This window comes from Gimesia fumaroli, from assembly GCF_007754425.1.
Taxonomy (GTDB): domain Bacteria; phylum Planctomycetota; class Planctomycetia; order Planctomycetales; family Planctomycetaceae; genus Gimesia; species Gimesia fumaroli.
The window spans coordinates 1,721,887-1,779,557 of sequence record NZ_CP037452.1 but is presented as its reverse complement, the minus strand read 5'-3'; the positions used below and the strand labels follow the sequence as shown (position 1 = coordinate 1,779,557).

Below are 57,671 nucleotides of genomic sequence, written 5' to 3'. Positions count from 1 at the left end.
CCTGGACAACTTTCGTGAAATGTGGCCTTACCGGGACTGGGTCATCAAGGCCTTCAATACCAACCTGCCTTACGATCAATTCGTCATCCAACAACTAGCCGGTGATTTACTGCCTGATGCCACTATGGATCAACAGATCGCCACCGGCTTTAATCGTTGTCACGTCACCACCAACGAAGGAGGCTCCATCGCGGAAGAAGTCTATGTCCGCAATGTCATCGACCGCGTCGAAACCACCGGTCAGGCCTTCATGGGTTTAACCCTGGGCTGTGCCGTCTGCCACGATCATAAGTTCGATCCGTTCACAAAAACCGAGTTTTATCAGCTGTTTGCCTTCTTCAATAATCTGGATGGCCCGGCGATGGACGGCAACATTAAAGACTCGCCCCCTTCGTTAAGAGTCCCCAACGCCGCACAGTCCAAACAACTCAAAGCATTCAAAGAGCAACTAGTCGCATTGGAACAACAGGGAAACAAGCGAATCAAAGCCAACGAGCCGGCGTTTCAATCCTGGTTACAGTGGAAACAGCAAATCCAGAAAACCGGCAGCGATCCAAACCTTTCGATCCCTCAGCCTGGCGGAGTGCTCGCTGCATTCAACCTGGACGAAAAAGAAGGTACCACGGGCGCAGATCAGACCAATCCGAAAAACAAAGCCACCGTCAAAGGCAAACCAGCCTGGACCGCAGGGAAATTCGGCAACGGATTCCAGTTCACTGCTGGAAATCATCTGGATCTTGGAAAGACCGGACAATTCGCCAAAGCGACTCCATTCAGCTTTGCGATCTGGGTCAAAACAAACGGCAAAACTTCGGGGCCGATTGTTTCGAGCTTAAATCCCAATTCGCGGGAACGCGGCTACGATCTGCAAATTACAAACCGCAGCCTCAGCGTACGACTCATCGATCGCTGGCCCGGATATGCGATTCAGGTCCAGACCAAAAACAATGAAATCACGCCCAACCAGTGGCACCACATCTGTGTGACGTACGATGGTTCCGCCAAAGCACATGGCGTCGCCGTTTATATAGATGGAAAATCATCTGAGCTGACGATCTCGTCAGACTCGTTTAAGAACACAACATCGCTGAATTCCGCCACACTGCTTCTGGGACATTCCAGTACGAAAGCCCATTTGAAAAATGGATTCGTCGACGAATTCCGGATCTTCGATCATGAGCTCTCCGAGACTGAAGTCAATCAGGTATTCTTTGACAAACAGATTACTCCGGTCCTGCAATTGGCGGCTGATAAACGTACGCCACAACAGACCGACTTATTACGACAATATTATTTGAATCAGTTCGATTCGGAATACCGAAAGGTGCTCGCCCAAAAAGTCCAGGTCAAAGCCCAAGAAGAGAAATTGACGCAGTCTCTGCCCACCACACTTGTCTTCCGTGAACGAAAAGGTATTAAGGATGCCTTTGACTTGAAGCGAGGACAATACGATCAGAAAGGGGAGAAAGTCACCCGAAAGACTCCGTCGCAATTTCCCCAGATGGCAGCCGAGTGGCCCGTCAATCGTCTGGGTCTGGCCAAATGGCTGGTGGCCCCCAATCATCCGCTGACCTCACGTGTTGCTGTGAACCGCTACTGGCAGCAGTTGTTTGGCATCGGCATTGTGGAAACCAGCGAAGACTTCGGCAACCAGGGTGCGGCTCCCAGTCATCCCGAATTGCTCGACTGGTTAGCCGTCGATTTTCAGGAACACCACTGGGATGTCAAACGCTTCATGAAACAACTGCTGATGTCTGCCACCTATCGACAGAGCTCCAATGTGACTCCCGAACTATATAAAAAAGATCCGAAGAACCGACTGCTGGCACGAGGCCCCCGGTTCCGGCTCGATGCAGAAATGCTCCGCGATCAGGCATTGGCTGTCAGTGGCTTGCTCGTCCCCAAAGTCGGTGGCCCCAGTGTCAAACCTCCGCAGCCGGATGGACTCTGGCATGCTGTCGGGTATTCCGGCTCGAATACGGTTCGCTTCAAACAAGACAAAGGGCCCGACAAAGTCTTCCGTCGCGGGCTATATACCTTCTGGAAACGGACCGCACCGCCACCAGAAATGTCGACATTTGATGCGCCCAGCCGGGAAGCCTGCACCATGCGACGAGAGCGGACCAATACGCCACTTCAGGCATTGTTATTGTTAAATGATCCTCAATATCTGGAAGCAGCCCGGGCCTTCGGCCAGCGAATGATGAAAGAAGGAGGCAAGACTCCCGAAGAACGAATTCGCTTCGCCTACAAGCTGGCCACCTCCAAACCGATTTCCTCAGAAGACCTGAAACTCACCTTAACTACATACCAGGATATGCTGATGCACTATCAGTCTGATCCCAAAGCGGCGACCGAATTGCTGGCCGTTGGTGAATCCAAACCGGATGCCACTTTGAATCCACAGGAACTGGCTGCCTGGACGATGATTGGTAACCTCATCCTCAACCTGGACGAAGTACTCACCAAAGACTGATCTCATAGAGAACTGTTTTCAACAAATCAACGAGGACTGCAAAAGTCCAACACAGCATAAATAAAAAGTAAGGTACTGATATGAATCCCATTCAGGAACATCTCTCGCAAATCACCCGACGCCACTTTTTCAAGACCGGCGGATTAGGATTGGGTACCGCTGCACTCGCCTCACTGGAATCACAATACAATCAGGCTCAGGCTGCACCCGCGGAAATGAAAGCGACCGGCGGATTGCCGGGAGTCCCGCACTTTGCCCCCAAAGCAAAACGCGCCATCTATCTGTTTATGGCAGGCTCTCCTTCCCAGCTGGATACATTCGACTATAAGCCGTCTCTCGATAAACTGTTCGATAAAGATCTGCCGGAAGAAGTTCGCAAAGGCCAGCGTTTGACCACAATGACGTCCGGTCAGTCTCGCTTCCCTCTAGCACCGTCCAAATTCAAATTCACTAAACATGATAACGGCGGCGAAGGGGCCTGGATCAGCGAGCTTCTGCCACACACGGCCGGAATCGTCAAAGACATCTCGATTGTCCGCTCAATCTGGACTGAAGCCATCAATCATGACCCCGCGATTACCTACATCTGTACCGGAAACCAGCTCCCCGGTCGTCCCAGCCTGGGCTCCTGGCTGAGTTATGGCCTGGGCTCCATGAACGAAAATCTTCCTTCATTCGTTGTTTTAACTTCAACCTGGTCTGGTCGGCAGCAGGCGCAGGCACTTTATAACCGCCTGTGGGGCAGCGGATTCCTGGCCAGTAAATATTCCGGCGTCTCGCTCCGATCGAAAGGCGATCCGGTTCTGTTTCTCTCCAACCCTCCCGGCGTTTCTGCAAAACTGCGACGACGCATGCTGGATACGCTGGCAGAAATGAACCAGAACGAATTCAACGCTATCGGCGATCCTGAAATTCAAACACGGATTTCGCAATATGAAATGGCATTCCGCATGCAGACGTCAGTTCCCGAATTAACCGACATCTCCAAAGAAACCAAAGCCACACTCGACATGTATGGCCCCGATGTGCATAAGCCGGGAACCTTCGCGTATCACTGTCTGCTGGCTCGTCGCATGGCAGAACGCGGAGTGCGATTCTCGCAAATCTTCCACCGCGGCTGGGATCAACACGCCAACATCGCCGGCGATTTACCCAAGCAATGTAAAGACATCGACCAGCCCGCTGCCGCTTTGGTCAAAGACCTGAAGCAACGTGGCATGCTGGATGACACACTGGTCATCTGGGGCGGAGAGTTCGGCCGCACCGTTTACTGCCAGGGAAAACTGACGCGTGAAAATTACGGACGCGACCATCACCCGCGCTGCTTCAGCATTTGGATGTCAGGCGGCGGCATCAAACCCGGACTCGTACATGGCACCACCGACGATTTCAGTTACAACATTGTTGACAAACCCGTGCATATCCACGAATTCAACGCCACCATCCTGAAGTGTCTGGGAATTGATCACAAAAAACTCAGCTACAAATTCCAGGGACTCGATCAACGCCTGACCGGCGTCGAAGATCATCACCCCGTCGAGGAAATTCTCGCGTAAACGCAAAGAAAATGCTACTCGTAAGTGAGCGGAATGGCGCTAGCCACCGGTTTTGTGACAGCAATCTTGACATAGAAACCGCCGACCCGCTCACTAAAATATCAGCATTCAACTCGTCACTCTTTCCCGGCAGTCTGCTTTTGCAGTTTCAACATCTGCTCTGCGTAACGTTTGCCGAATTCTTTTTCCGCTGCCGCGTTGAAGTGAACCTGATCACTTTTTGCCTTCAGCCCTTTGGATGACGCCACCCCGGTCCCAGGTACCGACTTCGCAATCCCGTGCAATGCCTCGTTCACTGTACTTGCTCCGGGACGCGTGAAAAATTCTCCCAGCTCGCCCATCACAAACGGCATATCGGGCTCGTTCAAATCGGTTCGCAAATCGACAATCATGCCGGACAACCGTTTCTGATAGCTGTTATACAATTCCGGATTGGAAGAGTCACCTTCCCCCTGGTGCCAGATCGCCCCTTTAATCACGCCTTTCTTCTGGTTCTTTTTCGCCCATTTCACAGCACGCTCATACAAATCTCCTCCCTTAACCCAGCGGCTGAGTGGCGTGCCCCCGACTGCTGCCGGGATCAATCCAATCGTGACATCCGGGGAGACGTCCGCAATTGCAGGACCAAACCCCGACCCTGGCCCCACGCCGGCAATCTTTGGCTTGTCAAAATGCAGCGGGTCGGTCGCGGGAACCCAGTTCCCTTTTTTATCCAGCTTCAAAACTCGGGGATGCGGCTTATTCGCAGCGGGATCAACAACACCGCGCCCTGCCATATTCGACTGCCCGATAAGCAGATAGATATGAAAGTTTTCTTTCTCCGGCAGTTTCGTTGTTTTTTTGTCCGCATGAGCAGAACTCGAAACAGCAAACAACCCCATGAACAGGGCCACACTCAGAATCAATTTAATTTTCATTTTTTAATATTCCAACAGGAAATGAAGAGACATTTTGATCAGACTTTAATTTACTATAGAGGATCACATGATTCGACATCAAACAATCGGTTTCATTATTTTTTGCAGGAATATCAACAACATGAATTCAATCTCCCGGCAAGCACTTATACTTTTCTCTTTAATTGGTCTTCTAGGACAGTCATTTGGAACAACTGTCGAGGCAGCTGATAAAAAACGTTCCAACAAAGGCAAAGCCTGGAAACGACTCAAAGGCGCGGACTTTGAAGTTTATAAAACGACAGATCAAGGCGATCTGCATCTTAACATTTTTAAACCCAAAGACTGGAAAGCCGGAGATTCCCGCCCTGCCATCGTTTTCTTCTTTGGTGGTGGCTGGACCGGCGGTAGCCCCAGCCAGTTTGAACCGCACTGCAAACATCTGGCATCCAAAGGCATGGTCGCCTGCGCTGCCGAATATCGCATCAAATCCAAACACAAGACCACCCCGTTCGAATGTGTCGCCGACGGGAAATCAGCCGTCCGCTGGATTCGCCAGCACGCGGCCGAACTGGGCATTGATCCCAACCGTATCGTGGCAGGCGGCGGATCGGCGGGAGGTCACGTTGCTGCCTGCACTGGTACCGTTGTCGGCTTTGAAGAACGAAACGAAAACAAAGAAATCTCCTCCGCCCCCAATGCAATGGCGCTCTTTAATCCGGTCGTCGATACCACCGAAACCGGCTGGAAAGGGGGACCAAGACAACTCGGCGAACGTTGTAAAGAGATTTCCCCCATCCATTTCATCCGCAAGGACCTACCTCCCACCATCATTTTTCACGGCACGGCTGACACCACCGTACTCTTTGAAAATGTGGAACGGTTTACCAGGCAGATGAAAGAAAACGGGAATCGCTGTGAACTCTTCGCGTATAAAGATCAGGGACACGGCTTTTTCAATCTGAGTAAAAACAAAGTGAACTACGACTCCACGATCGAAAAGCTGGACGCGTTCCTGACTTCCCTGGGATATCTGAATCAGAAATAGCAACATACTGAAGCCCCCACCTCAAATCACACGCCGCAATCAGACAAAAGGAATCGAAACCATGACCGGTCTCTCATCCCGGAAGATTCTCTCATGTACCTGCCTGAGAATCTCAGCACTGCTGATCTGTCTGTCAGTTTCTATTTCGTCTGCAATCCAGGCGGCAGAGATTCAGACTCCCCGTTCGCTTGATGACCGCCTGACAATCGAACTGTTTGCTTCCGAGCCCGATATCGTGACCGTCACCGGCCTGACCGTCGATCAACAAGACCGGGTTTATGTCGTGGAAAGCCACACTCACTTTCGCCCGGAAAATTACAAAGGCCCGAAAACAGACCGGATTCGTCTGCTGCAAGACACCACCGGCGACGGTCGTGCTGACCGCATTCAGACCTTCTACGAAGGTTCCACCGAAACCATGAATGTCGCCGCTCACCCCGATGGCTGGATTTATGTCGCCACCCGCAGCACCATCTTTCGACTACGAGATAAAGACAACGATGGCAAAGCCGATCTCCGCCAAAACCTGGTTCAGCTGGAAACCACAGCCACCTATCCCCATAACGGCTTCTCCGGCTTCGCCTTTGATTTCTTCAACAATATCTATTTCAGTATGGGAGAAAATGAAGGCGTCGATGCCGAGCTGGTTGGCGATTTCGGAAACATCTATTTCACACTCGGCCAAAACTACGGCGACGATGCAACTCTCATCGGTAAAGGAAATGTACGCATCCCTGCACTTCGCGGCGAAGGGGGCATCTTTTGCTGCCGTACGAATGGCAGCCAGCTTGAGCGCATCGCCACCGGTTTCTGGAATCCATTCCACCTCTGCTTTGATACCAACGGCCGCATGTTTGTCGGCGACAATGATCCCGGCAACCGTCCTCCCTGTCGCCTGCTCACCATCGTCGAAGGCGGCGACTATGGATATCGTCGTCGCACACTCGAACCCTTCATCGCCGTCAACGCAGAAACACCGGGCACGCTCCCTATGACCTCGTCGACAGGCGAATCGCCGACCGGTTTAATTATTTATGAATCAGACCAGCTTCCCGCCGACTATCGTGGTGATCTACTGGTTGCCAGTTGGGGAGAGCACCGCATCGACCGTTACCACCTGACTCCCGACTGTGCCTCATTCAAAACCACCACACAGCCCGTCATTGCCGGTAAAGAACATTTTCGCCCCGCAGGCATCGCCGTTGGCCCGGACGGCAGCCTGTATGTCGGTGACTGGGCGGACCGTTCCTACCCACTACATGGAAAAGGCCGCGTCTGGAAAATTCGCGCCGTGAATCGGCGGCAAACTTCTTCAAACGTTTCTCTCACATCCAAAGACTGGCAGAAACGCGATGCGGCTGCTCGCAAGTTACTGGCACAGGGAGATACAGGAATTACAAAACTGAAAGCGGCCCTTAAGAATTCTGACCCGCGGGTCAGAGCCGTCGCCTTGAATGCCTTGGTCAGTGCGAAAAAGATGACGCCAGATCTGGTTACTTTAGTTCTGAAAGACAAACAGTCCGGACTCCGCGAACAGGCCGTGACCAGTCTCCCCGCCAAACTGGTTGATTTCCAGGAAGTCGCCGCCCACGATGATTCTCCTGCCGTCCAGGCGGCCGCACTACGACGCATCACAGACAAATCAGCCTTGCCACTCTTATTCGAACGTCTGAAAAGCACAGATCTGTTCATGCAGCAGGCGGCACGACAGGGACTCAGAAATACATTCACCGACGCGGAATTGCAGCAGACCTTTTCAAACAGTGAACCCTCCGTCCGACTGGCCGTAATTCTGCTGTTAAAAGAAAGCACATCACCGCCGGCGCTACCGCTATTAAAACAGGCCTTAAAAGATGAAAATCCCCAGGTGCGGTTTGTCGCCGTCGAATGGATTGGCCGCGATCAACTCAAAGCATTTCGCGAAACACTGATTTCGGATCTCGCCAGGAATGCCACCACGCCCGAACTGTTGAAAGCCTATCTGGCATCCATCGCTCAATTAGATGGGGTCATGAAAGACTGGACGCGAGGTACTACGGGTGACTGGTGGGTCGCCAAATCCAACGCCCAGCAGCAAGCCGCTCGTTTACTCGATCTGCCTGAGACATCACTGGAAGTACTGAGACAGATTCTGTTGTTTCTCCCCGCGAAACATCCAGCCTTGAACGAAAACAAACTGACCGAACTTTTAAAGTCAACTGATCCCGGACTCCAGACGGAAGCCGTTCGTACCTTACGTGAACTCAAAACCAAATCGGTTCGCGAGAAACTGCTGCAACTGGCCTTGAATGCAAACGCCGATCCCAATCTACGCGCAGAAGCCGTCATCAACCTTGATTCTTCTCGGCTGGAAAATATCGCTCCTCTCATACAACTGGCACAAGACAAAAACGCAACCGTCAACAGAGAAGCGCTACGCACATTAACCGGAGCTTCTCTGAAAGAATCGCAACAGAGCAGACTAAAACAAATGGCGACCGCAAAGGTTGAGAAAGCGGCGCTCATTGAGAGAGTTTTGACGCAACAGGTCACTCAGAAAAAGCCGTCAAAGGATCAATTATCCGAGTGGATGCACGCGTTAGCAGGCCCCGCCGATCCCCTGGCAGGCCAGCGGCTCTTCTTCCATCCGCAAGGTCCCGGCTGTTTTCGCTGCCACCAGATTGACGGCAGAGGCCAGCAGGTCGGCCCCGGTTTACTTCGCACTAACGGCCGGATCGCGCTCAACCGCGAACAACTGGTGGAAGCCATCATCAATCCCAGCAAGGACATTGATCCCGGCTTTCTACCGCTGACAATCGTGACCATCGATGGCAAGACCGCGTCCGGCATTTACCATAAACACAATAACAAAGAACGTTCGATCTATGACTCGAACGGCAAAATCATCTCATTTAAAATCAGTGACATTGAAGAAATGATTCCGTCCAAAACGTCGATCATGCCCAACGGTCTGATTGATCGGATGACGCTACAGGAATTCCGTGACCTGATCGCCTACCTGTTGCCCGAACCCAAACAAAAAAAGAGTCCGACTGATGCCAACCGGTAAGCTTAGCGCACCGCGCCGCCATTCACGTTGATCACCTGCCCGGTAATATAAGCGGCTTCACGGCTGCAGAGAAAACGCGCCATCTTGGCGATGTCTTCGGGTTTCCCCCAGCATTTCATGGGGGTTTCCTGCCTGACCCGTTCCTGCCAGACCTCGCTGGCCGTCTCCCCCCAGGCGGTCTGAATCCAGCCGGGGGCAATGCAATTCACGCGCACGTCCGGCGCCAGCGAAACCGCCAGCGAACGGCTGAAGCCCATAATCGCATTCTTGCTCGCCGCAAACAATTCGCCGCTATCCCCTTCCATCCCCCGATCCGATTGATCCCAACCGATATTCAAAAGGCAGCCAGTCCCCTGTTGCTGCATCCGTAAACCGACTTCGCGTGACAACAGCACCGTTCCCCGCACATCAACCTCGAACAGTTTTTCCAACTTATGATCGTAGTCCAGCTTCGACTCGGCACCTGTTAATAAATCAACGCCCGCATTGTTAATCCACAGATCCAATGCCCCCCATTCTCCAAACGCCTGATCGATGAACGCAGAATAGTTTTCTCGATGCGCCAGATCTGCAGAAAGGGCGGCCGACTTTCTGCCGCGCTGCTGAATTTGTTCCACCACTTCCTGCGCTGCGTCTTTGGAATTCCGATAATGAATCAAAACATCAGCGCCCGCGTCGGCCAGCTCCAAAGCAATCGCTTTGCCAATTCCGGTAGAAGAACCGGTCACTAAAGCCTTCATGCCGGAAAGATCACAGAACGAAGATACAGACACTACATAACTCCAATATTAAAAGAGACTTAAGAAAACGATCCACAAGCTATTTTCTGAATAATTAGATAAACTGGATAAATACTAGTTGACGAGTGGGCAGAGCACTACCATAATTGCCAACGAATTGAGGGAGCGTTCTTTGTTTTGTTTTTAGAAAGTGAAGCGTCTCCCCAACCTCACATCTTTCGCCTGTCTGGCAAACAATACAAGTAGTTGAGTAGGTACTTCAGCTTAGATCTGCGCGCCAAGTATTACAGGCGATTTTGGGCCACAATGTAGTAAAAGGTTGGTACGGCCAACGGTTGGCTGCTTGTTTTTTGTAACTCCTTCCCCCCACGGATATCGTGTGCGGAACGTACTTAATTATGCCCCACAAGCCGCTCGCTGAATATATGCGACGGTTTAAAAAGAGCTTTTTTGCATGAATTTAAAAAAGGAACCTAGTAATATGGCCACAAATCTTGTGGATCCGCCCCAAGAGCGATCGACTCAGCGATTCCCAACGCTGCCAGATCATCTTGAAAAGAACTTAGTTAAAGTATTTAAGTTGCTGTCTGACGAGACACGACTTCGAATTATGCTCTACCTGGCCCAGGAAGAAGAATTATTCGTAACTGCTTTATGCGAAAGGCTGAATCAGAGTCAACCCGCTGTCAGCCACCACTTGGCATTACTGCGAGATGCCGGTCTGATTGAAGCACGTCGTGACGGAAAACACAATTTCTACTCGATTTGCCGTGAACATTTTCACTCGATCATGGCAGAATTGTTCAATAGTTTTAACGATCCCGATGAGAATATCATCCGCATTGACAATTTTGTACTGACACAAGATGTGAGCTAATCTCCCCAGGGGATCAAACTCAGAAAAATCCTATCGAAGAGGCCGGCGGACTACTGCCGGTCTCTTTTTATTTGCGCCGATCTTTGATAGAACATATCAGATTTAACCAAATTTATTCCCATGTCCTGAGATCAGTGTAGATAATGCAGAAAACAGCGAAGTTAGCCCTTGCCGATGGTAGTGTGTTCACAGGGACGGCTTTTGGTGCGGATGGAGAAGTCCACGGTGAAGTTGTGTTCAACACGAGCATGACCGGATACCAGGAAATCCTGACTGACCCCTCTTACTGCGGTCAAATCGTCACCATGACCTATCCGCAAATCGGCAACTACGGAATCGTACCGGAAGACGTCGAATCGTCGGGAATCGCTTTACAAGGCTTCATCATCCGTGAGCTTTGTGAAATCCCCAGCAATTATCGCGCGACACAAACTCTGGATGAATATCTCAAAGCAGCTGGCGTGATCGGCCTGCAAGGCATCGATACCCGCGCACTGGTCCGGAAAATCCGCACTGTTGGCGCCATGACTGGAGTTCTCTCGACTGTCGATCTTGACGATGAATCCCTGGTGAAAAAAGCACAAAGCAGCCCGCAACTGGTCGGGCAAGACCTGGTCAGTCAGGTCATTCCCCAATCGGCGTGCGAATGGGAAGAAGGCCTGTCCGAACTCGCACAAAGTAGTTCCACGCACTCATTCGCCGGAAACACCATCGACACCCTGAAGGAGAATGAAGGCAATACCGGCTGTGACTATCACATTGTGGCCATTGATTACGGTATGAAATGGAATATCGCCCGACACCTCAAACAACTGGGATGCAAAGTCACGATCCTTCCCGGCAACTGTACCGCACAGGATGTCTTGGACTTGAATCCGGATGGCGTCTTCCTGTCAAACGGCCCCGGCGATCCGGAACCATTGACCTACGCCATCGAAACCATTCGTGGCCTTTTGGGAAAAGTTCCTATCTTCGGAATCTGCCTGGGACATCAGTTACTCGGTCTGGCCTGCGGCTGCAAAACATTCAAACTCAAATTCGGACATCGCGGTGCCAATCAGCCTGTTGTCAATCAAGACACCGGACAGGTTGAAATCACCTCACAGAACCATGGGTTTGCCATCGATCCTGATTCTATGCCTGACGAGGTCGAAGTCACTCACATTAACATGAACGACAATACGGTCGCAGGCTTGAGGCATAAAACTTATCCCGCGTTCAGCGTACAATATCACCCCGAAGCGTCAGCGGGCCCGCATGACAGCCATTACCTGTTTCAACAGTTCTTTGAGAGCATTAAACAGGCACAAGTTTCATCCTGAATGCCTTACCCAGGCAAGCAGTTCAGGCTTGAAATAAGCGACGATTTTCATTCCAATTCACTCTGACGTGAATTTTCCGTAAAAGAAAATCTGCCTGCGGGTTAACACAGACATCCGAACAAACGCATTTAGACTGATCAGGGACAGAACTAATTCCCTCAAATCCTTACAGACAATTAATACGATAGAAAGAACTCCACATGGCACTCGAACAAACATTGATCCTGATTAAACCCGATGCGGTGCAGCGACGTCTGGCGGGCACCCTTTTATCCCGCTTTGAAAATAAAGGGTTGAAAATCGTCGGGCTCAAAATGCTGCAGGTCACCAAAGAATTAGCAGCCGAACATTATGCAGAACATGTGGAAAAACCATTCTACCCGCTGCTTGAAGAATTCATTACCGCAGGTCCCGTCGTCGCGCTTGTCGCAGAAGGCCCGGAAGCCATCTCTGTCGTGCGATCCATGATGGGTTCCACCAACGGTCGCGAATCCGCCCCCGGAACCATTCGTGGTGACTATGGAGTCAGCCGCCAGATGAATCTAGTTCACGGCAGTGACGGACCCGAAGCCGCTGCTCGCGAGATCCCCATCTACTTCAAGCCCGAAGAGCTGGTCAGCTACGAAAGCTCACTGGGTGACTGGGTTTGTGCCGACGACGAAAAGTAATCGCTAACGACCAAATTCGTAAACATAAAAAAGGGCAACCAGATTCACCGGTTGCCCTTTTCTCTTTGAGACTCATTCAGTCCACCAGATTTAATTAAGCGGCAGCTTCAATCGCCCGCTTGACCGCAGCCCCCATGTCGGCGGGGCTTTCTGCCACGACAACACCGGCTGCTTCCAGAGCGGCAATTTTCTCATCGGCGGTTCCACTTCCCCCGCTGATGATCGCCCCCGCGTGTCCCATCCGTTTTCCGGGAGGTGCCGTCTTACCGGCAATGAACCCGGCCACCGGTTTGGTGACATGTTCCTTGATGTATTCGGCTGCTTCAATTTCAGCCGTTCCACCGATTTCGCCAATCAGCATGATCGATTCCGTCGCAGGATCGTTCTCGAACAGTTCCAAAAGATCAATAAATGTGGTGCCGATAATCGGATCACCACCAATGCCCACAGCAGTTGTCTGGCCTAGACCGACATTACCCAACTGCCAGGCTGCTTCGTAGGTCAGCGTTCCACTCTTGCTGATCAGCCCTACGGAACCGGGCGTATGAATATAGCCGGGCATAATGCCGATTTTCGCAATGCCGGGAGTAATCACTCCAGGACAGTTCGGGCCAATCAGGCGGCTCTTTTTACCCTTGAGATACTCCATCACTCGCACCATGTCGGTGACAGGCACTCCTTCGGTGATGGCAATGATCAATTCAATACCGGCGTCCGCGGCTTCCATGATTGCTTCACCACAGAATGGCGGTGGCACAAAAATCAGACTTGTATTCGCGCCGGTTTTTTCGACCGCTTCTTCAACCGTGTTATATACCGGAAAGCCGTCGACTTCGGTTCCCCCTTTACCGGGAGTCACGCCGCCCAACAATGGCGTCCCATATTCACGGCACTGCTGGCTGTGAAACAGACCGGACTTACCGGTGATCCCCTGGCAAATGACGCGTGTCTTTTCAGTAACTAAAATACTCATAATCTGTCACCCTTGCGGGAAATGTGTGTTTTAAAAGATGGCTAAGATCGCTTTTTGCAAAACAACCACGTCAAATCATCGCGGCCCGCTGAGTTCACAGCAGGCCGCCGTCTGGTCCTAGGAACTTAAAGTGGCAACGACTTTCTGAGCAGCATCTGTTAAATCGGTCGCGGAAATAATATCCCGACCACTTTCAGAAAGCATCTTACGGGCCACTTCTACATTCGTACCTTCCAGACGAACCACCAGAGGCACAGTAAACCCAACCTTCTCGTAGGCTTCCAGTAACGCAGTCACAATTGTGTCGCACTTCATGATCCCGCCAAAGATATTCACCAGGACCGCTTTGACATTTTCGTCCGCCAGAATAATCCGAAACGCTTCGGTTACCTGATCGACATTCGCTCCGCCACCTACGTCCAGGAAGTTGGCAGGCTCTCCGCCATGATGCTTGATCAGGTCCATCGTACTCATTGCCAGGCCAGCACCGTTGACCAGACAGCCAATATTTCCATCCAGCTTAACGTAGCTTAAACCGGCATTGGCCGCAGCGACTTCGGCCGGGTCTTCTTCGGTCAGGTCGCGCAGTTCGTCAAACGGTTTATGACGGAACAGTGCGTTGTCATCAAAGGTCACTTTCGCATCCAAGGCAACCAAGTCACCTTCGCCGGTAATCACTAGCGGATTGATCTCGGTCATGCTGCAGTCGTTATCAACAAAGAATCGACTGAGCTGGCAGAAAAACTTCTCGGCACTGCGAACGGTTTTCCCTTCCATGCCCAGTTTGAATGCCAACTTACGGGCTTGAAAGCCGAGTAAGCCAGTGTGAATCGAAAAAGGCTCACTCAGAATTTTTTCCGGAGCTTCTTCGGCGACAACTTCGATTTCCATCCCCCCTTCAGTAGAGAGAATCATCACCGGGCCGCCTGCTTCGCGGTCAATCACACAACCCAGATACAGCTCTTTGGCAATATCCAGTCCCTGTTCGATGAACAGCGTATTAACCTGCTTTCCTTCTTCGCCTGTCTGGATCGTCACCAGAGTCGAACCCAGCATCCGTTCGGCGTTCTCGCGAACTTCCTCTGCAGAACGTGCCAGAACAACACCCGCTTGATCGGGGTGTTCTTTGAAACGACCTTTTCCGCGGCCTCCGGCGTGAATTTGGGATTTCACAACCACCAACGGACGGTCTAGTTTCTCAAATGCGGCCACCGCTTCATCGGCGGTTTTCGCTATGATTCCCTCAGGTACGGGAATCCCGACTTCGCGAAACAACTGTTTGGCCTGATATTCGTGAATTTTCATTGATTTTTCAGACTTTCTCCTGAAAATTTGCTACCGACTAGATTAACGGCGATTCAAAAAATGGCGAGCCACCATCTTGAACTCAGGCCATCATAACGGGTTCACGACGGCATATCCAGCAAGCCATCCTCGCCTTCGCCGTAAAATTTCTGCATAATGGAAATCCAATCGGCTTGCCCGATTCATTTGACTTTTGAGCCTTCAAAATCAAGGCAACCACTGACAGCGATCTACAAACATTCACAATAAAAAGGGAAATGCGATGCTCAAAGGAATTCCTCCGATACTCTCCCCCGATCTGATGAACACAATGATGAATATGGGGCACGGCGATGATATTGTACTCGCAGACGGAAACTTCCCCGCCGACTCACACGCCCAGCGGATCATCCGCCTTGACGGTCATGGTGTCCCTGAAATCTTAGATGCGATGCTGCAGTTCTTCCCGCTTGATACGTTCGTAGATCAGCCGGCCGGCTTAATGAACCCCGTCGACGAAAAAACGGCGGAGCCTCCCATCTGGAGCACCTACCAGCAACTCATTCAAAAGCATGACAGTCGGAAATTCGAACTGGAAAAAATTGAACGCTTCGAATTTTATGAACGGGCAAAACTGGCCTACGCCATCGTCGCCACCAGCGAAACGGCCCTGTATGCCAACCTGATTCTCAAGAAAGGGGTCGTTGTGGAATAGCTGTTAAGGCAGATCATTTTATTTTCTATAGCGATTCACACTTTACATCCCCTTACACAGGGTGCCACCTGTCGGCTTGCCCGACAGTGCAATTTCTATCTACCGACCAACTTCTGACATAGATGTATTTGAGTATTAAATCCTTTCCCAATGAAAAAAAGGTAGTAACCAATAGTCAGTTCTTCTATCTTTTAAACTCAATACGATTTCTGAATAGTATAAAATGCCTGAAATTCACCTAGCCCATAAAAGAAACTGAGATTTCTTCCAAGGCGAAAACCATGACTTCTCCTCGAAAACAAATCAAACATTTCCATGAACCGGGTGATTGTCATGAATTAACTTTTTCGTGTTATCAAAGAAAACCTCTACTGACGAACCCGATTTGGAACAAGCTGCTATGTCAATCAATTGATCAAGCTCTAGTACGTCACCATTTCCGCTTAATTGCCTTCGTTATAATGCCTGAGCATTTACATCTCTTCGTTTATCCGGAGAGCAACGAATGTAAGATTGATCGACTACTTGCAGCGATCAAACGCCCTTTTTCATACAGAATAAAAGAACTTCTAATTCAGAAGAACAACGACTTAGTCTTGGAACTGACATCAAAAAAGAATTCAGGGAAATCTGTATTTCACTTTTGGCAGAAAGGCCCCGGATACGATCGCAATTTGTCAACAAAACAAGCAGTCGAAAACGCGATCAATTATATCCACTTAAATCCTGTCAAACGTAAACTCTCGAACGACTCTAGTTCATGGAAATGGTCAAGTGCTCGTTGGTACGAGAGTGATGGTAAAGTCGTTGATCCAGATTTACCTCAAATACACGGTTTACCTTGGGAATTCTTTGAAGTCCAATAGCGAATACGTTTCAAGAAACTGAGCCGGGCACTGTCGGACAAGCCGACAGATGGCACCCAGACATTGCATAACGATCTTCTATGATCTCACAACAACCCTGTTATTGTAGAGAAGACCTGAAAAGCCTATTTCAACAAAATCGTCTGTTCACGGTCGGGGCCCACGGAAACGATCTCGACCGGTTTGCCGATGATCTCTTCGACTGCTTTGATATAGGCAATCGCGTTTTCCGGCAGGTCTTCCATCCGGCGAATCCCGGTAATATCTTCTTTCCAACCAGGAATACTTCGATAGACCGGCTTTGCCTGTTCCAGATCGAGAATATGGCTGGGGAAATCAGTGACCTGCGTACCATTCACATCATAGGCTTCACAGATCTTCAACTCGTCCAGCCCGCTTAAGACATCCAGCAACATCACGGCTATGCAGTCAACACCGCTGATGTTGGCTCCGTAGCGGGTTGCAACAGCATCGAACCAGCCACACCGCCTGGGACGGCCGGTCACGGTTCCGTATTCATTCCCCACATCGCGAATCCGCTGACCGATTTCATCATGCAGTTCGGTCACAAACGGCCCGCCGCCAACCCGGGTAGTATACGCTTTGACGACCCCGATCATCTTGTCGATATACCGTTCCGAGACACCACTTCCATTATGAATGCCACACCCCGAACTGTTGGATGAGGTCACATAAGGAAACGTACCATGGTCAATATCCAGCAGGCTTCCCTGTGCACCTTCGAACAGAATTTTACGTTTTTCGTCAACGGCCTTCAGCAGATAAGCACTCGTATCAACGACATGTGGTTTCAGCGTTTCAGCATAACCGGAATATTCTTCGTAGATCGCGTCAACAGACAATGGTTCTGACTCGGGATCCAATGATTGAAACATCTTGTTTTTATAAGGCACAATCTCTTCCAGACGGCTGCGAAAGAAATCGGGACGAACCAGATCGCCCATCCGGATCGCATGTGTCCGCCCCGCTTTATCGCGATAGCAGGTTCCTATTCCCCGCATGGTCGTCCCAATGGCTTTCTCTTTACGGCTGTTTTCAAAAATGACTTCTTCCTGCATATGATAAGGAAAAATCACATGCGCACGGTCACTGATCAAGAGCCGACTCGCTTCAATCGGGCCATTCTGCTCCACAATTGATGCCATCTCCTTTAGGAAGGCCTTGGGGTTGATCACCACTCCGCCGGTAATCACGGACGTCACATTCGGATTCAGCACGCCAGCTGGCAACAATGAGAGTTTATAGGTTTTTCCATCAAATTTGACAGTGTGGCCTGCGTTATTGCCTCCCAGGTAGCGCACCACGATTTCGTGCTGCTCTGAAAGTAAGTCTACAATCTTGCCCTTGGCTTCATCGCCCCACTGTAATCCAATTACCGACGTCGCTGACACTACACTATCCCACTGGTTGAGTAAAAAATATTGAGAAATGACCATCAACATTGATTCACGATAGAATCAAAAACGGCGCATACAACGCGCGCACCGGCCCATTTTATCGAACAGATTCCTATTTGGGGAGCGCCACGACTCAGGTTGCTCTTAATAATTGGATTTTCGGTACATCAGGTGATATAATTCCCCGTGCACAATTCTTAAGTGCGGGCCAGATCAGGAAATTACGCCAAGCTAATGAACATATCTCCTCAAAAACGCGTTTTAATCATCGATGATGACGAAGGGCTGACTGAGCCCCTGCAAATGGCATTGGAAGCCGCCGGTTATCAAGTGTTAACGGCTCATGACGGCAACGAAGGCGTCATGAAAATCGAACGGGACGCTCCCGACCTTGTCCTGCTGGACCTGGTCATGCCCCGCCGTAGCGGCTTTGCCGTCCTCGACAGCATTATCAACCAAAGACACCGTGCCCCCCGTATCATCATGGTCACCGGCAATACCGAGCCCAAATACCGGGAACTGGCCCTCGACCGAGGCGTCGACCGCTTCATTCCCAAACCCTATCAGATCGACGATCTGGTGGATGTAGTGAATGAACTCTTGAAAACCGGACCTGCGGAATAACACTTCCCAGTCGAAAGACATCTCTGGGTGGGGCCGAATGCAATTCGGTCCGAGCGCAGCGAGCAGGAGGTCGCTGTTTCATCGTACGAGTCAGAAGAATGCACACCAAATCTTAATCAACAAAGAAAATAAGGCACGTCTTTGTATTAAAGTTCAAATACACTGCCACCGCCTGTTGTCTCACGACAACTCCGAATTACATTTGGAGCCCTCCGGAGATACCCTCGATCATCAAACTCGGAGGTCTTCCCCAGCCTATTGCATCTCAATATAGGATCCGTTTTGAACCCGCTCGAACGTTTCCCGGTCGATTGCTTTGAGGGCGATTGCTGCTTCCGTGCTGAGTCGGTAGTCGAGCCGCATTTCGTTCTGAATCTTTTCCGCCGGACTGATTTCCGAGTCGTCTTTCATGTTCGCTTTTGATTGATCAATGATCTTGACTAGATCGGGTACTGCTTTGATTGCGCTGGGCCCCAGGTTCTTTAATGAAGTAGCAGCGGCGACCCGAGCGACCCCGAATTGTTTTTCATTTAATGTATCGATCAGTGTTTGCACAACTTCCGGTGAAGCGGAACCGATGGCTCCGAGCGCGCTGATCATGGAACTACGCGCCACTTCGTGCTGGCGTCTACTATGGCGGTCCGGCTTCTTGAGCGATTTCATCGATTTGATAATTGTAGGAACTGCCGGTTCTGCTTGAGATCCAAATTGTGCGAGTGCCGCTGCTGCCTGACTGCGACAGTCAAGGCTCCGATCAAGTAACAATTCTGAGAGCGCAGCTATGACGTTGCTGCCAGGCGTTCCCACTTCACCGATCGATTTGGCAGCAATCATGCGAACGGTCACGACGGGGTCCTTCAATGCGAGCAGCAATTGGGGAAGTACTTTTTCTGCCCGTTTTCCGAACAGCCCGATATGAAAAATTGCTTCCGCACGCACAGCGCCACTGGGATCTTTTAAGAATGCGACCAGAACAGGAAGCGTCTGCTCTGCCTGGGTTGGATCGATTCGGGCGACGGCCTGGGCGGCAGAAAATCTGACGCTACTGTGCTTGTCATTGAAAGCTTGAACTAAAGCCTGGACGACCTCCGGATGTGCTTTTGCAGAGGTAATTTTCCCCAACATATAAATCACCTGAGTCCGTAACTTCGTCGCTGACCCTGGTTTCATACTTTCCACCAGGCCGGAGATGGAGGTCGGTTCCAGTTCGGTAAAGGCCAGACTGAGCGTCGGCGCATAAACGGTTGTGGGATGCGTATCCAGTAACTCGATCAGCCGTAAAACCGCCGGTTCGGTTACTCCCTCCGCTTTTACTTTTATGAGGGCTGCTTCCGTTGCGGGAACATTATAGGATTCAACTGCCTCAACCAGTTCTGTGATCGCTTGATTTTCGAACCGATTGCCCTTGAGATAAACCAGCGCACCAATGGCAACGCACACCAGACAGACGACCAGGAAGCGTTTCCTGTTACTGCTCCACAGTAAGGGATTAATTTGAGACATGATTTTTTTTCGCCAGATATCTGCTACGAGATTGATGAATCAAACTGGGCGCGATTCAGTTTATGTTTACGAATTATAAAAGAACCGAATCAACTTTATCCACCACCAATGGCGGGGAGAAAATGAATTTCACTATCAGAACTGACTTTTTGGGCGAGGCCGCGGGGGGTCACGTTTTGATCGACGGTGACGGCGATCCCTGCCCTGAGTTTTCCCTCAGGACAGAGTCGCTCCATCACACCCGGATACTGCTGATCCAGAGATTGAACCGCTTCGAGAACGGTAGCCCCTTCCACATTCACTTCTTCCTCTCCCTCACAAAATGGTCTGAGTGAGGGGGGAATAAACAGGCGAGGCATACTCGGTTCAACTCCTGATCAAGACTCTTTCTTTAATAGCTCATGCAATACACGTGGCGGCGACATCGGCAGCTCATACAACCGCACGTCAACAGCATTGTGAATCGCTGCTTCCAGAGCAGCCGGCGGTGGTACGATGGGCACTTCTCCCACGCCACGCACCCCAAACGGATGACCGGGATTCGGTACTTCCACAATGATCGCATCAATCATCGGCAAGTCATAGCAAGTAGGAATCCGGTAATCGAGGAAGTTCGCATTCCGCATGCTGCCTTCTTCGTCATACCAGTATTCTTCGTTCAAGCCCCAGCCGATCCCCTGAACGGCACCACCCTGAATCTGTCCTTCGACATACGCGGGGTGAATCGCTGTACCACAGTCCTGGGCGGCTGTGTAACGCAAAATATCTACTTTGCCGGTATCGGGGTCTACTTCGACATCAACCAGATGCGTACCAAAGGCGCCACCAGGTTCATTGTGATTCGAAACACCACGCCCGACCAGAGGCTCACCCGTGGTACTCAATTCAACAGCGATTTCCTTGAAAGTCATCGACTTATCCGGCCCAATGACGGAACCGTCTTCGTAGGAGACTTGCCCTGGATCGACTTCCCATAACTCAGCAGCACGGCTGACTATCTGTCGCTTCAGGTCCTGAGCGGCTTCATAAGCGGCCCAACCAGTCGCATACGTAACCCGACTGCCGCCGGTCACATCGGTGTAACCGACACTGTCGGTATCGACCACTGCCGGTTTGATATCTTCCGCCGCCAGCCCCAAAGCTTCAGCAAACTGCATCGCGATTGCGGTGCGGGAACCACCAATATCGGTGGAACCTTCCAACAAGCCGACCGAACCATCCGAGTTAACGGTCGCCGTCACAGCCGACTTCAGTCCGGCATTGAACCAGAAACCGGAGCCAATTCCCCTGCCCTGATTTTTGCCAGTCAGCGGCGTCTTGTAGTGTTCGCTGTTCTTGATGGCTTCCAGTGTTTCCACCAAACCGATGCGGGGGTACGTTACGCCGTCAATGCGACGTGTTCCTTCTTTCGATGCATTCAGCAGACGAAAGTCAACCGGTTCCATGCCCAGTATTTCACAGAGTTCGTCCACCACTGTTTCGGTTGCGAAGGCAGCATTGGTGGCACCAGGTGCGCGATACGCGTTTGTTCGCGGTTTATTGACGCAGACGTCAAATCCTTCCACGCGACCATTGGGAATGTCATAGCAGGAGAAGACACACATCGCACCGGCACCAATGGGTGAACCGGGATAGCCGCCTGCTTCATACGCCATCCAGGCATCGGCGGCGGTGATGCGGCCGTCGGCATCGACGCCCATTTTGATTTTGATCGCAGAACCAGGAGTGGGCCCGGTCGCTTCCAGGACATCGGCCCGGTCCATTACCAGTTGCACGGGTGCACCTGATTTACGGGATAAAACCGCAGCCACGGGTGCCAGATAAACGGAGATTTTACCACCAAAACCTCCGCCAATTTCCGCAGGAACAACTTTCACACGTGCCAAAGGCACATCCAGTAATTCCGCCACCTGTTGACGAACAGAAAACGTTCCCTGGGTCGACGTCCAGACGGTAATCTGTCCATCGTTGTTCCAGAGTGCTGTCGCCACGTGGGGCTCGATATATCCCTGATGCACGGTCGCCGTGCGGAATTCCCGCTCGATGATATGCTCTGCTTCAGCGAATCCCTTTTGGAGATCCCCTTTTTCAAAAATGATATGCTTGGCGATATTGCTCGGCTTGTCGCCCTTCTCACCGGTGGATGCTTCTTCGGTCCGCACATCCGGATTTAAAACAGGAGCGGAATCTTCCATCGCTTTCAGCACATCCATCACCGGCGGCAACACTTCATACTCGACTTCAATCAAGCTGGCCGCTTCTTGTGCAATATGCAGATTATCCGCAGCGACTGCAGCAACCGCGTGCCCTTTATATAGCACTTTGGTACGCGCCAGGTTATTGCTGCTAAGATGATTCAGAATAACCGAGCCTTCACCCAGCTCGGCAATTTTGTCGCCGGGCTCTGGCAGATCCGCACTGGTGGCAACAGCACGCACGCCCGGCAATGCTTCCGCTTTCGAAATATCAATCGACTTGATATTCGCATGCGCATGCGGGCTACGCAGGATCGCGCCGTAGATCATGCCTTTGACCTTAATGTCCGCACCATACAGCGCGCGGCCCGTGACTTTGTCAGCACCGTCGTGACGAATGGGACGGGTGCCGATGACTTTGTATTTGGGGGCCTCGTCACTACCTTCTGCTGCTTTGGTTTCATCAATGGTCGCCATTAGACAGTCTCCTTTTCACATGAAGCCGATTGTCCCGCCCGTTGTTCAGCCGCCTGTTGAATTGCACGTACAATTTTGTCATAGCCGGTGCAGCGACACAGATTGCCCGCCATCGAGAAACGAATTTCTTCTTCGGTCGGGTTGGGATTCTCATCCAGAAACGCTTTGGCTGCCATAATATAACCTGGAGTACAGATTCCGCACTGCAACGCCGCGTTTTCCAGAAAGGCTTCCTGCAGGGGATCCAAGCCGTCGCAGGGGGCCAGGCCTTCAATGGTTTCGATGTTGGCGCCTTCCATTTCGACTCCCAGCACCATACAGCTATTGACGGCTTTGCCGTCCACAACCACTGAGCAGGCACCACAGTTTCCGTTCGAGCAGCCTTCTTTCGCGCCAGTCAGGTTCAGGGTATTACGTAATATTTCGAGTAATGTCTGCCGGGGCTGGCAGAGGAACTCCTCTTCACGGCCGTTGATAGTCGCGGTTACGATCCGTTTCTTCGCCATTGAAAAGTCCTTATTTAAAAAATCTGATTTTGTTTCAATTGTTGAGAGATTCATCCGTTAAAACGCTGAATCATCCGCGAGCACGTTCGACCGCTTTTTTAATCACACGTTCGGTTAATACGCCGGTCACATGAGTTCGAAACTCCTGAGTCCCCCGCATATCGGTAATCGGATGCACAATTGCTTTCGCAGCGGCAGCCGCCTTCTGAATGATTTCGTCACTCACCGGCTGACCGGCAAGTGCCTCACTGGCTTCCTCTGCATAAAATGGCTTGGCAGCAACCGCGCCCAGGCCGATGCGGGCAGAGATAAAGTTCTCGCCACTCTCATCCAATACGACAGATGCGCCCACGCCAACTACGGCAATATCCATCTCGTTACGGGGAATAAACCGGCGATAATGCGAGCCACTGTGTGGCGGACGCGGAGGAAATTTGAGTTCGACGATAATCTCGCCCGGCTCCAGTATGTTTTGACCTGGGCCGGTACAAAATTGATCGACGGGAAGCTCTTTTGTACCGGAAGGCCCAGAAATCACTACGGTCGCATCCAAGGCGATTAAAGCCGGCGTTGAATCTGCGGCGGCACCGGCATTCGCCAGGTTTCCCCCGACACTGGCCCGGTTTTGAATCTGCATCCCGCCAATAATATTGCTGCTGTCGGCAATCGCTGAATATTTTTCGATAATTCCCGGATGTTCGTAAATCTGGTAACAGGGGACAGCGGCACCCAGCCTGAGGCCTTTGTCATTTAGTTCCAGAACCATGAGCTCCGGAATTTTCTTCAAATCGACAATCAGATCCGCAGTCAACCTGCCTGTTCGAACATGATCGATCAGATCGGTTCCCCCCGCCAGCGGGCGGGCACTTCCATTGCTCTTGGCTAACAGGCCAACGGCATCAGCCACTGAAGTAGGGGCTTCATAGTCAAAGTCACGCATAGCAGGTTTGTCCCTCTCCAAATTGTCTTGATCATCATCCATTCGCGAGCGAATCTCAGATCATTTCTCAGATCATTGATCCAGTTTCACTGAGGTCTATTATCAATCACCGGTGTAGTAACATCAATGCAACCAAAGATGAAGAAACACCGTATTTCTTAATTTTATAATTTCCTTAAGAATAAAGCTTCCCAGCATGCTGACAAGTCTGATTCTCGCCTGTGAGACCAGAAAAGTTCTGATTGACTTCCTCTCAACACTTACCTCGCCTATTCGGATTTGTTAACCTGCTTCCCAGTTAACAACATACAGCGAATAAATGGGCTGCCAGCGGTTCATTTAATGATACGAGGCCAGATCCAACACTCAATTGAGTGTTTTCGTAAGACAATGAGTGACAGGATGTCAGTAATCAAAGCCGTTTATCCATTGAACTCCCTTGGCCTGTGGACTCAGACAAAACATCATTGCAATACAGAAAGTGCAGACTGCACTCAGAGGCAGGTTACATAAGTGGCACGAAAAAAAGCGTCTTCAAGCCTGAATCAAAAATTTGAGCAGCGAACACAGGAGCTCGGCCAGCAGATTTGGGGCCTGCTGGAACGTCGCGAGCCGACCATGTTTGAAAAACGCTGGTGGGATGACCGGATTCTCTCCTGGGCGATGGCTGACGAATCCGTCAAAGTGCAAATGTTCCGCTTTGTGGACGTTTTGCCGATGCTCCGCTCGCATGAATCCATCGTCAGGCATCTGCAGGAATACTTTGAAGATGTCCGCAAGCATCTTCCCTGGGCAGCCCGCATCGGCCTGGAATTATCACAGCCCAACTCCGTATTGGGACGTGCCCTGGCCTTGAACGCCCGCTCCAATGCGCGTCGGATGGCCAGTCGTTTTATCGCCGGGTCCACAGTGGAAGAAGTTCACCGCACAGTCGATCGGCTCAGGAATGAAAACTTTGCCTACACGCTCGACCTGTTGGGGGAAGCCGTCATCAGTGAAGCGGAAGCCGAGGCATATCTTCAATCCTATCTGGATCTGATCAAAGGCCTGGCGCCCCGCGTCAAAAAATGGTCCGAAAACGTACAACTCGACTGGGACAACCAGGGGCATCTCCCCAGAACCAACGTTTCTATCAAACTGTCGGCGCTCTGCAGCCAGTTCAAGCCTACCGACCCGGTCGGCACCATGGCCACGGTCCAGCCTCGCTTGAGAACCCTACTACGAAGTGCAATGAAGTACGATGCGTATCTGCACGTCGATATGGAACAGAATTCCTATAAACCATTGACGCTGGAAATCTTCAAACAGACGCTGATGGAAAAAGAGTTCCGCGACTTTGACAACGTCGGCATTGTCATCCAGGCCTATCAGCCGGCAGCCGAACAAGACCTGGCGGACCTCTTGAAATGGGTCAAGAAACGAAAAACGCCTATCTGGATCAGACTCGTCAAAGGCGCGTACTGGGATTATGAAACGATCACATCTCAGTATCGCCACTGGCCGATCCCTGTGTTTCAGGATAAGTGGGAATCGGATGCCAACTTTGAAAAACTGACACAAACGCTTCTGCAAAATCACCAATGGCTGCGTCCCGCATTCGGCAGTCACAACATGCGTAGCCTGGCCCATGCGATCGCAGTCGCACATGAACTGGATGTTCCTCCTTCTGCTTATGAAATCCAGATGCTGTATGGCATGGGGAAAGAACAGGCACAGGTCTTTGCAGAAATGGGACACCGCGTCCGTATTTACACGCCATTCGGCGAACTCATTCCCGGCATGGCCTATCTGGTCAGGCGATTGCTGGAAAACACTTCTAACGACTCATTCCTTCGACAAAGCTTTACCGAGCACGTCAACCTGGAGACATTGATGATGAACCCGTCCGACCACGCCAAGCAATCAACCGCTAAGAAAGATTCTGAAGAAACAAGTCGCTTCCAGAATGAACCATTGATTGACTTCAGCCTGGAAGAATCACGCACACAGATGCAGGAAGCTCTGGAGTCCGTCGCCGATCAGTTTGGTAAAGAATACCCGCTCCTCATCAACGGTCGCGCCATCGACACCAAAGCCACTATCACCTCGCGCAATCCATCGCATCGCTCAGAATCGCTGGGAGTCGTCTCTTCCGCGTCTGCCGACGACGCGATCGACGCCATTGATGCTGCCCGTCGTGCATTTCCGGGATGGTCAAAGACAGAACCGCAGTACCGGTCCGAATATCTGGAACTGATTGCCGCCAATATGCGACGCAAACGGTTTGAACTGGCTGCCTGGATGGTTTACGAATGTGGAAAGCCCTGGGAAGAAGCGGACGCCGATGTCGCGGAAGCCATTGACTTCTGCATGTACTACGCCGACCAAATGCGTAAAATGTCTGAGCCCCTGCACTGCGACGTTCCCGGCGAAGAAAACGTTTACTTCTATCGCCCCCGCGGAACCGTTGCGGTAATTGCCCCCTGGAACTTCCCGCTGGCGATCTTGACCGGCATGACCGCCGCCGCATTAGTCACCGGAAATACCGTCGTGATGAAACCCGCCGAGCAGTCATCGATTGTTGCCGCAAAATTAATGGATCTGATTCACGAATCAGGCATTCCTGATGGTGTTGTTAACTTTCTGCCAGGTATCGGAGAAGAAGTCGGCCCCGAACTCGTCGGCAGCCCTGACGTGGAAATGATCACCTTCACCGGCTCACGCGATGTTGGTCTTTCGATTAATGAAACAGCTTCAGAAACAGACATTCGCCAGAAGATGGTGAAACGGGTCATCGCTGAGATGGGTGGCAAAAATGCCATTATCGTCGACGACGATGCTGATCTCGACGAAGCCGTTCTGGGGGTAATCCATTCCGCGTTCAACTACGCCGGCCAGAAATGCTCAGCCTGTTCGCGCGTCATCGTGCTGGAATCCATTCACGATACGTTTGTGAAGCGTCTTGTGGAAGCAACAAAAAGCTTGAAAATCGGTCCCGCCGAAGAACCAGGCACAATTGTCGGTCCCGTGATTGATGAAGATGCGAAACAACGAATTCTGGAATACATTGAAATCGGCAAAGAGGAAGCGACGCTTGCACTCGCCTGTGAAACAACAGACCTCGACGAAGAAGGCTACTACGTCGGTCCTCACATTTTCACGGACGTAGACTCATCCTGCCAGATTGCCGTGGAAGAAATTTTCGGACCTGTGCTGGCGGTGATGAAAGCAGAAGATTTTGAAGAAGCGATTTCAATCGCCAATGACACGCCTTATGCACTCACGGCAGGCATCTTCAGCCGCAGCCCCGCCCATCTGCAGAAAGCGAAAATGGAACTCGTGGCAGGCAATATTTATCTGAACCGAAATATTACCGGTGCGATGGTCGAACGCCATCCATTTGGCGGCTTTAAAATGTCTGGCATCGGCAACAAAACCGGAGGTCCGGACTACCTGCTGCAGTTTGTCGTTCCCGTCAATGTCACCGAAAATACAATGCGTCGTGGTTTTGCTCCTACCACTGCTGGTGAGAAAGACGAAGAAGAATAAGTCTTTCTCTTTTCGACATCATGAAACGCACAAAATACAGGCGGGCCTGAACTCAATTCAGACTCGCCTGTTTGCACATGGGCTTCATGACGGAACGCAAAAGAACGGGAACATCGGCTCGCGTTTCTTGAATTTCCTTTCACCAAAATATAACGCGTCAGGTTCACTAGCCTGAAGAGACACGCTGAACAAAACGCACCATCAGCCATTCCTCTCGCCTCAAATACCTCCCCTATTTTCAATGCATCAAATGGAGGGAGATCACTTCAGCCTGCGCCTTTGTGGTTTCGGTTATTGCGATTCTACCGACGCAGTACACACCAGGTAGCCTAAAAAAATAGATCCTTAGCCTCTGTAGCTCAAATGCAACATATGTTTTGATGGCATCTGGAAGGAAATCGGCAATGAACTCGAACCGCATTTTCCAGTGCGAAAGTAAAACCCTATCAGCAAACAGAGCGCGTACACCTATGTCGGGGCAACAGACGATTCCATGAGATGCATGCCAGAGACATCACCGAAATATATCTCTCGATAGAGAACCTGTTTTGGTTCTGATGAAATTTTACTAGTAGAAAACCGTGATCTGGTAAAGGAGTTCTGGCTGGTTCAAAATTCAGTTTGACTCAAAAACAAATCCAAAGAGAGAAGAAAAGCGGGAATAGTAAAGTGTCCAATCAGGAAAAAGATTCTACACAACAACAAACCCAATCAAGTGATTTGAAAAAAGGTGCCAGGCAACACAGCTTATTACCCCCGGCCCGACTGTATCACAATCTGAAAGTGCGCATTCTGATCCCTGTAGTCCTGGCGATGATGGTGATTCTGGGTTGTGGCCTGTTTGGAATGTACTGGCAGGACCATCAGGCGATTGATGCCGATGTATCAGCCCGGGTAAAAGGCGCACAACAGGTTCTGGCAAATCAACTCGATGAAGATGCTTCTCTGCTGATCGGCTTTCAACAGTTCCTCATCGACAATGAAAAACTTCAGCAAGCCTGGCTTTCTAAAGACCGAGAAGAACTGTTGCGACAGGCAGCACCGATTTATGAAAAAATCAACAGGTCAAACCGAGTTACCCACTTTTACTTTATTGATCTTGATCAGACCTGCTTTCTGAGAGTGCATCGCCCCACACAATTTGGCGATACCATCAATCGGCAAACGATGAACCAGGTCGCGACAACAGGCAAAATAACCTACGGCATTGAACTGGGAAAGTTTGGACACTTCACGCTTCGCGTCGTTCAACCCTGGTTTGTCGACGGTAAACACGTCGGCTACATTGAGTTGGGCGAAGAAATTGAACACATCACCCCCAAGCTGTCAGATATTCTGGGAGTCCAGGTCGTGTTCGCCATCGAAAAAGAGTATCTCAATCGAGCGCTATGGGAAAAAGGACTCCAGATTCTGGGCCATACAGGAGACTGGGACCTACTTTCAAATTTCGTCATCATCGATAAGACCATCGAAACAGTGCCACCGAATTTGCTCCCCTTGATTGATGCCAGTGGTAATAAAAACAGACAAGTATCACTCACCGATCAGTCCACTGGTAAATTATACCGCGGTGGAATCATGCCACTGATGGATGCCAGCAATCAACGGGTCGGTAGCCTCGTGATCATGAAAGACATCACACTACAAACTGCGGAATTACACAAAATGGCAGGCTTGTTGCTCTTTGTAGGAGTGATTGTAGGCGGAGTCCTGTTTGCCGTCTGTTATATCTATATCACTTCGCTCCGAAATGTATCAAAGCAGCTCATCGAAACGGCTCACCAGGCAGGTAAGGCGGAAATTGCAACCAGTGTCCTGCACAATGTGGGCAACGTCCTCAACAGTGTCAATGTCTCTGCAGGTTTAATCCAGGATAACGTTCTCAAGTCCAGTACGAATAATTTGACCAAAGCCATCGATGTCATGGAACAGCACCTGGATGACATCGGCGATTATGTCACCCGGGATAATCGAGGAAAACACCTGCCGCGATTCCTGATCGATGTGAGCAATCAGATCTCAACAGAAGAAGAAGAGATTCTTGAAGAAGTCAATTCCCTGATCAGAAATATTGATCACATCAAGGCTGTCGTGGCATCGCAACAAAAGAACGCCAAAGGCGCCGCGGGGATCGTTGAAGAATTTTCCCTGGTTGAACTTCTGGAAGACGCTATCAACATCAATACCGCTTCCATGGAGCGGCATTCCGTAAAGATTACTCTGAATTTTGATGAAATTGGAAAGATCGTTTCAGACAAGCAACTGTTATTGCAAATTGTTGTTAACCTGATCAGCAACGCAAAATACGCCTGTATTGAAAGTGGACACCAAAAACATCAAATCACAGTCCGCTTGAAACGCAGAGAAAATGATCGCATCGCGATTGAGGTGCAGGACAACGGGATGGGAATCACTGCCGAAAACCTGACAAAAATCTTCTCGCACGGATTTACCACACGTAAAGAAGGCCATGGCTTCGGTCTCCATAGTGCCATTCTGACCGCAGAAGAACTGGGCGGGAGCCTGGCCGCCACCAGCGATGGCCCGGGAACAGGTTCTACCTTTACCCTCGAAATCCCGTACCAGAAGGCAGGAACATTTCTATGTACGAATTAAACGACACACGTAACCGACGCATCCTCGTCATTGATGACAACGAAGCCATCCACGATGACTTCAAGAAAATCCTGACAGGTAGTGCAAAGTCAACCAAAACCAGTGATTCCTACGCTGCCTTTTTTGGTGAGCAGGAAGCCACATCGAACGAACTTTCTTTCGAAGTGGACACCGCCTCACAAGGAAGGGAAGGCCTGGAAAAAGTGACCCAGTCGATTCAGAAAGGCTGCCCTTATGCGATGGCATTTGTTGACATTCGCATGCCTCCCGGCTGGGATGGCATCGAAACCGTCAGTCACCTCTGGGAAGTCGATCCAGACCTGCTGATTGTCATCTGCACCGCGTACAACGATTACAACTGGACCGAAATGTCAAAACAGCTCGGCTGTATGGACCGCTGGCTCATCCTGAAAAAACCATTTGATAATGTGGAAGTGCGTCAGCTGGCTTCTTCACTCACAGAAAAATGGGATCTGGCTAGAAAAGCAGAGGTAAAACTCACCGAATTGCAGCAGTCCGTCGGAGTTAAAAACCGCCAACTGGCTGCATTCCGCAAGGCTGTTGATGCGGCTGGTATTGTCGCAATGATTGACCTGGATGGGACCATACTGGAAGCCAACGACAACTTTTGCAAAATCTCTGGCTATTCTCATGATGAACTTGTGGGGCAGAACCATAACATGATTCTCTCAGCGCATCATCCGGATGAATTTTTCGAAGAATTGTATGCGACTGTAGAACAAAACAAGATCTGGCATGGCGAAATCTGCAACCGCGCCAAAGACGGATCACTCTACTGGGTGGATACGACAATCGTACCGATGCTGGATGAAGATGACAAAACCATCAGCTACTTCACCCTGCGGATTGAAATCAGCGACCGAAAAAAGTTAATGGGCCAGTTACAGACGCAAGCATACAATGATTCCCTGACCGGGCTGCCCAACCGGGCCTCCATTCTGGATTCCATTCAAAGTGCAATCGACCGCGGACCAGACCATCATTTTGCATTACTGTTTCTGGACTTTGATCGATTCAAACTGATCAATGACAGCCTGGGGCATGACATGGGAGATGAACTCTTAAAGGAAATCGCCCAGAGGTTGAGCAACACGTTACGAGGCACCGACCAGATCAAGCCAGCCCGACTGGGAGGCGATGAATTTGTCGTTCTGCTCAACAGACTCACCAACCTCTCAGATGCAACCGTAGTGGCTGAACGCTTGCTGGATGTCTTTTCTAAAAGCTATCAGTTAGGAACGCATACGGTTTATTCAACGGCAAGTATCGGCGTGGTTACCAGTGAATATCAATATCAAACGGCCAGCGACATGATTCGCGATGCTGACGTGGCAATGTACAAAGCAAAAGCGGCCGGGTATGGCAGCTACCTGGTCTTTGATCAAACGATGCGGGAAAAAGCACAATACCGATTGCGACTCGAAGGTGATCTACGGACAGCAATCGCACAGAATGAATTTGCACTGTTCTATCAACCCATCGTCTCACTGGAATCAGGAAAGCTCGAAGGGCTCGAGGCATTAGTCCGCTGGGAACATCCTGAGCGGGGAATGATCAGCCCTGACGATTTTATTCCCGTTGCTGAAGAGACCGGCTTGATCAGTGCCATCGGAGAATGGTGTCTCAACGAAGCCTGCCGGCAATTCGCAGAATGGAAACAGACATTTGGCGACGATGCACCAGGCTTTATGCACGTCAACGTCTCGCGCAGACAATTACTTGACCCGAAACTGACTCATACCGTCAGACAGGTCATTGAAAAACATGAAATTCCACCAAAGCAACTGCATCTGGAAGTCACCGAAAGCCTGATTATGGAAGATCAAAAAACGTTTATTCCCATCTTGAAAGAGCTTAGAAAAATTGGGATCAAGGTCGACATGGACGACTTTGGCACAGGCCATTCGTCTTTATCCTGCCTGCACGAATTCCCGCTGGATGTCCTCAAGATCGACCGTTCTTTTGTGGTCAATGCCAAACATGTCCGCGACTACGCGGCACTTCTCCAAGCGATTCTCACTCTGGCAGATAATCTTGAATTACAGGTTGTCGCCGAAGGAATCACTGATACCGAACAGCTGATCCTCCTCCAGGCATTGGGCTGCGAATACGGGCAAGGTTACTTGTTCTCCGAACCACGTCTGGCAACGGAAATCCAGACTCTCTTCGGGGCGCACATCGATTGGACTAACAATCCATCCGAAATGCAGGCCACATCATCATAGTACAGAAAACTCAGGATTCGAAAAAAATCAACCAGGATAACATCAATGATTCAGACAGAAACAAAAACTGATAAACCGAACGACTTTCCCCCCATCGTGGAATCGTCGTTCCATAAAATCAAAAATATTGCAACGCTACCTGCGGTCGCTCATCAAATCATGAACCTCGTTGCTGAACCGGAATCTACGACGGATGATCTCAGGCAAATTATTGTCAACGATCCTGCGCTGAGTGCCTGCATCCTCAAAGTCGTCAATTCCTCGTATTATGGCTTCCCGCAACAGATCGGCTCCATCGATCGTGCCATCGTTCTGTTAGGTCTGAACGCGATTAAGAATATTGCGATCGCCACCAGCTTAAACAAAGTCTTCAAATCAAACCGCATCGGGACCGATTTTGATCCCTGTGATCTCTGGGCTCATTCTGTCGCGGTTGCCATCTGCGCACGAGAACTCTCTGTCATAAGTGGATACGGAGACCCCGATGAAGTCTTTCTGGCCGGCCTGATTCACGATATTGGTATTATGGTTGAGATGCAGGCCAATCATCAGGAGTTCGTGGAAATCATCGGCATCGTAAGTCACGAACAAGACACCACATTTCGCCAGGCCGAAGAACAGGTACTCGGCGCGACACATGAATTATTCGGTGCCATCACCTGTAGAGAATGGAAGTTCCCCCCGCATTTTGAACGTGTCGTTCGCTACCACCATCATCCTATGGAACTTTCCGAAACTGACCGCTGTCTTCCGGCAATCGTCCATGTTGCTGACATCCTCGCTGCCCAGATCCATGAAGGCTATACACGCACAGTAGAAACAGAAACCATTGATCCGGAAATCCTCTGCTTTTTAAATCTCCAGGAATCAGACCTCGAAGCGCTCGGAGAAAGTCTGAGAGATTCAATCCACGAAGCCCACCAGTTACTCGGTGGCTGAGAGATTAAGCCAGGGTAGAGTTGCACGCTTCGAGACTACCCGAAGCCGCCGCCGTCTCCCATGTAGCCCCCTTCGGGGACATCCAGATTGGCATAGTTGGCAAACCGCATTGAAGAAGCCTTCCAAGTCAGATTAATAATCCCGGTCGGACCACTACGATGCTTCGCGACGACCACTTCTGCCAACCCCGGAGAATCTTCAGGGTCGTATTTATCCGGACGGTGCAGGAACATGATCAGGTCAGCGTCCTGTTCGATTGCCCCACTTTCACGCAAGTCAGCCAGACGGGGTCGTTTGTCTTCTCGCAATTCCACTCCACGGTTTAACTGTGCCAAAGCGATAATCGGCACGTTCAACTCTTTACACAGCCCTTTCAGACGGCGCGTGATCTGGGCAATCTGTTGTTCTCGCGGCATAGTTTTGTCTTCAGGTTCGATCAACTGCAGATAGTCGATGATAATCAACCCCAGATTGCTCAGCCGTTTTAAACGACGACATATCGCGCTGATTTCCTGAATCGTGCGTCCTGGTTTGTCATCGATAAACAAAGGCATTTCGCTAATCTCGGAAGAAGCCTCCATCAGTCGATGACGCTCGTCGTCTTCCAGATCCCCGGCCCGCAATGAGTGGCCATTGACGCCCGAACGAATACACAACAAACGTTCTGCTAATTCAAGTTTGGATTGTTCCAGACTGAAGATGATTGTCGCCGTCTCTCCCTCATCGGCGGCGGCTTCCGCAAAGTTACAGACCAACGCGGTTTTTCCCATACTCGGGCGTGCCGCCAGGATGATCAATTCCGATGGCTGAAAACCATTGATCTGCGTATCCAAATCGATAAAACCAGTCGTCAAACCAGTCAGCATCCCCTCTTTTTGCGAGCGTTCATGAATCCGATCGAAGGCATCCATCAGAATGTCTTTGATGTCGATCTTGTCGCCCTCACCCTGCTGTTCCAGAATGCTGAAGATGCTCTGCTCGGCCTTGTTTAAAACATCCAGAGTGTCTCCCTGGGGGGCATAACTTTCCCGGATAATTTCGGTACAGGAATGAATGAGCGTGCGTTGAACCGATTTATCTCGAACAATTTTGGCATAATATTCTGCGTGGGCCGCGTGGGGGACACTTTCCAGAATTTCATGCAGATACAGAACATCGCCTGCCTCGGCCAACTCTCCTTTGGAATCAAGCTCTTCGGCGATTGTCACCGCGTCAATACCGCGAACGCCGGCATCATGCAGTCTGAGAATCGCTGAAAAAATGCGCGCGTTCTTATCGCTGTAAAAATGATTGGCCTTGACGATCTGCACCAGATCATCAATCACAATATTATCCAGGAGAATACTGCCTAAAACCGCTTTCTCGGCATCCAGGTTCTGAGGGGGAACTTTCCCGAACAACTCCTCTACGGATTCCTGTTTCGGGCGGCGAAAATTTCCTTTCCCGGCAACTGACATGACCATCCCCTGGCACTGTAGACGTTAGAAATGAGATCTCTCATGAAAAACGATTGCCTTAAGACTCAGGCAACCGAAATTCAAAACCGCTCTGTCGCTTCAATCATATAAAACTAAAAGAGGTCCGGCAATATACCGGACCTCTCTGTTATACGGGAAGCTCAGACTGGCAAAACCTGTTTGCCAGACGGGCTTAGCTTTTTTCTGCTGTGGGCACGACCCAGACTTTGACTTCGGTCTTCACCTTATCATGCAACTGCAGTTTGACGGTATACATCCCCAATTCTTTCAGCGGACCTTCCAGACGAATGCTGTCAGTAGGAACATCGAAACCACCTTCTTTGAGTGATTTGCTGATATCAACGGCAACGATCGACCCATAAAGATGGCCTTCTTCATTGGCATTGGCTTCCATCGTGACGCTGTGCTTACTGAGTTTGTCAGCCAGACCTTTCAAGGACTTCAGACGGTCTTTTTCCAGCTCAGCCATCCGCTTCTGGTGTTGAACCACCATCCACTTGTTATGATCAGTGGCAATGGTAGCCAGACCATAGGGCAATAAAAAATTACGAGCATATCCGGGTTTCACCCGAACAATATCACCCTGGTCACCCAGACTGTCAACTTTTTCTGCCAGCAAAACCTCGATAGACGACTTGGAACTACCGACGACTGAGGTGTTACGTTGTTTGCGAACCATTATCAATCACTTCCGTAATTTTCTGTTATATACAATCGTTTCAATTAAAACTGTTACTTTATCTCACAAACCGTTTGACCATGCTGCCCTGTTAGAAAGGCACATCATCATCAGGCATTCCCCCGCCGGGCGCGTTATCATAAAAGGAATCCGCGGCACTGGAAGCCCCGCCTTGCGAAGGAGCATTTCCTCGAGAGGCATGGCCTCCACCACCAGAAGGAGCTCCGCCACCACCGCCAGACTCGCCCCGTCCGCCCAACATCGTCATATTCTCGCCAACAACCTTGAGCTTACTCCGTTTCTGGCCTGATTCTTTGTCATCCCACTGATCCAATTGCAAACGACCTTCAATCAGTACCGAACGTCCCTTAGTCAGGTATTCGCTGGCAACTTCCGCCGTCCGCCCCCATAAAGTCACGTCCACAAATGTGGTCTCTTCCTTGCGTGAATTGGAATTCTTGTCAAACCAACTCCGATTCACGGCAAGTCCAATCTCAGCAACGGCACTTCCCCCCGGTGTATAACGCACCTGTGGGTCACGTGTTAGGTTACCGACGAGAATGACTTTATTGAAACTGGCCATCATCGGCCTCCCTGAAAATGAATGGTTTGAGTTTGAATATCTCGGAAGATCTGAGTCAGATACAACAAGAGAATAACAAAGACTTAGTCTTCGTCATCATCATCAATGGCATCATAATCTGCGTCGACTTCAGCAGTTTCGCTGCTGCCAGACTCTTTTGCTTCTGCCGTTGCATCTTCAGGAGCCGATGAAGGATCAATTGCAGAAACCATGGCATCAAACAAGGTTTGAGGCTGCTTAATCACCATCTGACGAATGACAATATCACTCAGGTGGCAAGACCGGGTGATCACATCCATCCCGCTCCCAGGCATTGTGAAGTAGACCAGATAATGCAGACCTTTCATGTGGCCTTCAATCTCATAAGCCAGCTTGCCATCCTGCCACGGACGGTGTGCCACAATCTCAGCACCTGCTTTTTCCAGAATTTCCATTAAGTGAGCAATCGTCCCTTCATGGTCAGCGGCAAATTTACCACTGTCTAACAGGAACATTCCTTCGTAATTTACCATAACCGCTTTTTTCTCTGCTACAGACAAGACTTTTCTCCCGGAATAATTTGGCCCTCTGTTGGCCAGATGACAATCAGATTCCCATTATTTTCATTTTTATCGTTGCCGGCTTTAAAGCAAACCGGGATATCATCATTCAGGTGCATTTACCTGATTCATGGCAATTTCAAGACCATTTTGAACCCAGCACTCAACCCCTTTGGCAGCAGCGTCCACTGCTTGCGGGATCAGTTCCAGATCTTTTTTAGATCGAAAACGCCCTAAAACATAATCCGCAGCTGGAAATCCGGCAGGAGGTCGCCCCACACCGATTCTCAAACGGGGCACATCCTGAGTACCCAACTTCTGGATAATGTCCTGCAATCCTTTTTGACCACCGGCCGAACCTGCTCCCCGCATTCGGAGACGACCGACAGGTAAATTCATATCATCACAAATCACCATCACATCGGTGGAAGGCAATTTGAAAAACTTCACTAATGCCGCAACACTGCGACCACTTAAATTCATAAACGTTTGCGGAGCAACCAGTAACACTTTTTCCCCCGCAAAGGAAAACTCACCGACTTCCGCCTCAAACTGGCTTTTAAACCCGGACACGCCGTGCCACTCTACCAACTGAGACAAAACGTCAAACCCAACATTATGCCGCGTTCGCTCGTATTGCTTACCGGGATTTCCCAGTCCTACGACCACTTTCACAGCATCACCCTGTCAGGTCATCCACCACTTAATCTATTGATTCACTATTCAGCCGCTGATTCAGCTGCCTCACCAGATTCAGCTGCAGCATCAGAAACTTCGGCTTCAGCTTCTTCCGGCTGAGCTGCAATCACATGCACAACAACCTGATCTCCCTCATTATGGATCTTGGAGCCACGAGGCACTTCAACATCACTGACATGAATCGCGTCGCCGATCTCCAATGCATTGATACGCACAGGAAGATCGTCAGGAATATTATGAGCCAGACAGTCGAGTTCAAGAGTGTGCAGAGGCTGCTCCAGAATCCCCCCTGACACGACACCAGGCGAGGTTCCACGCAATCGGACAGGCACTTCAACTGTCACGCGTTCTGAAGCATTGATCCGAATCAAATCCACATGCAGAACCTGAGTTCCAAATGTATCCCACTGCAATTCCCGCAGCATGGTTTCTTCGACCTGACCATCTACGTCAATCTCAAAAACGCGTTCACGGTTCTTAATCAGATTCTGGAGATCGTGGTCTTCCACACACACATGAGCAGGTTCCTGCTCATGACCATACACGACAGCCGGTACCCGACCAGCCCGGCGAATACGGCGGCTTTCGATTGATCCCAGTTTATCCCGTTTGAAAGCACTGATTCTCGGCAATACAAAATCGTCTGACATTTCCCAACATTCCTCGAATAGTGATCTGGCACCAGGCCTTGATCCACTCTTCCATTAAAGACTTTTGAATCTATAACTTGACACTATTAAATTGTAATGGCTGAAATCCAACATGCGTCCCCCTCTGCATTGTGCTTATTTTCTTGAAACACCATCAGAGCGATTCATCACAAATCACCTCTGGCAAGGGACAACTGAAGCGACTCCAGCCGGAATTCCGGCTGGTACTCGGCTAGTCTGCAATAGTTGAAGCGTGCAAAAATAACTTCCCGCAAGCAAATCTGCAACCGATTCCCCCCCCTATCTTGGTTGAAAGTCGCAAGACTGACTGTTTTTTTTGATTTCTCCTGCCAGAAACCCACTGCTCTCCGCGGATTCACTTAATCACAGGCCTTAGGGAAGGATACATCAGAACACATCCATTTTCAACTCTGATGCACCAACCTGAGATCCTCCCTGCAAAAATAAAGAGTCCTAGAATCCATCAGATTACGTATTGGCTCAAAGAAAACTGGCTGTAGAATAGAAAAAGAGTTTTCGAGAACATACTGAGCCCCCGATGTTTTAATCAGGGCCGCCTCCCTGCTAACCGCAGACGAGGAAGCTTTGATCCCATTATTATCTGCCAGGCGACCAAAAGGCTGAGTTGATGCATTCAATCATTCTAAACCGGACTATTGTCCTTATCGTCATAACCTGCCTCACGATGCCCTCTGCTCTCAATCTCCAGGCGGACGAGCAAGCAGAGGAAAAGAACCCTTTCCAGCCAAACGCACAAAAACAGGCGCCAAACCAAAACCCGCTGAATCCACTAAAGAAAATCATTCAAGGCTGGTTTGGTGGCGCCAAACCAGCACCAGGGCAACAGGCCAAGGCACCTGTCATCAAGCGAACTCCCGGCTATTACCGCTTTCCCCAGGACCTGGAACAGGAACGCCGATTTAAAACCGTCAGAAAACTGATCGACGATAAACAATGGGACGCCGCACGCGATAAACTGCAATTGATGCTGGAAAACAGCCTGAACCTTCCCGTCCACGTCTCCGGCGAACGATCACTGATCACCGATCGCGAATTGATTTACCAACTTCTGGAACTCCTGCCGGTCGAACAACGTGAACGATTCAACCGCCAATATGAGGCACTCGCTGAAAAACTGCTGAATGATGCCAGACAAAATCACGCCCCTCCGGAAAGCTATGCTGAAATTGCCACCCGCTTCTCTGGCACACAGCCCGGCATGCAGGCCATGAACTACCTGATGTCCTATCATATGGAACGTGGCGAATTTGGCTTAGCCGAACAATATCTGCAGCGTCTGCTAAAATCACACGCACCAGTCACTGACACTCCACACTGGAAAACAAAGGCCGCTTTTATCTTCAAGCAGACCGGAAAAGAACCACTCATCGCAGAGCTGTTCAATTCCCCTGGAGGTGCTTCGCTGGTTGAAAAACCAATCAATATCGGGGGCACTTTTGAAACACCCCAAAAGTGGTTGAATCAACTACAGGATCTGAACCTGGCTACCAATCTACTACTGGATGAATGGCCGATGGTGTTTGGCTCCCCCAGCCATGCTGCTCGTGCCAAACCGGCAGATCCATTACTCATTCCCCGCTGGTCATTCCCGCTGACTTCAAATCATTCGTTGCAGACACAGCTCAAACTGATTCAGGAAGATCTCGCCAGCGCAGGCCGAGCGACAATTCCTGCACTCCCTCCGTTAGCCACACAGGGAAAAATTGTTTTCCGTACCCTCAGAGGCATTCAGGTCCTGGACGCTCTGACCGGCGCCCCGCTATGGGAGTCGGCCTTGGAGAACTCACCCGAAGAATCATTTATCGCTGCACAATTGAAAGGCCTGAATGCGCCTCAGGCACGCGGACTGTTTGGTTCGGAGCCGAGGAATGGTTCGTTTTCAGTCTACAATGGAACCAACCCTGACTCACACACTTTAACAAATCTGGTCTATCGAAATGCCAACTGGGGCAGCCAAAGCAGTGATGAACGGCAACTCTATGTACTGGAAGGGATGCAGCTGAATCTTGGGGGAGGCAGTTTTGCCAGCAACCTGAATCGATTTCGCCGAAACCTGAGAAGAGGTGAGGTCGAAGCCGATTCCTGGTCTTCAACCCAAATAGTGGCCTATGACCTCCAGACTGGACAACAAAAGTGGAAGATCGGTGGCACCAGGTTCGATGAACCCTTTGATTTGCCACTTGCCGGCACTTTTTTCATGGGCGCCCCGACTCCGTCTGACAACGAATTATTTGTCGTTGGAGAACGGGACCGGGAAATTCGCCTTTATGCACTGAACCCACAGACCGGAGAAGAACTCTGGTCACAGCAAATCGGTAATCCTGAACAGGACATTTCTCTGGATATGGTCCGGCGCTGGTGGATTGCTCCCGTTGCCATCGATCAGGGAGTCATCGTCTGCCCTACTACGATTGGATTATTAACAGCCATTGACCGCTTGAACCACTCAATCCTCTGGTCAACCCAATATGAAGCCAACAGCTCCCATAGCACAAACCAGCGATTCAATCGTATCCAGCAAACTTCATTTGAACCACTTAATCAACGCTGGTGCCCTTCCGCTCCCGTCATTTCCGGTAACAAGGTAATTTATACGCCACCGGATAGTGAAACTCTGGTTTGCCTGGACTTGATCACGGGATCCCCGAGCTGGGCGAAAAGAGCAAAAGAAACCTCGCTCTACCTGGCCGGTGTGGTCGATAACCAGATCCTGCTGGTAGGAACAAATGGTGCGACCGCGATTTCACTGGAGACGGGAAAAACGGACTGGAATACAGGATTTGGAAGCGCAGCAGGCGCCCCGTCCGGATTGGCAGTCATTGCTGACCAACGCCTGCACATCCCCCTGCAAAGTGGTCAGGTCTGGACTCTGGATGTCAAAACGGGGAAGGTTCTCAACAAACTGTTTAACGAAAACCAGAATCAGCCTCTGGGCAACCTGATCATTCAAAATGGTCAATTCCTCTCATTGAGTGCAACAGGCCTGGTCAGCTATGAACAAAAACAGACATTCGAGGCTCAAATTGCGGACATCAAACGACAAAACACTCAAGACCCCATTGCACTCTTAAAAGAATCTCAAATGCTGATGATGAGCCATTCCTACCCGGAAGCGCTTGTCAAACTAAAACAAATTGACCGAACACAACTACCGGCCCAACATCATGATCAACTTCATAAACTGATCATCAATGGTCTGTCGTCCCAGATTCGATCAGATTTCCAGCAACACGATGATCTTGTCGCGCAACTCAAGCAACAAGTCAGCTCAGACAGCGAACGCATTGAACTACAGAGGCTCTTGATTGAACGCTATACAGCCAGACAACAATTCAACGAAGCGATTGCCTTAATCCTGGAGCTGGCACAAGCACCGGAAGAAACCTTCTTCCAGACAGCGGCTACTGAAACACAAATTGACTCTTGGATTGCAGGACAGGCAGCTGATCTCTGGAAGCGCGCCACACCAACAGACCGTGATCAGTTTTCCCACCAGATCGCTCAAAGAGCCCAACAGGTTTTAAGCCTGAATCAGCAGCAACAGGAACGCTTTCTGCAGCAGTTTCAATTTCATGAAGCATCGGTTCCGGTCTTAGAACAAGTCATCGCGACTTCCATGAACTCCGAAAACTTCTATGAAACCGAACTTTGGCTCAAACGACTGACAAAACGAAAACAGCCACAACTGACAGCACGCGGGCTGGCTCGCATGATGGAACTTTGCCTTAAATTTCAACTGTATCAGGATGCAGAATACTACCGGACCCAACTGACAGAATACGATCCAACTCTCCTGGTTTCAGATAACCAGACACTCCGCCAATTCCTGGAACAAAGACAACAGATCCCGCAGGTTGATGCGGAACAAGACAAACAGAAACCCTGGCAGCCACAGAACTTAAAACTGATCGTCAGCAACCCGGTCCGTTATTATTCCACTCCGGAAATCACGTTGAATACCAGTGCATCCAGCCTGCCATTCTTCCAGACGAAAACGCTGTCCGTAGACTCAAAACAGAATCGACTCACGATTTTCACGCCTGATGGCAATCGCCTGATCTGGTCAACTCCGCTGCGATCCTCTGACCTGAACCACTCACCCGGTTTCAATGAAAGCGAAGTGGTCGGCCATAACCTGATTCTGCAACATCGGGATATGCTACACCTCATTGACCTGGTAAGTCAAAAGCTGGTCTGGAGTCAGAGGCTGGATAAGAAACAGACAAATCGTTACATCTCCAACGCGTATCGATTGACTCCTGCTTCAATGGAATCGGTAACCACACTGCTGCATCGTCATCACCCCTCCATCGCGGTTCGCAATGTTGGAATGATTGCTGCCGCCAATGCCGATTACACCTGCTTCTATAGCCGCCGCAAAATTATTCTGGTCGATACGAGAACCGGAAAAGTGCGTTGGACTCATGAAAACGTCGACAATGAAACCAGAGTTCTGGGAGACGACCACCTGATCTACCTCGTTACCAGAGACCGTGTTACCAAAAAAATTCTGCGAGTCAGCGACGGTCAACCCGTTCCCGTCTCAGAGGTGGGTGATGATCTCCAACACGCAATCTATCAAGGAGAAACGGCGTTCGTTTCGATCTCATCTCCCAATGACAAAAAACGCCCTGATCAGAAACCAGGGCAAACCGCGGTCTACCGTTTTCATTCGGAGTCGAAGGAACAAAACTGGAGCATCGACTTCCCACCGAATTCTCAATTCGGACTGTTCAACCAGCACTACCTCTCTGTCTTGAGCCCTAAAGGGGAAATCGAAATTGTTGACCTGAGAACAGGAAAAAAATCGTCTCTGGAATCGCTCACTCAGGAAGAACTCAAAAGCCATAAGAAGTTCTACCTGGTCACTGACAACGACCACATCTACCTGGTCGGCCATACCTCAGCGCGCAATTCAATCTCAGTCAACGTCCCTTCGATTCCCATTAATGGGACGCTGTATGTCTATGATCGCCAGACCGGAAAGCGAATATGGGACCAGAAAATAAAAAACCAGCATCTAGTGCTCAACCAGCAAAATCTGCTGCCAGTGATTTTGCTGGTCGCACGCGAATACAGACGTGTGGGAAATCGCCACACCAATATTTTCCATTTACACGCCCTGAATAAACAATCGGGAAAAAATCTCCTGACATGGGAAGCCCCCGTCGATTCCAATATTCGCACATTAAATGTTGACCAGCAGCAGAAAATGGTTGAAATTCTGACCTATGGTGCAAGAATTCGGCTGTACGATGCCGATGAACTAGCGGTTCGGCAACCGGAAAAGAATCCGGCTACGGAGCCGCTACCCAAAAAGAATTAGAAATCCACTTGCGAAACAATTCGCATAAAAATACAATGATGTAGTTTCACACTAGGCGTTTCGCTTAACCTGAAGAGATTCGTAATGTACCGTGTTTTTGTCCTGATTTTGATTGGCTCCCTGGCTCTACCTGCCGTCCCGGTTTCGGGTTGCGAGTGCAGCCAGAAACAGTCCGGTCAGACGAAAGCCTGCTGTTGTAGTAAAGCAGGATCGAATCAGACAAAAAAACAGAAGGCTTGTTGTTGTCAGGCTTCTCAGAAACGCAAAAAACAGGAGACGCACAACCAGATTCAGTGCCAGAAACAAAACTGCCACTGTAATCAGACCTTTCAACAGCCAGCAACAACCATTTCGGTAAAATCCACCGAATTGGCCCGTCAACTTCGCGAAAACTTTGAGTCAGTTGATCTGACGGCTGAGCTCTGTTTTTCAGCTCGCCCCGCTTCTACACGCTCATTTGAGTTGCCCCCTCCTGTTCATGCTTATGACTCAGGGGAGTTTTGCGCGCACTTCTGCCTCTGGTTAATCTAACTCCCGTCTTTCTTAAACGGATTAACCTTCTCCGTTCCCCGCATGAGCCATGCCTGTAATCGCTGCGCCATGCGCTGCATCCTGTTCAAAGGATGTTTTCCCTCTTTTGGAAACGGGAACGGATCTGCAACTCGGATATCTATCGTTTAAAGTATTGAAATCAACACACTTTTTCACTTTCAAGGAGAAAACCATGCGTCAAGTTCTATCAATCGCTGCCTTATTAGCTGTTGTTGCCTTCGTAGGCCAAACCGTTGCCGCCGATGGTAAAGGCAAAGCAATGTGCCCGGTTGCTGGCAAACCAGCTAACCCCAACCAAACTGTTGATTACAAAGGGGGGACTGTCAGCCTCTGCTGTGGTAACTGCAAAAAAGCATTCACAGCAAACCCAGCTAAATTCGCTGCAAAAGCAAACCTGCAACTGGTTGCCACCAAGCAAGCCAAACAGGTCAAATGCCCCTTCGCCGGCAAACCTGTTAACCCTGCTCAGGAAGTGACCGTTGCTGGTACCAAAGTGCAATTCTGCTGCGGCGGGTGTAAAGGCAAAGCAGCAAAAGCGACAGGCGATGAACAGATCAAATTGATCTTCAACGACAAAGCCTTTGCCAAAGGCTTCAAAGTGACAAAGAAAGATTAGTGTTTCTTAACGGTATCATGCACGTGCATGCCTGCATGATGCAGCTTTGAAGTAAGTCAGAGACAGGAGTGGGAGCGTTTTCGAAATGCTCCCACTCTTTTTTTACCTCACTGAAACTCAGGTGGTGTACTCTGAATTCAAACGCACATATTCCTGCGTCAGGTCGCTCGTCCAGAATACTACTGACTCTTCTCCGAACGGCAACTGCACCTGAATCAACACATCGCGGTTGTTCCGCAGCCCATCCGAGACCGCCTGCTCATCGAAGTCGACTGGCTGTCCATCCTCATAAAGTAATGTGCCATTGACTTGCAACACGATGTCCCGCTCAGTCAGTTTGACACTGGTTCGACCAGTCGCGGAAACAATCCGCCCCCAGTTCGGATCGGCACCGGTAATTGCCGTTTTGACCAACGCATCATTGGCAATCGTTCGCGCAATTTCAAACGCATCATCTCGTTGTTTTGCTCCCGAGACTTCGATCGTAATAAAGTGGTCGGCCCCTTCCGCATCACGAATGATCGCCTGCCCCAGCTCCATGGCCACTTCATCAATTGCCAACTGCAAATCACTCAGTTCCTGATCGGACAGTTCAGCGGCTCCCGCAGCACCGTTTGCCAGCAAGATCACCGTATCACTCGTACTGGTGTGCCCTTCGACGGAAACACAATTGAAACTGCGATTGACGGCATTCCTCAAAAGTTGATCGGCCTGAGTGGAACTCAACGGTGCATCAGTCATGATCACGGACAGCATGGTTGCCATGTTCGGTGCAATCATCGCAGCTCCTTTTGCGGCACCACTCACTCTTACGGTCGTGCCACCAATGGAAAGGACATGTGTTGCCTGCTTGGGAACCGTATCGGTGGTCATCATTCCTGTCGCCGCCTGCCGAAATGCCCGCGCGCCTGAGTCCAATTGCCGCACGACTTCCGGAATCCCCTGCTCCAAAGGCGTACGTGGCAGAAAGTGGCCGATAATCCCTGTCGAACAGACCAGGACTTCTTCCTCCGCGAGAGATAAGCCGTCCGACACTAGACGGGTCATCCACTTTGCATCTTCAATCCCACGCTCACCGGTACAAGCATTTGCATTTCCGGAGTTAATTACGACTGCGCGAACCGATTCGCTGGGAACGCGTTCCCGCGAAACTTTCACAGGAGCCCCACACACCTGATTCTTCGTAAACACACCCGCGCCGCAACAAGGCACATCAGAAGCAAACAAAGATAAATCAAAAGTCGACTTGTTTTCCTTGATGCCACAAGCCAGACCGGCAGCACGAAACCCCTGGGGTAAGATCATATCAGCAGTCAACTGCTTCTCCTTCAACGAAATAAGAAATTTCAGACGATTAAACCAGCGGTCTCGGGGTACCCCGCCATCAAGTTGAAATTCTGAATGGCAACTCCCGCCGCTCCCTTGATCAAATTATCGGTCGCGGAAAAGACAATCAATTGATCGCCGGCAAACTGCACGGAAATGTCACAATAATTCGTTCCCGCCACATTTTTCGTCGCGGGAATACGATCAATTACGCGCACAAACGGCTTCCCCTGATAAAAGGATCGATAAACATCCAGGAGTGCATCCCGACTAATCGCTTTGGTCAATCGCGGATACATAGTCGCTAAAATTCCCCGGTTCATTGGAGTCAGGTGCGGCGTAAAGGTGACTTTCACGTCTTTCCCTCCCACCGTAGTGAGGACTTCTTCGATCTCCGGCGTATGGCGATGCGTTCCCACACCATAGGCGGTAATGCTCTCGTTACACTCAGGATACAGCGTTCCCAGTTTGGGATTCCGCCCCGCTCCACTGACGCCGCTTTTGGCATCAATGATGATCCCCGTTGGCTCCACCAACCCTTCGGCCATTAACGGCGCCAAACCCAAAATGGCCGTACTGGTATAACAGCCCGGGTTGGCAATCAGATCGGCGGAGGGAATTTTGTCAGCCCAAAGTTCAGGCAAGCCATATACCGTGCTCCCCAGCCGGGTCGGATCAATATGCACATGGTGATACCACTTTTCATATACGGCCGGATCACTCAATCGGTAGTCGGCACTCAAATCAACCACCCGACAACCATCCGCCAGTAGATCGGGAATGACTTCCATGCTCGCCACATGTGGCAATGCACAAAACACAAAGTCCGCCCGATCCGCAATCTCAGCCGAGGTCAATGCTTCACAGCGCAAATCCAGGCGTCCTTCCAGACAAGGATGAATTTCACTGATATGCGGTGCTTCTTCCGAACGGGACGTCAACGCGACGATTTCCACATCCGAATTTCGCAGTAGTATTTTAATCAACTCCAGAGCCGCATAACCTGTGGCTCCCATTATGGCAACTTTTGTCATTGTTTCCTGATCCGACTAAACTCTAAGAAGCGGCAAACCCTGAAACAGGTGTCTGCCTGAGCACATTGAGAACATCATACAATCTGAAGTGTGAATAAGAAGACGACAAGGATTGACTCGGCAAGGATCGCCAGAGTTCTCCATTTTTTCAAGATCCTATTCCACCAGGGAAACAAACAAAAGCAGACCACAGACGATAATGCAACAGAAATGGGATCTGATTCAAAATTCCCCAGCAAACTTCTGATTTTATAATGATTATTTAGAATTAACAAAGTCAACGCCCACATGGGAAATGAATGTCATTCTTTCAAATTAGCCGCAAAATCAATTCGGTTTCCTTTTCAAAAACATTCTTAAACATCACAATAAAACCAGTGATTCAAGTCATTTTTAACAATAGCAATTCAATTTGCCAGTGTTCCGAATTCCTGATCAAATAGCGGTTTTGTAACGAGCCGCCAGTGGTTCACATGGACACCCACCAGTGCAACATGGAATAAGAAGAGGAAAGAATGTCTAACGTTGCCAAACTAGCCGCCGATGCGCTGACTGAAGGTGGTGGGATTTTACGCTTGTCCCCAACATGGGTCCCCCGCTCGTTTCTTCAACCCGGTCGTCGTTTGAAACTGCATCCTAATGACTACTACGCCTTGGGAACCCACCGGGGCGGTATCGATGAGCGCTGGTTTGGCTCCACAACCGTCGCCACCAACGAAGGCGCACCAGATGACGAAGGTTTGAGCTACTGTGTCTTCGGCGGTGAAAAGTTCACTCTGCGAGATGCCATCGCCGAACTGGGAGCCGAAGTCATCGGCGATTCGATCTGGGGCAAATACAATCGCTGGCCCGTTTACTCCAAATTCTTTGACAATATGGGACCGATTCCTCACCACATGCACCAGAATGCCGAACAGGCTGCACTGGTTGGCCAGGAAGGAAAACCCGAATCGTATTACTTCCCTCCCCAGATGAATGCCATCGGAAACAATTTCCCCTACACCTTCATGGGTCTGGACCCAGGCACCACCAAACAGAATGTCATCGACTGCCTGGATCGCTGGAATGACGGGGATAACGGAATTCTTGATCTCTCTAAAGCGTATCGCCTCAAACCGGGTACCGGCTGGTTGATTCCTCCCTGCGTCCTGCACGCTCCCGGAAGTCTCGTTACCTACGAACCACAGTGGGGCAGTGACGTCTTCGGCATGTATCAGTCGATGGTCGAAGGCCGGGCCGTACCACGCTCGCTGTTGACCAAAGACTTCCCTGAAGACAAACACGACGACAACGCCTATCTCGTCGATGCCCTCGACTGGGAAGCCAACGTGGATCCCAATTTCAAAGCCAACAATTACCTCGAGCCCATTGCGATCGGCGATACCGCAGCCGACGGCTATGTTGACCGCTGGATTGTTTACGGTAAAGTCAAAGGCGAGCAGTTATTCACTGCGAAGGAACTGACCGTCAACCCGGGATGCAAAGTCACCATCAAAGACTCCGGCGCATACAGCTGGATCACAGTTCAGGGTGAAGGCACAATCGGGAAACTGAGACTGCAGACACCTGCCATGATCCGCTTCAGAGAAATGACAGAAGACGAAGTCTTCGTGACAGAGAAAACCGCTCAGGAAGGCGTTACGATTGAAAATACGGGCAGTGAGCCACTGGTTTCACTCCGTTACTTCGGCCCTGATGCCTGCCCCAGTGCTCCCAATATCGGTGATTACCGAAAATAAACTGATCAGTCACACAGAACTGCCCGAACTCTCGGGTAGTTTCTTTTTGATCTTCTAATTCCTGCTAACATGAAAGACCATCTCATGAGTGATCACACAGCTAACCCCCTCCCCAAGCTTCATAATGCAGCCTGGCCGGGCGTCGTTGGAAAAGGCCCCGACTCAGAACCCCCGATTGACCTGGATACCATGCTCGACCTGACTGCCGCCGCCGAAGTGGATGGCATCAAGTTCGACGGAACGGACCTGTTCCTGTTTGATCCGCACGTCAGCATTGATTCCAGTGATGATGACCTGAAGCAACTGGCTGAAAAAGTGCAGTCCCGCAATCTGGTCATCGGCTCAGTCGTCGCTCCGGTCTGGCCTCCCACCGGTGGTGGCTCCGCCATGGGTAGCGACGAAGAACGCGGCCAGTTCCTGGAACAGGTTCGCAAAGGATGTGGCATTGCTAAAAAACTGCGCGAGCTTGGCGTTCGCCCTTACGGCGTCGTCCGCATCGACTCTGCCGCAGGCCCCGGTGAATGGATCGAAGATCCGGAAGGCAATCAGGCCAAAATCGCAGACACCTTCAAACAAGCCGCCGATATCGCCGCCGATCATGGCGAGCGTCTGGCAGCAGAAGGGGAAATCTGCTGGGGTGGCATGCATAGCTGGAAACGCATGGTTCAACTCCTGGAACTGGTCGATCGCCCCGACATACTGGGCTTTCAGGCTGACATGTCGCATACTCTGCTCTACCTGATGGGTTACAACGCCCCAGAGGATCGTCTCCTTCCGGAAGACTTCGACTGGAACGATGAAGCCACTTTTGATGCCGCCTATAAAACCCTGACCGATGCCCTGCGTCCTTGGACGATCGATTTCCATGTGGCACAGAACGACGGCACCGTTCACGGCACTGGATCGCATGACAAAACCGGTAGACACTGCCTGCCCAAAGACCCCAACGGTAAGCTTGATATCGTTAAACGGGCCGGTTTCTGGTTACGTGACGAAAACGGCAACCCCACGAAGAAGTTTCAGCACATCTGCTGGGATGGTTGCATGTTTTCCAATGAAGTCATGATGAACCCCCAGACCTGGAACGACATCCTGGAAGCAATGATTAACGTCAGAGACGCTCACGGCTGGTCGTAATCGTTTCCTCTACACTCTCATTTTTCAATCTATTTTTTAAATCTACAAGGAGTCACACCAATGACCAAGCCAGTACGCGTCGGTCTGATCGGCTACGGATTCATGGGGCGAACCCACTCCAATGCTTATAGACAAGTCGGCAAATTTTTTGATATCGAACACACACCTGTTCTGCAGGCCTGTTGTGCCCGTAGCGAAGATAAAATCAAAGACTTCGCCGACAACTGGGGCTGGGAATCCTATGAAACCGATTGGCGCAAGCTGATCGAACGGGATGACATCGACCTGATCGACATCACCACTCCCAACAATTCGCACCACGATATCGCCATCGCTGCCGCAGAAGCCGGTAAGATGGTGCTCTGCGAAAAGCCACTGGCGATGAATGTCGCTGAGGCAGTCGCGATGACCGAAGCCATTGAAAAGGCCGGCGTGGCCAACATGGTCTGGTTTAACTACCGTCGCGTGCCTTCAATCACCCTGGCCAAACAGCTGGTGGACGAAGAACGCATCGGTCGTCCCTTCCACTACCGAGCTCAGTACCTGCAGGACTGGACCATCGCAGAAGACGTTCCCCAGGGTGGTGCGACTCTCTGGCGTCTGGATGCCAAAGTCGCAGGTAGCGGCGTGACCGGCGACCTGCTGGCTCACTCCATCGACTCTGCGATCTGGCTCAACGGACCGATCACTTCGGTCTCAGCGGCCACAGAGACGTTCATTAAAGAACGCGTTCATCAGGAAACCGGCGAAAAGACCAAGGTCGAAATCGACGATGCCTGCATGTTCCTCGCCCGCTTCGCCAACGGCTCCATGGGAACCTTCGAAAGCTCCCGCTATGCCCGTGGACGCAAAAACTTCAATACGTTCGAACTCAACGGGGAAGCCGGCTCGGTCTACTTTGACCTGGAAGACCCACAGATTCTGCAGTTCTTTGAATACGCCAATCCCACCACCGGCAAAAAAGTCGAAGACCACGTTACCGGCTGGCGGCGGATTCATGTCACTAACTTCGAACACCCCTATATGGATAAATGGTGGGTTCCCGGCTGTACCATCGGTTACGAGCACACCTTTACCAACGCTCTGGCTGACTTCTTCCAGGGACTGGATACCGGGAAGCCAACTCAACCCGATTTCAGAGCGGCACTTGAAACTCAAAAAGTTTGTGATGCCGTTCTGCAAAGTGCGAAAGACAAGCAATGGGTCGAAATTGCATAGCATTACAGGCAGGTTTTCTGCTATAATGCGGCCATAGCAAGCCTTTGTAAAAACGGGCGACAATCTCAAGTCGCCCGTTTTTGCTATATACTGAATCAAATAAATCTCGAGGATAAAGAACCGGGAGTCAAAATTATGGACCGTCATCCAATCACACAAGAAGGATACGATAAACTGCGCGAAGAAATTCGTTACCTTGAAAACGAAAAGATGCCCGAGATCGCTCAGGCCATTGCAGACGCTCGTGCCGAGGGTGACCTGAAGGAAAATACCGAATATCATGCCCAGCGCGAAGCACAGGGGATGACACAGGCAAAAATCAACCAACTGAAAACCAAGCTGGCTAGCTGCTATATCGCCGATAAATCAAACATGCCTAAAGGGGTGGTCACCTTTGGAACAACGGTGACTGTGAAAGATCTAAGCGATGGCTTGGAAGAGAGATACGAATTTGTCGGCCCCGGCGAAGAGGATTATACTGGCGAAGTCATGAAAATCCTGACCTCAAGCCCGCTGGCGGAAGGCCTGCTGAACAAAAAAGTGGGAGATCAGGTTGAAGTCGAAGTTCCTTCAGGAATGCTCAAATTAGAAATTATCAAAATCGACGACTGATCGAAATCAATTCTCAGAAACAATGATAGCGGCGTGAATTGACTTCACGCCGCTATTTTTATTGATTCAGACTTCTGAAATCATCGTCAGCATCAAGAGATAGACACCCGGGCTGCTATTTCCCTTGAACCAGTACTCGATTCATCAAGGGAACAGAGGGTGCAAAAGTTTGCACGATCTGTGTGACTAATTGCTTGAGATAATAGGTGGAACTGACGCCATAGACCGTAATCCCAGAGTGATCATAGCGGACTTTGACGTTCCGTACCTGTTGATGAGTTCCGGATAGGATTTCCGTTTCCAGCTTCGCGGGTGCGGGGCAGGACTCCCATTGAGGAGCAGGCTGCTGCTGCGGTGGAACTTCCATTTCAGGCTCGCATTCCAGGCTCTTGCGGAGACCATCCAGAATGCTTGTTTCTTCTGCAAATGAACGACGGGGCTTTTGTAAAATCTGCAAAGACATCGCAAAGATCCAACTAAATAAAATGAGTATCGACTGAGATTCAAACTATTTTTTCACAGTCGCGAATCATGTGCCGAAAGAAAGCCGATTCGAAAAAACAGTAGACTCGCAACGCCGCCATAGATATGAGAAAAGCCTATCTGGCACAATATACAAGACTTAAAAAAATTAAGACTGAACCCAATCTTAACCACCTCCAAATAATTCGGATGACTTTGATTAAGTTTTGATGTGCGCCGTAAGTTTGCGAGCTGCGTAAAAAATGTGCGATACAACTGGGCAGAGTCACTCCCCAAACGAGCCCAGCGTTCAACGAGAACAGCCCTCAAGAGTTCTCCTATTTCTGGGCTTTGATCCATTTGGCAATATCGACAATCACACGCTTCTCAACATGGCCAGGAGTGAGATATTCACTGGGAGTACTTTTCCCCTCACCCGCCATAAAAAGGTGATTCAGACGAGTATAAGAAATCAGTGTGACATCTGCACGGCTTCCCAAAGCCTGTTTCCACAGATCAAAATCAACCATCGTGACCTGATAATCCCGCTCCCCCTGCAGGATCAGAAAGGGCTTCTGCAGCGTTTGGGCACGCACGGCAGGCTGATATCCCCTCAAATCCAGCCAGTATGGAGCCGAAATGCCTAAGGGGAGTTCTGATGCCGCAAAATCTGCAGACAGTGCTGGTGATTTCACCATTTCCACCTGTTTTTTGATAGCATCTATCTTCTGCTGTTCCTCGGCCGTAACTGCCCCATCCAGTGAGAATAGGTATTTCACCTGATCAAGCACCAGGTCTTCCAGAGGCCGTACCGAGCCGGCAAAGCTGATAAAGCCAGCGATCTTTGCAGAAGCGGCTCCGATCCGTGGCAGCAGGTTCCCTCCCAGACTATGGCCTAATACGTAGATGCGATTCGTTTCGATCCGTGGCTGATTGGCCAGAACATCTACAGCAGCGACTGCGTCGTCAACGGATTCCTCTTTGACAGTCAGCCCTCCGGAAAGCAACGCCATTTTGAGCTGATGATGTTTCGTCCGCTTCTCATACCGCAGAACGGCAACGCCTCGGGAAGCGAGCCCCTGTGCCAGATCACGAAATGGTTTATTGGGGCCGATTGTCTCATCCCGATCATGGGGGCCTGATCCATGAACCAGCACCACCGCAGGTACCCGCTTGTCACCTTTAGGCAGCGAGAGTGTACCCGGCACCGCCCAGAGCCCGGCACCGACCGTTACTTCGACTTCCTCAAACTGTTTCTTGTCGACATAACCAGGAGTACGATAGACACCACCAGGAACGAAAAACAGGCCTGCGATTTCATTTTGCTCTGTGAAAACGACCTTGGTATCGAGCTGGCCTCGCTCAAACTGACATGTGACAAATACGATCTGATATTTCTTAATCGCCTCGGTTCTCGAATCAGCAATCCGTTGCAGGCTGCCATACTGACTGAGAACACCTTTCCAGATCGCCTCCAGTTTGTTTGGGGGAAGTGCCTTAGTCATCACAGTGTCAAACCGCTGGACCGCCTTCTCAAACTCTCCCTGTTCAAGCTGTTTGACAAACTCCCGCGCCAGTTTCTCGCGATCAGGTTTTGCCTGCCCCGCGGAAATTGCTGACTGCCAGAGTATGAAAACCATCAACCAGACGAGAAAGAATCTTGCTTGCTGCATCACCTTACTCCACACTGCCTGCTTCATGAAAATCGATTAAACAGATCGAATATAACAGGTCTCTTATGGACTTGATAATACTTTTAAATTCTACTCATATTCAGACGACAAAAAAGCGAGCGTAAGCCAAGACTCTTTTCAAAGCAAAAGATCTCTGCAAATTACTTTAGATCAAAATCAAGCACATTATCCCCCTTTTTAATTTCGACGGACAATGTGGTTTCTGTATTATATTGGGCCGGAATAAACTGCACGACTTCCTCAACTTTCTGACCTTCCCCCCCTGAGGAAACAACCATTTTGCCAGAACCACGGTAGCTTTTAATTTCGACACGGTTTTTGCCAACCGTTGCGCCATCCTCTGCTGAAACGGTATATTTCCCATCCTTGATGTCAGCAAAAATTGCCTTACCAGCAACCTGCCCATTAACGACTTCTCCATCAGGGATAAAGCGAATCTTCCCTGACTCCAGCGGTTTCCCCTGATAGCTGACCGTTCCCTGCACCTGAGAGGTAGAAAACTCCAACCCTGACGATCCACCGCAGCCAGTTGTGACCAATATAATCAGCCCAGAAACCAGGATATGAAATTGGTTCTTTGTAAGCATTTTTCTTTTCCATAAAAGTAACTACACTATGAGAAACGCAGCCGATCAGCGAACCGACTGCGGGAACGGCTTCAGACCTGAGCGCAGCGCTTCGATCTTTTCCAGCAGGAATTTCGTCCGAATCAGAATTCTCCCAGTACGTTATCATCTGATTTGTGACCGAGGTCCTGCCATGTTTTCAGATGGATGTTATCAGATACAAATCGAACCGCGCCATCACAGAGCAGAATATGCACACCGCCGACATGCTGACTGGCAGGAGAAGCATTGGCATACTCCTGATAGGTTCGACAAGCGGCTTTCGTATTAGGAGGAAACACAGTCAAGTAAGCCCAGCGAATTGAAGCATCTCCATAAAACCATGATTGACCTCGTAGCTTTCCAGTACTTCCAGACGCACTACAATCATCTAAAATACCTCCCGTACTGACATTTCCGTAGTTGACGTATTCAGAACCAACCAGTAACTCGGAAACCATCATTGTGTTGGAAGTTCCATCAGTAATATCACGGATCTTTGTTTTACTGTCAGTAAAAAAGACTGAGGTCCCATTATTTTTATAGGTACTGCCGCCACCAGAGACGGAGCCAAGCGGGCTGTTTCCGACACACCCCGTATAATTACTGGGACCACTGGAAGAACCTGTCGTCCCTTTCCCACCCGGGTCGCTGGGACAGCGGTAAACAGGCAATTCAACATTCCGCACGTCTGCGTTATTAGCGTGTCTTCCCGGGTCAGGCATTGAGAAATCAATCTTATTGTAGAGCGGTCCCTGATCCATAAAAGGCAGGATAAATGCTGACCATAAGACCTTCCCCGTGTTCCAACCACTTACTCCGGCATAGGGGTGCTGTGGTGCTCTCGTGATTCCGGGAGGGAAAGTGGAATGGGTCTCGAGATAGTTATGTAACGCAACTCCGATCTGTTTCAGACTATTTTTACAGGTGCTCCGACGTGCTGCTTCGCGAGCCTGTTGCACAGCAGGTAACAATAGTGCTATCAAAATTGCGATGATGGCGATCACCACCAGTAATTCAATCAGGGTAAAACCACGTTTTCGTTGGTACATCTTAAACTCCTAGATCAATAAAAATCATAGATACGAATAGATTTGGTTGGACTGAGATTAGTGCAATTCCAGGGGATGGAATTTACGCACTGAAGGAAAGATCAATTGAATCTCTGTATTAACATCCTGCATACCAGTGACTGGTCGCAGAACCACTCTTGAAAAAATGGGGATGGAGATATATTCACTCAGGATTGTATCGCTGGAACGAGCCCAGCTTTCAGGTGGTAGGACATTCAAAGCCGTGTCTTCAAACGACCACAACGAATATTCATTATCAAATGATAAAAAAAACTTGCTGAGATCCTTTAGACTTAAGTGGAAAACCTCCATATATTGTAGCGATGTATATACCTTGTGACTAGGATTGATTCAATTTTTTCATTCGAACGCATCATGCTTTCAATCTGGTTTTGAAGCTAAAAAACCATTCTTGAAATAGAAACAGCGCAGTTAACCTGCTGCCGAGATAGGAGCCAACACACCGTAACAGAACTCTCAGGCGCAAAAAAAGAGTCTTCAGATATAATTCTGAAGACTCTTTTTTATAGAAAACATAACGACTCGCCTCGTGGAAAAGACGCAGCGAGATCGATGATTTTAAGCAAGCAGTCCCTGCAGGAGATTTTCTCCCGGACCGTGATCATAGCAGTCACTATTATTCCACAGGGGAAGACCGGCAGCGTAACGAGCAGCCAGCATCAGAACTTTCTGTTCTGACCCGGGCTTCGCCTGAGTTGCTTCGTCTGGATTGATTCCCATTTCTCGGTACTCTTCTTCACCGAATAAAGCATCGAAGTTGGGATCATACCCATCTTCAGAAAACTCCTGGAACTCACCATCTTCGTAGCTGACCAGTGACTGATCATCTTCAAGCTCGTATGAAAGATTACCAACGTCATTCGAACCCATCAAAAATGCCGACATTCTCTTCTTCTTTCTCCAACAACAATAACTAAGTCCAGGCCTTCCACCATACCATATGCGTGGACAAACCTTCTACGTGGAACAAAACAATCAGTCATCTCTACCAAACCGAGAAATTCAATCGCTCGTAGCGTACGCGTCCATTGCGTTATTTGGGAGATTGAAAGCAACACCCTCCAAGGGTGTGGGAAGTTTTTTTCAGGTGGGAAACTCTTCTAAAATTTTGTAGTTAAAAAACATCCCAGTTCATTAGGGTTACGGCTCAAAGCCGCAAGCAAGGACACCTAATAGGTATCCCCTGTTTCTAGGACAATTCTTTAGTTTTTATGGTAAAATGTCAACAAGATTTTTGACATTTTTGCAAACTACTTTGAAATCGAATCTCTGAGCAGGTATCAACCCCCCGACTTGGAGATGAAAGACCTCAGTTCGGCGAAATTTGCTGGATTTTGATGAATCAAAACCCCAGACAGCCCGTTAGGACTCGATTCTAGCCAGTCTCTCAGGGACGATTAATTCCATAGCGTTTCAATTTGCGATCCAGAGTCGAACGCTCGATTCCCAGAATCTGAGCAGACTTTGATTTGTTCCAGTTGGTATTATCCAACACCGCCAGAATATGCTCCTGCTCGATCACTTCGAGAGAGACATCCCGAAAACCAGCCTGAGCCGCTGGTAAAACGCATTTGGGGTCGCTTTCCATCCCCACCGCGGAAAGTTGAATATCCGATGCATCTATGATATCGCCCGTACACAAAATAAATGCTCGTTCGATCGTATTCTGTAATTCACGGACATTCCCGGGCCAATGATACGATTCCAGTAGGTCTTTGGCTTCTTGAGTGAAACCGCGAATCGGCCGTCCGGTTTTCGTCACAAATCGATTCAGAAAATAGTTGGCTAATAACAGAATATCTTCTGCCCGAACGCGTAATGGATCTACACTGATTTCCACCACATGTAATCGAAAATACAAATCCTGACGAAACGTCCCTTTGGCCACGGCTTTTTCCATATCGCGATTCGTGGCAGCGACAACCCGTACATCAACGTCAATCGAAACACTGCCACCGACCCGCTCGAACGAATGCCCTTCCAGAACGCGCAGAAACTTCGCCTGAACGCCTAGAGACATCTCTCCGACTTCATCCAGAAACAGAGTTCCCCGGTGCGACTGCTCGAATTTACCAGGCTTCTGGCTGGTCGCTCCTGTGAAAGCCCCCTTCTCATGCCCGAATA

45 protein-coding genes (2 of these 45 only partly in view) are annotated in these 57,671 nt (G+C 50.1%); 21 read left to right on the top strand and 24 right to left on the bottom strand.

Annotated features, from left to right (window positions below):
- Nucleotides 1-2,476: the 3' portion of a DUF1553 domain-containing protein gene (locus tag Enr17x_RS06830; RefSeq protein WP_145307134.1), read on the top strand. Its footprint begins 734 nt before the window's first position; only the last 2,476 of its 3,210 coding nucleotides appear in the window; its start codon lies off the left edge, out of view; it ends in the stop codon at nt 2,474-2,476.
- 80 nt (nt 2,477-2,556) lie between these two features.
- Nucleotides 2,557-4,032 (top strand): DUF1501 domain-containing protein, encoded by a 1,476-nt coding sequence (locus tag Enr17x_RS06825; RefSeq protein ID WP_145307131.1) that lies wholly within the window; start codon nt 2,557-2,559, stop codon nt 4,030-4,032.
- A gap of 116 nt (nt 4,033-4,148) precedes the next feature.
- Here Enr17x_RS06825 and Enr17x_RS06820 read toward each other — a convergent pair whose 3' ends face one another.
- Entirely contained in the window at nt 4,149-4,949 is an 801-nt protein-coding gene (locus Enr17x_RS06820) for a sialate O-acetylesterase (protein ID WP_198000997.1), read from the bottom strand.
- A 121-nt stretch (nt 4,950-5,070) separates the two neighbouring features.
- Between Enr17x_RS06820 and Enr17x_RS06815 the strand changes: the two genes are divergently transcribed.
- Together Enr17x_RS06815 and Enr17x_RS06810 are read left to right on the top strand one after the other, a co-directional pair.
- Complete coding sequence (locus tag Enr17x_RS06815; protein ID WP_145307129.1) at nt 5,071-5,976, top strand: alpha/beta hydrolase; 906 nt, start codon at nt 5,071-5,073, stop codon at nt 5,974-5,976.
- A gap of 61 nt (nt 5,977-6,037) precedes the next feature.
- Nucleotides 6,038-9,025, top strand: a complete 2,988-nt coding sequence (locus tag Enr17x_RS06810; protein WP_145307127.1) for a PVC-type heme-binding CxxCH protein — start codon at nt 6,038-6,040, stop codon at nt 9,023-9,025.
- 2 nt (nt 9,026-9,027) lie between these two features.
- On the opposite strand, the gene Enr17x_RS06805 is transcribed toward Enr17x_RS06810, so the two are convergent.
- Nucleotides 9,028-9,798, bottom strand: a complete 771-nt coding sequence (locus Enr17x_RS06805) for an SDR family NAD(P)-dependent oxidoreductase (RefSeq protein WP_198000996.1) — start codon at nt 9,796-9,798, stop codon at nt 9,028-9,030.
- A gap of 448 nt (nt 9,799-10,246) precedes the next feature.
- Here Enr17x_RS06805 and Enr17x_RS06800 point away from each other — a divergent pair, with 448 nt between their 5' ends.
- The 3 genes from Enr17x_RS06800 (at nt 10,247) to ndk (ending at nt 12,632) form a co-directional block, all read left to right on the top strand.
- A complete protein-coding gene (locus tag Enr17x_RS06800; RefSeq protein ID WP_145313941.1) occupies nt 10,247-10,642 on the top strand; it encodes an ArsR/SmtB family transcription factor in 396 nt (131 codons plus the stop codon).
- 143 nt (nt 10,643-10,785) lie between these two features.
- Complete coding sequence (gene carA / locus Enr17x_RS06795; protein WP_145307124.1) at nt 10,786-11,964, top strand: glutamine-hydrolyzing carbamoyl-phosphate synthase small subunit; 1,179 nt, start codon at nt 10,786-10,788, stop codon at nt 11,962-11,964.
- Nucleotides 11,965-12,164: 200 nt separating this feature from the next.
- Nucleotides 12,165-12,632 carry a nucleoside-diphosphate kinase gene (ndk, locus tag Enr17x_RS06790; protein ID WP_145307121.1) on the top strand — a complete coding sequence of 156 codons (468 nt, stop codon included), beginning with the start codon at nt 12,165-12,167 and terminating at the stop codon, nt 12,630-12,632.
- A 94-nt stretch (nt 12,633-12,726) separates the two neighbouring features.
- Here ndk and sucD read toward each other — a convergent pair whose 3' ends face one another.
- Nucleotides 12,727-13,605: a succinate--CoA ligase subunit alpha gene (sucD, locus tag Enr17x_RS06785; RefSeq protein WP_145307118.1), complete on the bottom strand. Its 879-nt coding sequence runs from the start codon at nt 13,603-13,605 to the stop codon at nt 12,727-12,729.
- Between the two features lie 117 nt (nt 13,606-13,722).
- Nucleotides 13,723-14,910, bottom strand: coding sequence for an ADP-forming succinate--CoA ligase subunit beta (gene sucC, locus Enr17x_RS06780; RefSeq protein WP_145307115.1), 1,188 nt, complete (start codon nt 14,908-14,910; stop codon nt 13,723-13,725).
- 262 nt (nt 14,911-15,172) lie between these two features.
- Here sucC and Enr17x_RS06775 point away from each other — a divergent pair, with 262 nt between their 5' ends.
- Nucleotides 15,173-15,604, top strand: a complete 432-nt coding sequence (locus Enr17x_RS06775; protein WP_145307113.1) for an RbsD/FucU family protein — start codon at nt 15,173-15,175, stop codon at nt 15,602-15,604.
- Between the two features lie 281 nt (nt 15,605-15,885).
- Entirely contained in the window at nt 15,886-16,470 is a 585-nt protein-coding gene (locus tag Enr17x_RS06770) for an REP-associated tyrosine transposase (RefSeq protein ID WP_145307111.1), read from the top strand.
- Nucleotides 16,471-16,595: 125 nt separating this feature from the next.
- On the opposite strand, the gene Enr17x_RS06765 is transcribed toward Enr17x_RS06770, so the two are convergent.
- Complete coding sequence (locus tag Enr17x_RS06765; protein WP_145307109.1) at nt 16,596-17,882, bottom strand: adenylosuccinate synthase; 1,287 nt, start codon at nt 17,880-17,882, stop codon at nt 16,596-16,598.
- A gap of 240 nt (nt 17,883-18,122) precedes the next feature.
- Here Enr17x_RS06765 and Enr17x_RS06760 point away from each other — a divergent pair, with 240 nt between their 5' ends.
- Entirely contained in the window at nt 18,123-18,512 is a 390-nt protein-coding gene (locus tag Enr17x_RS06760) for a response regulator transcription factor (protein ID WP_145307107.1), read from the top strand.
- A gap of 255 nt (nt 18,513-18,767) precedes the next feature.
- Here Enr17x_RS06760 and Enr17x_RS06755 read toward each other — a convergent pair whose 3' ends face one another.
- The 5 genes from Enr17x_RS06755 to Enr17x_RS06735 all read right to left on the bottom strand — a co-directional run bounded on the left by Enr17x_RS06755 (nt 18,768) and on the right by Enr17x_RS06735 (nt 24,133).
- The gene (locus tag Enr17x_RS06755; protein ID WP_145307104.1) at nt 18,768-20,015 is read right to left on the bottom strand and encodes a HEAT repeat domain-containing protein; all 1,248 of its coding nucleotides are present in this window, start codon (nt 20,013-20,015) and stop codon (nt 18,768-18,770) included.
- A 95-nt stretch (nt 20,016-20,110) separates the two neighbouring features.
- Nucleotides 20,111-20,374: a MoaD/ThiS family protein gene (locus Enr17x_RS06750; RefSeq protein ID WP_145307101.1), complete on the bottom strand. Its 264-nt coding sequence runs from the start codon at nt 20,372-20,374 to the stop codon at nt 20,111-20,113.
- Between the two features lie 18 nt (nt 20,375-20,392).
- Complete coding sequence (locus tag Enr17x_RS06745) at nt 20,393-22,687, bottom strand: xanthine dehydrogenase family protein molybdopterin-binding subunit (RefSeq protein ID WP_145307099.1); 2,295 nt, start codon at nt 22,685-22,687, stop codon at nt 20,393-20,395.
- Nucleotides 22,687-23,193, bottom strand: coding sequence for a (2Fe-2S)-binding protein (locus Enr17x_RS06740; RefSeq protein WP_145307096.1), 507 nt, complete (start codon nt 23,191-23,193; stop codon nt 22,687-22,689). Before Enr17x_RS06740 ends, Enr17x_RS06745 begins: the two co-directional genes overlap by 1 nt.
- Before the next feature lie 70 nt (nt 23,194-23,263).
- Nucleotides 23,264-24,133 (bottom strand): FAD binding domain-containing protein, encoded by an 870-nt coding sequence (locus Enr17x_RS06735; protein WP_145307094.1) that lies wholly within the window; start codon nt 24,131-24,133, stop codon nt 23,264-23,266.
- Nucleotides 24,134-24,646: 513 nt separating this feature from the next.
- On the opposite strand from Enr17x_RS06735, the gene pruA reads away from it, so the two are divergent.
- The 4 genes from pruA to Enr17x_RS06715 all read left to right on the top strand — a co-directional run bounded on the left by pruA (nt 24,647) and on the right by Enr17x_RS06715 (nt 33,462).
- Nucleotides 24,647-27,661, top strand: coding sequence for an L-glutamate gamma-semialdehyde dehydrogenase (pruA, locus tag Enr17x_RS06730; protein ID WP_145307092.1), 3,015 nt, complete (start codon nt 24,647-24,649; stop codon nt 27,659-27,661).
- A 669-nt stretch (nt 27,662-28,330) separates the two neighbouring features.
- Nucleotides 28,331-30,277 (top strand): ATP-binding protein, encoded by a 1,947-nt coding sequence (locus Enr17x_RS06725; protein WP_145307089.1) that lies wholly within the window; start codon nt 28,331-28,333, stop codon nt 30,275-30,277.
- Nucleotides 30,265-32,523 (top strand): two-component system response regulator, encoded by a 2,259-nt coding sequence (locus Enr17x_RS06720; protein WP_145307086.1) that lies wholly within the window; start codon nt 30,265-30,267, stop codon nt 32,521-32,523. Before Enr17x_RS06725 ends, Enr17x_RS06720 begins: the two co-directional genes overlap by 13 nt.
- Before the next feature lie 45 nt (nt 32,524-32,568).
- Entirely contained in the window at nt 32,569-33,462 is an 894-nt protein-coding gene (locus tag Enr17x_RS06715; protein ID WP_145307084.1) for an HDOD domain-containing protein, read from the top strand.
- 35 nt (nt 33,463-33,497) lie between these two features.
- Here Enr17x_RS06715 and dnaB read toward each other — a convergent pair whose 3' ends face one another.
- The 6 genes from dnaB to Enr17x_RS06685 all read right to left on the bottom strand — a co-directional run bounded on the left by dnaB (nt 33,498) and on the right by Enr17x_RS06685 (nt 38,090).
- Nucleotides 33,498-34,919: a replicative DNA helicase gene (gene dnaB, locus Enr17x_RS06710; RefSeq protein ID WP_145307082.1), complete on the bottom strand. Its 1,422-nt coding sequence runs from the start codon at nt 34,917-34,919 to the stop codon at nt 33,498-33,500.
- A gap of 193 nt (nt 34,920-35,112) precedes the next feature.
- Nucleotides 35,113-35,619 carry a 50S ribosomal protein L9 gene (gene rplI, locus Enr17x_RS06705; protein ID WP_145307080.1) on the bottom strand — a complete coding sequence of 169 codons (507 nt, stop codon included), beginning with the start codon at nt 35,617-35,619 and terminating at the stop codon, nt 35,113-35,115.
- A 91-nt stretch (nt 35,620-35,710) separates the two neighbouring features.
- Nucleotides 35,711-36,202, bottom strand: a complete 492-nt coding sequence (gene ssb, locus Enr17x_RS06700; protein ID WP_145313940.1) for a single-stranded DNA-binding protein — start codon at nt 36,200-36,202, stop codon at nt 35,711-35,713.
- A gap of 83 nt (nt 36,203-36,285) precedes the next feature.
- On the bottom strand, nt 36,286-36,714 hold the full coding sequence (gene rpsF, locus Enr17x_RS06695) for a 30S ribosomal protein S6 (RefSeq protein ID WP_232100977.1): 429 nt from the start codon (nt 36,712-36,714) through the stop codon (nt 36,286-36,288).
- A gap of 132 nt (nt 36,715-36,846) precedes the next feature.
- A complete protein-coding gene (pth, locus tag Enr17x_RS06690; RefSeq protein ID WP_145307077.1) occupies nt 36,847-37,416 on the bottom strand; it encodes an aminoacyl-tRNA hydrolase in 570 nt (189 codons plus the stop codon).
- A 44-nt stretch (nt 37,417-37,460) separates the two neighbouring features.
- On the bottom strand, nt 37,461-38,090 hold the full coding sequence (locus tag Enr17x_RS06685) for a 50S ribosomal protein L25 (protein ID WP_145307074.1): 630 nt from the start codon (nt 38,088-38,090) through the stop codon (nt 37,461-37,463).
- 649 nt (nt 38,091-38,739) lie between these two features.
- Between Enr17x_RS06685 and Enr17x_RS06680 the strand changes: the two genes are divergently transcribed.
- The 3 genes from Enr17x_RS06680 to Enr17x_RS06670 all read left to right on the top strand — a co-directional run bounded on the left by Enr17x_RS06680 (nt 38,740) and on the right by Enr17x_RS06670 (nt 44,626).
- Nucleotides 38,740-43,458 (top strand): PQQ-binding-like beta-propeller repeat protein, encoded by a 4,719-nt coding sequence (locus tag Enr17x_RS06680; RefSeq protein WP_145307071.1) that lies wholly within the window; start codon nt 38,740-38,742, stop codon nt 43,456-43,458.
- An 84-nt stretch (nt 43,459-43,542) separates the two neighbouring features.
- Entirely contained in the window at nt 43,543-43,989 is a 447-nt protein-coding gene (locus Enr17x_RS06675) for a hypothetical protein (RefSeq protein ID WP_145307068.1), read from the top strand.
- Nucleotides 43,990-44,182: 193 nt separating this feature from the next.
- Nucleotides 44,183-44,626 (top strand): hypothetical protein, encoded by a 444-nt coding sequence (locus tag Enr17x_RS06670; protein WP_145307067.1) that lies wholly within the window; start codon nt 44,183-44,185, stop codon nt 44,624-44,626.
- Nucleotides 44,627-44,743: 117 nt separating this feature from the next.
- Here the strand turns inward: Enr17x_RS06670 and argJ are convergent, their stop codons facing one another.
- Together argJ and argC are read right to left on the bottom strand one after the other, a co-directional pair.
- Complete coding sequence (argJ, locus tag Enr17x_RS06665) at nt 44,744-45,943, bottom strand: bifunctional glutamate N-acetyltransferase/amino-acid acetyltransferase ArgJ (protein WP_232100976.1); 1,200 nt, start codon at nt 45,941-45,943, stop codon at nt 44,744-44,746.
- Between the two features lie 29 nt (nt 45,944-45,972).
- A complete protein-coding gene (argC, locus tag Enr17x_RS06660; protein WP_145307065.1) occupies nt 45,973-46,986 on the bottom strand; it encodes an N-acetyl-gamma-glutamyl-phosphate reductase in 1,014 nt (337 codons plus the stop codon).
- Between the two features lie 515 nt (nt 46,987-47,501).
- Here argC and Enr17x_RS06655 point away from each other — a divergent pair.
- From Enr17x_RS06655 to Enr17x_RS06640, 4 genes are all read left to right on the top strand, one after another.
- A complete protein-coding gene (locus tag Enr17x_RS06655) occupies nt 47,502-48,725 on the top strand; it encodes a cupin domain-containing protein (protein ID WP_145307063.1) in 1,224 nt (407 codons plus the stop codon).
- Nucleotides 48,726-48,809: 84 nt separating this feature from the next.
- Entirely contained in the window at nt 48,810-49,862 is a 1,053-nt protein-coding gene (locus Enr17x_RS06650) for a sugar phosphate isomerase/epimerase family protein (protein ID WP_145307061.1), read from the top strand.
- A gap of 60 nt (nt 49,863-49,922) precedes the next feature.
- Entirely contained in the window at nt 49,923-51,080 is a 1,158-nt protein-coding gene (locus tag Enr17x_RS06645; protein WP_145307059.1) for a Gfo/Idh/MocA family protein, read from the top strand.
- A gap of 132 nt (nt 51,081-51,212) precedes the next feature.
- Nucleotides 51,213-51,692 carry a GreA/GreB family elongation factor gene (locus tag Enr17x_RS06640; RefSeq protein ID WP_390622548.1) on the top strand — a complete coding sequence of 160 codons (480 nt, stop codon included), beginning with the start codon at nt 51,213-51,215 and terminating at the stop codon, nt 51,690-51,692.
- 115 nt (nt 51,693-51,807) lie between these two features.
- On the opposite strand, the gene Enr17x_RS06635 is transcribed toward Enr17x_RS06640, so the two are convergent.
- From Enr17x_RS06635 to Enr17x_RS06610, 6 genes are all read right to left on the bottom strand, one after another.
- A complete protein-coding gene (locus Enr17x_RS06635) occupies nt 51,808-52,155 on the bottom strand; it encodes a hypothetical protein (RefSeq protein ID WP_145307055.1) in 348 nt (115 codons plus the stop codon).
- A gap of 337 nt (nt 52,156-52,492) precedes the next feature.
- Nucleotides 52,493-53,827, bottom strand: coding sequence for an alpha/beta hydrolase (locus tag Enr17x_RS06630; RefSeq protein ID WP_232100975.1), 1,335 nt, complete (start codon nt 53,825-53,827; stop codon nt 52,493-52,495).
- Nucleotides 53,828-53,988: 161 nt separating this feature from the next.
- Nucleotides 53,989-54,435: a hypothetical protein gene (locus Enr17x_RS06625; protein WP_145307053.1), complete on the bottom strand. Its 447-nt coding sequence runs from the start codon at nt 54,433-54,435 to the stop codon at nt 53,989-53,991.
- A gap of 122 nt (nt 54,436-54,557) precedes the next feature.
- Nucleotides 54,558-55,505, bottom strand: coding sequence for a DUF1559 domain-containing protein (locus Enr17x_RS06620; RefSeq protein ID WP_145307051.1), 948 nt, complete (start codon nt 55,503-55,505; stop codon nt 54,558-54,560).
- Between the two features lie 600 nt (nt 55,506-56,105).
- Entirely contained in the window at nt 56,106-56,432 is a 327-nt protein-coding gene (locus Enr17x_RS06615; protein WP_145307049.1) for a hypothetical protein, read from the bottom strand.
- A gap of 502 nt (nt 56,433-56,934) precedes the next feature.
- Nucleotides 56,935-57,671: the final stretch of a sigma 54-interacting transcriptional regulator gene (locus tag Enr17x_RS06610; RefSeq protein ID WP_145307047.1), read on the bottom strand. It continues 1,297 nt past the right edge of the window; the window shows 737 of its 2,034 coding nt (coding positions 1,298-2,034); its start codon lies beyond the right edge, outside the window — the gene reads right to left on this strand; the stop codon is at nt 56,935-56,937.

Coding starts and splice junctions, on each gene's coding strand:
- Enr17x_RS06825 (WP_145307131.1), top strand. CDS start 2,557: ATGAATCCCATTCAGGAACATCTCTCGCAAATCACCCGACGCCACTTT.
- Enr17x_RS06820 (WP_198000997.1), bottom strand. CDS start 4,949: ATGAAAATTAAATTGATTCTGAGTGTGGCCCTGTTCATGGGGTTGTTT.
- Enr17x_RS06815 (WP_145307129.1), top strand. CDS start 5,071: ATGAATTCAATCTCCCGGCAAGCACTTATACTTTTCTCTTTAATTGGT.
- Enr17x_RS06810 (WP_145307127.1), top strand. CDS start 6,038: ATGACCGGTCTCTCATCCCGGAAGATTCTCTCATGTACCTGCCTGAGA.
- Enr17x_RS06800 (WP_145313941.1), top strand. CDS start 10,247: ATGGCCACAAATCTTGTGGATCCGCCCCAAGAGCGATCGACTCAGCGA.
- carA (WP_145307124.1), top strand. CDS start 10,786: ATGCAGAAAACAGCGAAGTTAGCCCTTGCCGATGGTAGTGTGTTCACA.
- ndk (WP_145307121.1), top strand. CDS start 12,165: ATGGCACTCGAACAAACATTGATCCTGATTAAACCCGATGCGGTGCAG.
- sucD (WP_145307118.1), bottom strand. CDS start 13,605: ATGAGTATTTTAGTTACTGAAAAGACACGCGTCATTTGCCAGGGGATC.
- sucC (WP_145307115.1), bottom strand. CDS start 14,910: ATGAAAATTCACGAATATCAGGCCAAACAGTTGTTTCGCGAAGTCGGG.
- Enr17x_RS06775 (WP_145307113.1), top strand. CDS start 15,173: ATGCTCAAAGGAATTCCTCCGATACTCTCCCCCGATCTGATGAACACA.
- Enr17x_RS06770 (WP_145307111.1), top strand. CDS start 15,886: ATGACTTCTCCTCGAAAACAAATCAAACATTTCCATGAACCGGGTGAT.
- Enr17x_RS06760 (WP_145307107.1), top strand. CDS start 18,123: ATGAACATATCTCCTCAAAAACGCGTTTTAATCATCGATGATGACGAA.
- Enr17x_RS06755 (WP_145307104.1), bottom strand. CDS start 20,015: ATGTCTCAAATTAATCCCTTACTGTGGAGCAGTAACAGGAAACGCTTC.
- Enr17x_RS06750 (WP_145307101.1), bottom strand. CDS start 20,374: ATGCCTCGCCTGTTTATTCCCCCCTCACTCAGACCATTTTGTGAGGGA.
- Enr17x_RS06745 (WP_145307099.1), bottom strand. CDS start 22,687: ATGGCGACCATTGATGAAACCAAAGCAGCAGAAGGTAGTGACGAGGCC.
- Enr17x_RS06740 (WP_145307096.1), bottom strand. CDS start 23,193: ATGGCGAAGAAACGGATCGTAACCGCGACTATCAACGGCCGTGAAGAG.
- Enr17x_RS06735 (WP_145307094.1), bottom strand. CDS start 24,133: ATGCGTGACTTTGACTATGAAGCCCCTACTTCAGTGGCTGATGCCGTT.
- Enr17x_RS06720 (WP_145307086.1), top strand. CDS start 30,265: ATGTACGAATTAAACGACACACGTAACCGACGCATCCTCGTCATTGAT.
- Enr17x_RS06715 (WP_145307084.1), top strand. CDS start 32,569: ATGATTCAGACAGAAACAAAAACTGATAAACCGAACGACTTTCCCCCC.
- dnaB (WP_145307082.1), bottom strand. CDS start 34,919: ATGTCAGTTGCCGGGAAAGGAAATTTTCGCCGCCCGAAACAGGAATCC.
- rplI (WP_145307080.1), bottom strand. CDS start 35,619: ATGGTTCGCAAACAACGTAACACCTCAGTCGTCGGTAGTTCCAAGTCG.
- ssb (WP_145313940.1), bottom strand. CDS start 36,202: ATGGCCAGTTTCAATAAAGTCATTCTCGTCGGTAACCTAACACGTGAC.
- rpsF (WP_232100977.1), bottom strand. CDS start 36,714: ATGGTAAATTACGAAGGAATGTTCCTGTTAGACAGTGGTAAATTTGCC.
- Enr17x_RS06685 (WP_145307074.1), bottom strand. CDS start 38,090: ATGTCAGACGATTTTGTATTGCCGAGAATCAGTGCTTTCAAACGGGAT.
- Enr17x_RS06680 (WP_145307071.1), top strand. CDS start 38,740: ATGCATTCAATCATTCTAAACCGGACTATTGTCCTTATCGTCATAACC.
- Enr17x_RS06675 (WP_145307068.1), top strand. CDS start 43,543: ATGTACCGTGTTTTTGTCCTGATTTTGATTGGCTCCCTGGCTCTACCT.
- Enr17x_RS06670 (WP_145307067.1), top strand. CDS start 44,183: ATGCGTCAAGTTCTATCAATCGCTGCCTTATTAGCTGTTGTTGCCTTC.
- argC (WP_145307065.1), bottom strand. CDS start 46,986: ATGACAAAAGTTGCCATAATGGGAGCCACAGGTTATGCGGCTCTGGAG.
- Enr17x_RS06655 (WP_145307063.1), top strand. CDS start 47,502: ATGTCTAACGTTGCCAAACTAGCCGCCGATGCGCTGACTGAAGGTGGT.
- Enr17x_RS06650 (WP_145307061.1), top strand. CDS start 48,810: ATGAGTGATCACACAGCTAACCCCCTCCCCAAGCTTCATAATGCAGCC.
- Enr17x_RS06645 (WP_145307059.1), top strand. CDS start 49,923: ATGACCAAGCCAGTACGCGTCGGTCTGATCGGCTACGGATTCATGGGG.
- Enr17x_RS06635 (WP_145307055.1), bottom strand. CDS start 52,155: ATGTCTTTGCAGATTTTACAAAAGCCCCGTCGTTCATTTGCAGAAGAA.
- Enr17x_RS06630 (WP_232100975.1), bottom strand. CDS start 53,827: ATGCAGCAAGCAAGATTCTTTCTCGTCTGGTTGATGGTTTTCATACTC.
- Enr17x_RS06625 (WP_145307053.1), bottom strand. CDS start 54,435: ATGCTTACAAAGAACCAATTTCATATCCTGGTTTCTGGGCTGATTATA.
- Enr17x_RS06620 (WP_145307051.1), bottom strand. CDS start 55,505: ATGTACCAACGAAAACGTGGTTTTACCCTGATTGAATTACTGGTGGTG.
- Enr17x_RS06615 (WP_145307049.1), bottom strand. CDS start 56,432: ATGTCGGCATTTTTGATGGGTTCGAATGACGTTGGTAATCTTTCATAC.